Source organism: Neisseria sp. HMSC074B07 (genome assembly GCF_001810355.1).
GTDB lineage: Bacteria > Pseudomonadota > Gammaproteobacteria > Burkholderiales > Neisseriaceae > Neisseria.
The window spans coordinates 57,526-114,607 of record NZ_KV800969.1 but is presented as its reverse complement, the minus strand read 5'-3'; the positions used below and the strand labels follow the sequence as shown (position 1 = coordinate 114,607).

Genomic DNA, 57,082 nt, shown 5'->3' with positions numbered 1-57,082 from the left:
CCCTCGCCGGATATTGGCTGGGAGACAAACCCATGATCGTGGTAGTGGTGATTAACAGTTCGAATGCCACCAACTATCTGAATGATTTGGATAAACTGGTTTCAAAAATCGTACAGCCTGGCGGTGACGCTTGGATTGATGCGAAAATGAAGTGCGCAGAACGAATGGAAGCTTAAAAAGCATCAAAACACTTCAGGCAGCCGGAGAAATGACTTTCCGGCTGCCTGAAGTGTTTTTCAGAGGTCGCAAATCCTACTGTTCCGTTTTACTGCATGAAGCGGGTCACGAATCGGCTTTACCTTTATTTTTCTTATCAGGGAAAATGAAGGAAGCGGCAATTCCGCAGGTCAGCACAACCAATACAACCAGCAAAGACGTATTGGGCGAAATGTCCCATCCGTGATGGAACATATGATTGCTCGCTGACAAGCCCAGCTTGGCAGCAATGAAAAACAGCAATACGACCACCGCCTTTTCCAAATGAACCAAATAGCCTTTCAACGCTTCCAATACGAAATAAAGCGTACGCAAACCCAAAATGGCAAACATCATGGCGCTGTAAACAATCAACGGTTCTTTAGATACAGCAATCACCGCAGGTACGCTGTCAAACGCGAACATCACGTCCGACAACTCAATCACTGCCAAACATAAAAACAGCGGCGTCGCGACCAACTGCCCTTTACGCATTTTCTGAGGATGGTTATTTTTAGGATGCTTGAGGTCTTCACCCGCCGGCTCAAGCCGCACCTCGGGATATTGCTCATGCGCTTTTTTCAACTCCTCGCCTTTTAAGAAAAAATGGCTGCCGTAAAGACGGGGAAACACAGGGAAAAAGCGATGGACTGCACGATATGCCAAATGTTCGGAATAATCGGCATCTTCTTCGCCCTCCTCTTCATCCCGACGCAGCATCATAACGGCGGTATAGCCGACAATGACGGCAAAAACCACTTCCACAATCGGCCCCAATGCCAACAGTCCGGCGCCGATGGCGACAAAAATCATGCGGAAAATAATCGCGCCGATAATCCCCCAGTACAAAACGCGGTGGCGCAGGCCTTCAGGCACTTTAAACCAAGCAAAAACCGCCATCATTAAAAACAGATTATCTACGGACAATACTTTTTCCAAAGCATAGCCGGTAAAGAACAGGCTGGCGGCTTCACTGCCGTGATGAACCCACAAAAATGCGCCGAACAAAATCGATATCAATACCCAAAACAGCGACCATATCGCGGCACTTTTCAGCGACATCGGTTTGTTGTCCCTATGGGCGAATAAATCGATGGCAATCGCGCCCACAGACAAAATCACGAAAACGGCGACGGTTTCAATGGGGAAACCCAAATGGTTCATAAAAAGCCTTTGTTATCAAAATAAAGCGTAAGTATAGTGAAACAACGCGGAATAATATAGAGAGATCCAATAAAGATAATGTAATATAGTGACTTAACTTTAAACCGACGGCGTTACCTCGCCTTAGTTCAAAGAGAACGATTCCTCTAAGGTGCTGAAGCACCAAAGTGAATCGGTTCTGTACTGTCTGTACTGTCTGCGGCTTCATGGCCTTGTCCTGATTTAAATTTAATCCACTATATTTTCGACAACCGGCACAAACCGGATTCCGCTCTTTATCCACGCCCGACAGACCAGTAAGGGGTCGTCTGAAAATTTCAGACGACCCCTTGCCTCATCGACTTCCTAAACCCCATCCGATTTATTCAACTTGTTGTCTGATTACATTCAATCCGCATCTGTTTCCAAACGCTTCAGAAAGATAGTTTCAAGTCTATTTAAACGCAATATTTCCCAAGATAATTTGTAAGCTAATGTTTTTAATATGGTTTGAAAAATATTTCAGTAAAACCAGCAAGCAACGGTCATCATGAGCTTTGCAAGCCTACTGTTTTCAGGTATCCTCAAACGGATTATTTACAATTTAATATGTTTTAATTACATATCTAATTGAATTAATAAATGATTTATTTCTAACAAGCTACAAAAAATAGAAATTTCCGCTGTATTTTAATTAGAAAAATGTTTGGGCGTGGATTGCCTGCAATTTCATCAGCCCGTGATTTTGAAGTTTTAGATGAGGAATAGTACATGAATCCCATGTATATCACTTTTGCAATCTATCTGGTTGCTGTTCTCTTGATTGGTCTGGCTGCGTATTTCTCCACGCGCAATTTCGATGATTATATTTTGGGCGGTCGAAGCTTGGGCCCGTTTGTTACGGCGATGTCGGCAGGCGCGTCCGATATGTCGGGCTGGCTTTTGATGGGTTTGCCCGGCGCGATTTATTTGAGCGGTCTGAATGAGGCTTGGATTGCCATCGGTTTGGTGATCGGCGCGTATTTCAACTGGCTTTTGGTGGCGGGCCGTCTGCGTGTGCATACCGAATATGCCAACAATGCGCTGACGCTGCCGGATTATTTCTTCCACCGCTTCGGCGCGGGCGGACATTTGATGAAAGTGGTTTCCGCGCTGATTATTTTGTTTTTCTTCACGATTTATTGCGCTTCGGGCATTGTGGCGGGGGCAACTTTGTTCCAAAGCCTGTTTGAAGGCATGACTTACAAGCAGGCGATGTGGCTGGGTGCGGGCGCGACCATTGCCTATACCTTCTTGGGCGGATTCTTGGCGGTCAGTTGGACGGATACGCTGCAAGCCTCTTTGATGATTTTTGCGCTGATTTTGACGCCTGTAATGGTGTATCTGGGTCTGGGCGGTGCGGAACAAATGTCTGCCGCGATTCAAAGCATTGCCACAGGTACGGGCAAGGAATATAACAGCCTGCTTGCCGGCACGACCGTCATCGGCATTATTTCCACCGCCGCATGGGGCTTGGGCTATTTCGGTCAGCCGCACATTTTGGCGCGCTTTATGGCGGCTGAGAGCGCGAAATCGCTGGTGTCCGCACGCCGCATCGGTATGACTTGGATGGTGTTGTGTCTGGCAGGCGCGGTAGCGGTCGGTTATTTCGGTATTGCGTATTTTGGTGCCAATCCCGACCAAACCGCTTCCATGCACGGCAACCACGAACGTATCTTCATCGCGCTTTCTACTTTATTGTTCAACCCTTGGATTGCAGGCATTATTTTGAGCGCGATTTTGGCGGCGGTCATGTCCACTTTGTCTTGCCAGCTTTTGGTTTGCTCCAGCGCGATTACTGAAGACTTCTACAAAGGCTTTTTGCGTAAAAATGCGCCGCAATCAGAATTGGTATGGGTGGGCCGTCTGATGGTATTGGCGATTGCCATTATCTCTATTCTGATTGCGTCCGACCCTAAGAGCAAAGTTTTAGGCTTGGTATCTTATGCGTGGGCAGGTTTCGGCGCGGCGTTCGGTCCGATTGTGATTCTGTCGGTATTGTGGAAACGCATTACGGCATACGGTGCTTTGTCGGGTATGATTGCCGGCGCGCTGACTGTGGTGGCATGGGCGGAGTGGGTTAAAAAACCGGCTTTGGCTGCACATGAAACCGGTATTTGGACTATGTACGAAATTGTCCCCGGCTTCATCGCCTGCTTGATTATCGCTGTTCTGGTTTCACTGACCGACAAAGAGCCGTCTCGTGAAATCCAAGAACGTTTTGAAAAAGCGGACACAGAATACCGCGAGGCGAAATAAGTGTTTTCAGACGACCTGCCGTTGACCGTAGGTCGTCTGAATTTTTATACGGGAAGGCAGGTTTTATTTTTATATTGATGCTCATGCGGATAATGCGGTCTTTTAGCTTTATCTGCTTTTTATCAAAGCAAAAAATCCTGTTTTTGAGATAAATTGCTTGTCCGACCCTTATAAATTTATTAAGATATTATCTATATGCTTTAAATCTTTTCAGACGACCTCGAAAAGGGATGGGGTCGTCTGAAAATCATCATAAAAACTTTGGAGAACCTTAAAATGTTTGACTTTGCTTTTCCGACACAAACGCCACTGCGCCAAGCGATTACCGATGCTTACCGCCGCGACGAAATCGAAGCCGTTCAGGATATGCTGCAACGCGCCCAGATGAGCGATGAGGAGCGTCGGGCGGCGTCCGAACTCGCGCGCCGTTTGGTTACGCAGGTTCGTGCCAGCCGCACCAAAGCCAGCGGGGTGGATGCGCTGATGCACGAGTTCTCGCTCTCCAGCGAAGAAGGCATTGCGCTGATGTGTCTGGCGGAAGCTTTGCTGCGCATTCCCGACAATGCGACGCGCGACCGCCTGATTGCCGACAAAATTTCCGAAGGCAACTGGAAAAGCCATTTGAACAACAGCCCGTCCCTATTCGTTAACGCCGCCGCATGGGGCTTGCTGATTACCGGCAAACTGACCGCGCCGAGCGACAAGCAGATGGGTTCGGCTCTGAACCGCCTCGTCAGCAAAGGCGGCGCGCCCCTGATCCGCCAAGGCGTGAACTACGCCATGCGCCTGTTGGGCAAGCAGTTTGTTACCGGACAAACCATTGAAGAAGCGCTGCAAAACGGCAAAGAGCGCGAAAAAATGGGCTACCGCTTCTCCTTCGATATGTTGGGCGAAGCCGCCTACACCCAAGAAGATGCCGACCGCTATTACAACGACTACGTTCAAGCCATTCACGCCATCGGCAAAGATGCCGCCGGACAAGGTGTTTATGAAGGCAACGGCATTTCCGTCAAACTTTCCGCCATCCATCCGCGCTACTCGCGCGCCCAACACGAACGCGTGATGAGCGAACTCTTACCTCGTCTGAAAGAGCTGTTCCTTTTGGGTAAAAAATACGATATCGGTATCAATATCGATGCTGAAGAAGCCAACCGTTTGGAGCTGTCTTTGGATTTGATGGAAGCACTCGTTTCCGACCCCGATTTAGCCGGTTACAAAGGCATCGGCTTTGTCGTTCAGGCATATCAAAAACGCTGCCCCTTCGTCATCGACTATCTGATTGACCTTGCCCGCCGCAACAATCAAAAACTGATGATCCGCCTCGTTAAAGGCGCGTACTGGGACAGCGAAATCAAATGGGCGCAAGTGGACGGCTTGGACGGCTATCCGACCTACACCCGCAAAGTCCATACCGACATCTCCTACCTCGCCTGCGCGCGCAAACTGCTGGACGCGCAAGACGCCGTGTTCCCGCAATTCGCCACCCACAACGCCTACACCTTGGGCGCGATTTACCAAATGGGCAAAGGCAAAGACTTTGAACACCAATGCCTGCACGGTATGGGCGAAACCTTGTACGACCAAGTGGTCGGCCCGCAAAACTTAGGCCGCCGCGTGCGCGTGTACGCCCCGGTCGGTACACACGAAACCCTGCTCGCCTACTTGGTGCGCCGCCTGTTGGAAAACGGCGCGAACTCGTCGTTCGTCAACCAAATCGTCGATGAAAACATCAGCATCGACACGCTGATCCGAAGCCCGTTCGACACCATCGCCGAACAAGGTATCCACCTGCACAACGCCTTGCCGCTGCCGCGCGATTTGTACGGCAGGGGTCGTCTGAATTCCCAAGGCGTCGATTTCAGCAACGAAACCGTGTTGCAACAGCTTCAAGAAAAACTCAACCGCGCCGCCGCGCAAGACTTCCATGCCGCATCCATTATCAACGGTAAAGCCCGCGATGTCGGCGAAGCGCAACCGATTAAAAACCCCGCCGACCACGACGACATCGTCGGCACAGTCAGCTTTGCCGATGCCGCGCTTGCCCAAGAAGCCGTCGGTGCAGCCGTTGCCGCGTTTCCTGAATGGAGCGCGACGCCAGCCGCCGAGCGCGCCGAATGCCTGCGCCGTTTCGCCGATTTGCTGGAGCAGCACACCCCCGCGCTGATGATGCTTGCCGTGCGCGAAGCGGGTAAAACGTTGAACAACGCCGTCGCCGAAGTGCGCGAAGCCGTCGATTTTTGCCGCTACTACGCAGGCGAAGCCGAAAACACCCTGCCCAAAGATGCCAAAGCCGTCGGCGCCATCGTCGCCATCAGCCCGTGGAACTTCCCGCTCGCCATCTTTACCGGCGAAGTCGTTTCCGCATTGGCAGCCGGCAACACCGTTATCGCCAAACCTGCCGAACAAACCAGCCTGATTGCCAGCTACGCCGTTTCCCTGATGCACGAAGCGGGCATCCCGACTTCTGCCTTGCAACTTGTCCTCGGCGCAGGTGATGTCGGTGCGGCACTGACAGGCGACCCGCGTATCGGCGGCGTGATTTTCACCGGTTCGACCGAAGTGGCGCAACTGATTAACAAAGCCCTTGCCAAACGCGACGACAGCCCCGTATTGATTGCCGAAACCGGCGGTCAAAACGCCATGATTGTCGATTCCACCGCGCTGCCCGAGCAGGTTTGTTTGGACGTGCTCAACTCCGCCTTCGACAGCGCGGGACAACGCTGCTCCGCGCTGCGTATCCTTTGCGTTCAAGAAGATGTCGCCGACAAGATGCTCGCCATCATCAAAGGCGCGATGGACGAATTGGTCGTCGGCAAACCCATTCAGCTCACCACCGACGTAGGCCCCGTCATCGATGCCGAAGCGCAGCAAAACCTGCAATCGCACATCAACAAAATGAAAGGCGTTGCCAAGTCTTACCACGAAGTCAAAGCCGCCTCCGATGTTGATCCTGCGAAATCCACTTTCGTGCTGCCGATTTTGTTCGAACTCAACAACTTGAACGAACTCACCCGCGAAGTCTTCGGTCCCGTCCTGCACGTTGTCCGCTACCGCGCCGACGAACTTGACCAAATCATCGACCAAATCAACAGCAAAGGCTACGCGCTCACCAGCGGCGTACACAGCCGTATCGAAGGTACGGTCAAACGCATCCGCGAACGCATCGAAGCGGGTAACGTTTACGTCAACCGCAACATCGTCGGCGCCGTCGTCGGCGTACAACCGTTCGGCGGACACGGTATGTCGGGCACGGGTCCGAAAGCGGGCGGTTCGTTCTATCTGCAAAAACTGACCCGCATCCCCGAATGGGTTGCACCGCCGCTGAGCCGTATCGGGCAAGCGGACGAAGCCGCGCTCAAACGCCTCGAAGCCCTGATTCACAAGCTGCCATTTAATGCGGAAGAGAAAAAATCAGCGGCATCGGCATTGGGACACGCCCGCATCCGCACCCTGCGCCAAGCAGAATCTGTCTTGGTCGGCCCGACCGGCGAACGCAACGCCATGAGCTGGCGCGCGCCCAAACGCGTCTGGGTACACGGCGGCAGCCTCCTGCAAGCCTTCTGCGCCCTAACCGAACTTGCCGCCGCAGGCATCGTAACCGTCGTCGAACCCGACAGCCCGCTTGCCTCCTACACCGCCGACCTCGAAGGCATGCTGCAAGTCAACAGCAAACCTGAAAGCACAGGCGTGCATCACGTCGCCGCCCTAAGCCCGCTGGACAGCAGCCGCAAGCAAGAGCTGGCAAACCGCGACGGCGCACTCATCCGCATCCTCCCGTCCGAACAAGGCTTGGACATCCTGCAAGTGTTTGAAGAAATTTCTTGCAGCGTCAATACCACAGCCGCCGGCGGCAACGCCAGCCTGATGGCCGTTTCTGACTAAAAGGACTGAATAAACGCCAGAGCGTTTGAACAAAGGTCGTCTGAAAACGTTAGCAAAACCCGCTAAGTCCGTTTTCAGACGACCTTTTTATGCTTTGATGAAAAGTTGGATTCCCTATAGTGGCTTAACTAAATCAGGACAAGGCGATGAAACCGCAAGACAGTACAGACAGTACAGAAACCGATTCACTTGGTGCTTCAGCACCTTAGAGAATGTCTCTTTGAGCCAAGGCGAGGCAACGCCGTACCGGTTTAAAGTTAATCCACTATAACTTATGCCTTCAAAAATGAAGCAGAAATTTGAGTGATATCGCGGATAAGATGAGGAGGCAACTTATTCCGGTTATTTCGACAAACAGGGATAACGGCAGGCAAATACCCTACTTCTATTTCAATTCACATCAACAAAAAAGGAAGAAACCTCGGTTTCTTCCTTTTGCATTTGAGGTCAAATTTTAACCGCCGAAGTCATCCAAGAGGATGTTTTCATCTTCCACGCCCAAGTCTTTGAGCATTTTGATGACGGACTGGTTCATGATTGGCGGGCCGCACATATAGAATTCGCAGTCTTCCGGTGCTTCGTGGTTTTTCAGGTGGTTTTCGTAAACCACGTTGTGGATGAAGCCTGTGTAGCCGTCCCAGTTGTCTTCCGGCAGCGGATCGGACAAGGCGACGTGCCATGTGAAGTTCGGGAACTCTGCTGCGAGTTGGTCGAAGTCTTCAACATAGAACATTTCGCGTTTGGAGCGCGCACCGTACCAGAAGGTGATTTTGCGTTTGGAGTTCAAACGTTTCAACTGGTCGAAAATGTGAGAGCGCATAGGCGCCATACCTGCACCGCCGCCGATGAATACCATTTCGGCATCGGTGTCTTTGGCGAAGAATTCGCCGAACGGGCCGGAGATGGTTACTTTGTCGCCGGGTTTGAGCGACCAGATGTAGGAGGACATTTGTCCCGGAGGCGCATCGGGTACGCGCGGAGGCGGCGTGGCGATACGCACATTCAGCATGATGATGCCTTTTTCTTCTGGATATGAAGCCATGGAGTAGGCGCGCAAAATCGGCTCGTCCACTTTGGAAACGTATTGCCACAGATTGTATTTGTCCCAGTCTTCGTGATATTCCTTAGGAATGTCGAAATCTTTGTAGGCAACGGTGTGCGGTGGGGCTTCGATTTGGATGTAGCCGCCGGCGCGGAAGGGAACTTCTTCGCCCTCGGGAATGGCAAGCTTGAGTTCTTTAATGAACGTGGCTTTGTTGTCGTTGGAGATGACGGTGCATTCCCATTTTTTCACGCCGAACACTTCTTCCGGTACTTCGATGTCCATGTCGGTTTTGACGTTGACTTGGCAGGACAGTCGGCAACCTTCGCGTGCTTCGCGTTTGCTGATGTGGGACAACTCGGTCGGCAGAATGTCGCCGCCGCCACTTTTCACGACAACGCGGCATTGTCCGCACGAACCGCCGCCACCGCAGGCGGAGGGAACGAAGATGCCTTGACTGGCAAGCGCGCCCAGCAGTTTGCCGCCGGCGGGCATAGTCAGCTCTTTTTCATCGTTGACTTTGATGGTGATGTCGCCTTCACTTACCAACTTGGATTTGGCAAACAGAATCATCAGTGCCAAAGCCAAGACGATGACGGTGAACATCACGATACCTAAAATAATTTCCATGCCGAATCCTTTCTTATAACTGGATGCCGGAGAACGACATAAACGCCATCGCCATCAGGCCGGCGGAGATAAAGGTGATGCCCAGTCCTTTGAGGCCTTTGGGAGCGTCCGAATATTTCATTTTTTCGGTAATGCCCGCCAAGGCGACAATCGCCAGCATCCAGCCCAAACCTGCGCCGAAACCGTACACGACGGATTCGCCGAAGTTGTATTCACGTTGTGCCATAAACGAGACGGCACCGAAAATCGCGCAGTTCACGGTAATCAGCGGCAGGTAGATACCCAGCGCGTTGTAGAGGGCGGGAACGAATTTGTCCAAGAACATTTCCAGAATCTGCACCAAAGCCGCAATCACGCCGATGAAGGTGATGAATTTCAGGAAGGTCAAATCCACGCCTTCGACAATCGCGCCGTCTTTGAGCAACGAGTAAACGAGCTGGTTGGCTGGGACGGACAGGCCGAGTACGAAGGTAACGGCAACACCCAAGCCGAATGCGGTGGATACTTTTTTCGATACCGCCAGAAAAGTACACATGCCCAAGAAGAAGGACAGCGCCATGTTTTCAATGAAGACGGATTTCACAAAAAGGCTTAAATAGTGTTCCATGTCTTATTCCTCCGCCTGTTCGGGTTTCCATGTGCGCAAACCCCAAATCAAAAAGCCGATGATGAAGAACGCGCTCGGAGCCAGCAGGAAGAGGCCGTTGGTTTGATACCAGCCGCCGTCCTGCACGGTTTGGAAAACGGTGTAGCCTAAGAGTTTGCCTGAACCGATAAGCTCGCGGATGGTTGCGATGATAATCAGCATCATGCCGTAACCTGCGCCGTTACCAATACCGTCTACCAGGCTTTCCAACGGCGGCTCTTTCATGGCGAAGGCTTCGGCGCGACCCATCACGATACAGTTGGTAATAATCAGGCCGACGAATACGGAGAGCTGTTTGGACAATTCGTAGGCATAGGCCTGCAACAATTGGTCAACCAACGTAACCAGCGACGCAACAATCGCCATCTGCACGATAATGCGGATGCTGTTCGGGATGTAGTTGCGTACCAGCGAGATGAAAAAGCTGGAAAAACCGGTTACCAAACTGACGGAAATACCCATCACGATGGCCGTCTGAAGTTTGGTGGTAACCGCCAGCGCCGAACAAATACCCAAAACCTGCAAGGCAATCGGGTTGTTGTCGATAAAGGGTGAAAACATTAAATGTTTCAAGCGTTTCATATCAGCCATTATTGTGCTCCTGCTGATTTCAATTTGTTCAGGTAGGGGATATAGCCGTTTTCGCCGAACCAGTAGGCAAACGAACCTTGCACGCCTTTGGAAGTCAGCGATGCACCGGAAAGGGCATCTACGCCATGCTCTTTGTCCGAGCTTCCGCCTTTGGAAACATGCAGGGCAAGTTTGCCTTGTTCGTCAAAGAGTTTTTTGCCGACGAATTTTTGTTGCCACAACGGATTGCCGATTTCGCCGCCCAAGCCCGGAGTTTCACCTTGGTCGTAGTAGGTAATGCCGTTGATGGTATTGCCGTCGGGCTGGATGGCGACGAAGCCGTACATAACCGACCACAAACCGTTGCCGTGCATAGGCAGGATGATTTGGCTGACTTTGCCGTCATCGCCTTTTACCAAATAAACTTCGGTGTATTTGGCGCGGCTTTTGATGCCTGCCAAATCGTCTTCAGGTTTGATTTGGATGCTTTGCGCGGGGTCTTTGGCGGCAACACGCGCGCTGAAGTCTTTCGGCGCGTCTTTCACATATTCGCCGGTCGCCAAATCAACCACGCGTTGCTCGATGCGGTCGGCAAAGGTTTTGCTGATGTCGGTATTTTTATCGAGCAAACCGGCAACACTCAGGATGTAGCTTTGCTTGTCCTGAACCTTTTGTTTTTCCTGCACCGGTTTCAAGCCGACAACCGCGCCTGCTACGATGACCGAGCAAATCAGGCTGACCGCCAACACCACAATCAGCGTGCCGCTGAAGCTGTCTTTATCGAATTTCTTAGCCATTGCTGCGCGCCTTTCTGCGTTTGATGTTCGCTTGTGCGACGAAATAGTCGAAAATCGGGGCAAACAGGTTGGCAAACAGAATCGCCAACATCATGCCTTCGGGGTAAGCCGGATTGACCACGCGGATCAATACGCACATCACACCAATCAGCGCGCCGTACCACCATTTGCCGACATTGGTAAAGGAAGCGGAAACAGGGTCGGTCGCCATAAACAGCATACCGATGGCGAAGCCGCCGACGACCAGATGCCAGTACCAAGGCATGCTGAACATCGGATTGGTGTCCGAACCGATGACGTTAAACAGCGAAGACATGGCAATCATACCGATCATCACACCGGCAATAATGCGCCAAGAAGCGATGCGGGCAAACACGATAAACGCACCGCCGATTAAAAGCGCCAAAGTGGATACTTCGCCGATAGAACCGGGCAGGTTGCCGATAAACGCATCCATCCAAGTAATGGATTTACCGGTAACGGCATTTTGCAGGCCGTCTGAACCGTGCGCCGCCCACTGAGCTAACGCAGTTGCGCCGGAATAGCCGTCAACCGCCGTCCAAACGGTGTCGCCGGTAATATTGGCAGGATAGGCGAAGAACAAGAAAGCACGACCTGCCAGCGCAGGGTTCATAAAGTTTTTACCCGTACCGCCGAACACCTCTTTCGCAACCACCACGCCGAAGGTAATACCCAAGGCGGCCTGCCACAGCGGCAGCGTAGGCGGAACGATTAAGGCAAACAGAATCGAAGTCACGAAGAAACCTTCGTTGATTTCGTGTTTGCGCACGGTGGCGAACAAAACTTCCCAGAAACCGCCGACGATAAATACGGTCGCGTAAATCGGCAGGAAGTAAATCGCGCCGAACAGCATTTTGCCCAACACGCCCGCTTCAGACGACATATTGATGCCCAAAGCGTTGGCAAGGGCGTAATGCCAGTCGTTGGCGATGCTTTTTTGCAGCAAATCAGGCGTTAACGCACCGAATGCCTGCGCACCGACATTGTACATACCGTAAAACATGGCGGGGAACAAAGCCAGCCATACCAAAATCATCATGCGCTTGGAGTCGAGCGCGTCGCGGACGTGCGCCGCTTTGCGCGTTACCGCGCCGGATGTGTAGAAAATCGTCGCCGCAGCTTCATAGAGGGCATACCATTTTTCATGTTTGCCGCCCGGCAGGAAGTGCGGTTCGATTTTTTCCAGAAAATGTTTCAAGCCCATAATCAGCCTTCCTTCTCAATGGTTTCCAGCACCTTGCGCAACAGCGGGCCGTATTCGTATTTGCCCGGGCAGACGAAACTGCACAAAGCGAGGTCTTCTTCGTCCAATTCCAAGCAACCCAAAGCCTGCGCGCTGTCGGTATCGCCGACGATTAAATCGCGCAGAAGCAAGGTAGGCAGGATGTCCAGCGGCATTACGCGCTCGTAAGTACCGATGGGAACCATGGCGCGGTCGCCGCCGTTGACGGCTGTTGTGAACTTGAAGAGTTTGTTTTTCAGGAAATGACCGAGGGTCGTACGCGTAATCGAGTATTTGTCCGGCTGCGGCGCAACCCAGCCGAACAGCTCTTTGCTGCGGCCTTCTTCGATAACGGAAATCTGATTGTGGTAGCGTCCCAAATAATCATGCGCGCCTTGTGCAATCGCACCGTTCAATACCGAACCGGAAATCACGCGGTTGTCCGCATCAACCAATTCGCCGGCGGTAATTTGCGACACCTTCGCACCCAAAACGGTACGCAAGAGGCGCGGTTTGTTGACTTGGGGGCCGCCCAAAGCAACCACGCGCTCGGTATTCAGACGACCTGTTACGAACAAACGTCCGATCGCAATCACGTCTTGATAGTTGATGGTCCAAACGGTTTTATTCGCGCCGACAGGCTCGATGAAATGAATGTGCGTGCCGCTCAAACCCGCGGGATGCGGGCCGCCGAATTCGTGTGTTTCAATATTGGCGGCGTTTTCAGAAGGCACGTCCGCACCGGCTGCCTTACAAACATGGATTTTGCGTTCGGTCAGACGGCTCAACACCAGCAAACCTCGTCTGAAATCCTCGGCGGCTTCTTTGATCACGACCACAGGGTCTGCCGCCAGCGGATTGGTGTCCATCGCATTGACGAAAATGGCGAACGGCTCGGCATCGACGGCGGGGATTTTGCTGAACGGACGGGTACGCAGCGCAGTCCACAAACCGGATTGAATCAGATTGCGGCGCACTTCTTCGCTGCTTAAGTTTGCCAACGCATCGGGCGCGTAGCGTTCGAACTCGATTTCGTCATCGCCTTCAACGGCAATCACGACCGACTGAAGCACGCGCTTTTCGCCGCGGTGAATCGCGGCGATTTTGCCGGAAGCCGGCGCAGTAAACACCACGCCCGGATTTTTCTTGTCTTCAAACAGCACTTGGCCTTTTTTGACGGCATCGCCTTCCTTGACTTTCATCGAGGGGCGCATACCGGCATATTCTTCGCCAAGCAACGCGACTTCGGTAATGGCCGGACCGTCGTAAACGGCTTGCTCCGGTCTGCCCGCGATGGGCAGGTCTAGGCCTTTTTTGATTTTAATCATAGATTTGCATTACTTGTGATGAGTTAAACAGAATAAAATGTTCCAACTTTTCAGACGACGTTTGAAATGGCAAAGCATGGGGAAGGTCGTCTGAAAGTAAAGCCTTACTTACGGAAAACAACAATTAAATGAAAACTGTAAAACGTTTGATTTTAGCAGGAACAGCCCGCCTTATGTCAGATTTACGCAGATTTTTTCCAGCTTCCTGCCCCGAATCCCACGCAAAGCAGCCCTCCAATAAAATTACAAGATATTGATGCCCCAAATTAATCCCTGGCAGAATACAAAAAGGTCGTCTGAAAACCGAATCAATAAGAATCAGGTTTTCAGACGACCTTTCGAAGTTTAGGAATCAGAACAACTGCCAAACGAAGAAGATCAGCGTATGCAGTATAAACAGCGGAATCAACACCCCCACCGACCACATCATATAACCGAAGAAAGTCGGCATTGGCACGCCGCGCTGCTCGGCAATCGCTTTAACCATAAAGTTCGGCGCATTGCCGATATAAGTGAGCGCGCCCATAAACACCGAACCCATGGATACCGCCAACAACGAATGGAACAGATGCCCCGTCATCAACGCCTGAGCATCGCCGCCCGCCATATTGAAGAACACTAGATAAGTCGGCGCATTATCCAAAAATGCGGACAACAAACCGCTCATCCAGAAATACATCGTATTAATCGGATTGCCCGAAGCGTCATGCACCAACGACACCACCGCACCCAGCGCACCCGCCTCGCCTGCCTTCAAAATCGCCAAAACAGGGGAAATCGTAATGAAAATACCCAAAAACAGTTTGCCCACTTCGGCAATCGGGTCGAAATTGAATTCATTGCCCGCCCTGACCTGTTTGGGCGTAATCAGCAACGAAACAACGGTCAGCACCAGCAAAATCACATCGCGCACCAAGTTTTGCAACGCATAGTGGCTGCCTAAAATCTCAAACCCCGGATGATCGGGCTTCCACAAGCCGGACAGCAAAACCGCACCGACCACGCCCGCCAGCAGCAGAAAATTCCATTTGCCGGCAATACGCAAATCTTCATCGGCCTCCTCTTCCTGCCGAATCTGTTCCACATTGGCTTCACGCGCGTGATAACGGCTGTCAATAATGTAAAACACCAGCAACAGCACCACCGTACTGATCAATACGGGCATCAACATGTGTTTCACCGTCCACATGAAATCCACGCCCTTCAAGAAGCCCAAAAACAGCGGAGGATCGCCCAACGGCGTCAGGCCGCCGCCGATATTTGCCACCAAAAAAATAAAGAATATAACGACATGCACCTTATTCTTGCGGTAATGGTTTGCCTTAAGCAGCGGACGAATCATCAGCATTGCCGCACCGGTCGTCCCCATAAAGGAAGCCATCACCGTCCCCGCCGCCAGCAGCCCGGTATTCAGCGCAGGCGTACCATTGAGCTTACCCCAAACCAAAATCCCGCCCGAAATTGTATATAAAGCCAAAAGCAGCAGGATAAACGGGATATATTCCTCAACCAGCGCATGGGCAACCGTATGCACACCCGCCCCGAAACCGAACACAACGGCGAACGGAACCAAAAACAGCAGCGTCCAAAACGCTGTAATCTTGCCGAAATGGTGATGCCAGGTATGCGCGAAAAAGAGTGGCCCCAAAGCGATAGACAAAAGAATCAACGCGAACGGCGCACCCCAAAACAGACTGAGCGTCGCGCCGTCAAAATCAGCGGCGTGAGACACAGCGGGAAGCAGGATGAGGGATAGAATTGGTAAGCGGCGCATTGTTTTTCCTTGTTTTTCTTAGTTTTTCTTATGGACGAAAAGCCTAAACAAACACATCCGCACAATGCCGTGAAATCAAACAAAAACGTCTGCAACCAACCTTGGCATCAAGCGGCGGAGTGTTGCCATATGTAAACCTTGTTTGATTGTAAGTGAAAACCCCGCCCCAAACCAGTCAAAATAACCGACCGCCCTACCTTGTTTCTCAATATTCAATCCCCTATTCCACCATGTCTGCCGAATCAGATTTTCAAAATCCTTTTGAAAATAAAATGCTAGGTCAAAACAATGTAAACTATCAAAATATAACTTTAGATTTATTTTTCCAAACATTTACACTCCGCCCATTGGACAGGAAATTATCGACCGCCGAAATCCGCTTTCCACCCAAGGCAGCAAACCACAGTCAAAACAAGTCTACTGCGGCAGTGCAACCCAAATGATCAATATAAAGCCGGTCGGCAATAGCAGACACATTATCTTTTTCAGACGACCTTGTAAGCGGAATAATTTATGATACAATACGCCCCTACTCTTGAACGGGTCTGTAGCTCAGGGGTTAGAGCAGGGGACTCATAATCCCTTGGTCGTGGGTTCGAACCCCACCGGACCCACCAATCAAATCAACGACTTGCGTAAGCTGGGCATTTTTTTCGAGTCGGCACTGTGTCCAATTTGTGTCTTTACATAGCCCGATACCATCCAATACCTCGGCATGGGCTTGAAGATGTTCCGCCGACAAATGTGCGTAACGGCGTACCATCTCAACGCTTTCCCAACCACCCATCTCCTGTAAGGCGGACAACGGCACGCCAGACTGAACCAGCCAGCTTGCCCACGTGTGCCGAAGATCGTGCCAGCGGAAATCAGAAATTCCTGCCTTTTCCAAGGCGTTTTTCCAAATCCTCGAGCTGATGCTTTGAACTTTTCGTCCATTGGAATAAGTAAAGACAAATCGAGAATGCTTCCCCATCTGCCTTGATATTACGCCTATGGCCGTATCATTCAGGGCAACACCTATCGCCTTGCCTGATTTGCTTTCGTCAGGATGTATCCATGCGGTTCTTCCCGTCAAATCCACTTGCTGCCATTCCAAGTCCAAAACATTGCGCTGGCGCAATCCCGTGGATAAGCTGAATATAACCATTTCGGCCATATAGTCGGGCAAGGAGGCAATCAACCTATTTGCCTCATCTTTCGTCAGCCAGCGGATCCGCCGTTTAGGCTCTCGATAAAGCGTCAGATGGGGAGCCCTTTCCAACCACCCCCATTCCTTGACGGCTTTGTTCAGTATGGCGCGAATCAGCGCAAGATAACGGTTTTTCGTGCTGTCGGAGCAGTTCTTTTTTGCGACGGTATCCATGATGAAATCACGGGTCAAGTGATGCAGGTAAATCCCGCGCAGTTCCGGCAGACCACGCAATCTGCACAAATCGTTCCCGATGCTTTTCTTGCTGCCATTCTCTTCAATCCATTTGACTGCGGCCTCCTCCCACAGCCGTTTCGGTTTTTCGTCAAAATGCTCGTGCTGCCATAACTCGTATGTCAATTTATTGTGCAGCCTTTGCGCTTCCTGTTTGTTTTTAGTGCCAGCAGACTGTCTAATTCTGCGGCCGCTTTCTGTCCTAATATCGACGTAGTAAACGCCTTTTCGTAAGTAGATCGGCATTTTGCTTTGCTCCTGTGTTCGAGCGAAGCCTGCACCTGTTCATTTTCTTTTTGCATCAGGAAAACGTCAAGTGCGGCTTGGGTAATACAATAACGGCGGCCAGGTCTGCTGGCCTCAAGCATCCCTTTACGGATGTATTGTCGGATGGTTTCGGCGTGGCATTTGCAGTATTCTGCTGCCTCTTCCACGGTGTAGGTTTTGCTCATTCTGCCTCCCGCATCACTTCGAAAACTTTAAACGGCGCAGTTTCGGTCAACTGTTCCAGTTTTCTGAGGGCCAAATAGCGTTTGATGCGCGGTTCGAGTATCAGATAGTATTCTTCATTGACATAAAAAAGCAGGCACATATCGTTGCCTGCTTCCGTCTGCACCGGTATCAGCCGGTAATGTGGATAATCTTCCTCTGCCGGAATTACAATGGAAGGTATCTTTACCGTACTGACGGGATTTTTTTTGTCAATCAGCATTGTTGCTTCCTTTTTTCTATTTCGTTTTGGAGTCGGTAAAAACCGCATACTTTTTCGGCTTTTTCAGCAAACGTTTGCCGCCAGCCGTTGGCAGATCTCGAACGACTCAGGGCAATGTTTGCCTCGTAAACGGCATCTTTAAATTCGATGATTAAAACCAACGGCCAACTGCCGATTCCTTCTGGCGGCTTTGCAAGCAGGGTCTTGTAACTTTTCTCATCCACATCAACCTCCTCTCCCAAAAAACCATCCCACTATCAACAACACTGCCAAAGCTGCCGCCATAGTACAGACGACCAGTCGTTCCAGCCTTTTGACCAGCCGTTCGTTGGCTTCTTCCGTATCACGGGCGATACGTTGGGATACCAAACCATAGATTTTTTGTTCTGCCTCGGCAATCTGTCCGTTGGCATACTGCGCCAGCTCTGCCAGCAGTTGCTCTCGGTACTTTTCCAGCTTGGCGGCGGCAGCGGTAATATTGCCTTCACGGACGGAAAGTTCTTCCAAGAAGACCAGCCGTTCTTCCGTTTGCTGCCTCGCAAATGCGTCAAAGGCTTGGCGGAAAGACTGATCCTGCATCATCAACATGACGACGATAGGATCGTCTTCCGTCAGCCGCGTCCCCGAATGCCGGAAGACTTCAGCGACAATTTCGGCGGGCTTATTTTCCATCGTCCGCACCATTCAAAGCGTTTACTGCAACCGGCAGGTTTGCCAGTTTCGCGAAAATATCGCGCTTCACATTCCGCAGACGTTGTTTAGGCATAAAGGTCATTTCTGCCGTGGAATCCACCTCGTCAAAGGTCAGATGCAACTTAGTCATCTGTTCAATGTCTTTCCCGTAGGTGTCGGGATTGCGTTTTTCCACGCGCACAATACCGACGATGCGGTCTTTGTGTTTTTGGTAAACACCGAACTGTTCGAACGGTTTACCGCCATTCTCCACTGCGCCGTGGAACTCGTTCAGCCAAACTATTACTTCAGCATCGACGTCGTTCAAAATCCGTCCCAAGCTTTCGATGCAGTCAACCTGCGCCTGTCCGCCTTCAATCGGTACATGAAGAATCAGGCGCACACCTGATTCCCGCAGCAGTTCGGCGATGTTGTTTTCAGCGATATACGACATCAGTGGAATAAAAGTGTTGGAACCGGTATCGACAATGCCTATACCGTCTTTTTCCAAGAACTGCTCAACCAGTCCGTCAAAATTACGAATATCAACGTTGTTATCCCGTGTCAGGATGTTGATTACTTGGACGTGCAACGGTTTGTACCGGCTCAACGTACGGTTGCTGGTATCGGTATCGTAGCAGTGTACTTCTACCTGATTAGCAGCCCTTGCCGCCACATATTGCGCGTATGAGGCGCAGCAAAACGTTTTGCCACATCCGCCTTTACTCTGAACTATCAAATTTACTTCTTGCATATTTGTTCCAACCTTTCCTGTTTGTCGTTTCGTTATAAAAAAATACCGTTTTTACGGCCGTTTGGATTTTTTACACATCAAAACCCGCTTTTCAAACGGACTTTGGTCTGTAAAAAGCCCTGCGGACAGGAGTTGCCCGCAGGGAAAGAGCGTGTCGGACATCAGGAAAGGGCTTGCCCGAACACAGGAGGAAATAACAACCGAGATAATCTAGCGGACATCAACCCAGCGTCCGCCATTTCGTTCATCGCCGACGTAGCGTACTTTGTCGCCTGCCGTCGTCAGGTTGTGATCGAAATAAGCCTTGCAATAACCCGGCTTGTCGGGGCGGATACGGAATTTTTTAACCATCTGACAGTTTTCCTGTTTCGTGTAGTTTCGACCAAGGCGGTTATAGGTTTTCTGTTCGCAAACCTCTTCCCATGCCGAGTAACGCATCATTCGATTCAACTCTTTTGCATCACAACGACCGGCACCTTCCGCGATGGCATCTACTAATCCAGCCATTTCCCTTTCAGAACTTGCCGGACACATCTTTAAAAAGTTCCGACGTGCTTTGAGGGTATCCCCCAACTTTTTATGCCTAATCGAAAAATACCGCTTAATCGAAGCGGTACACTCGCTTGGACGGTCGCCTGATGACAGACACAAAATCGCCTCACACGCCAATCGCGTATCTCCTGTCAGTACATCATCCGCATAAACGGCGGGCGCGGCACCCAGCAACGCCGCTGTCAACAAACCCAAGTATTTTTTCATACAATACCTTTTCCATATTGAAATAAAAGACGAAAAAAAGGATAATCTGCGTACCCCTACGAGATTACCCAAGTCTCCGAGAAAGCCGCTTTCGCAAGAAAGCGGTTTTTTCATTGCCATACGACCGTCCGAACTTGGAACTTTCTTCCTTCTTGGACAATGTTCACACATAAATCACCATTGCCCTTCATCAGCAGGTCAACCTGCTGTGCAGCGGCTCTCATGCTTTGATATGTCCCGATGACGATCTGTTTGACGGGCTTGCGGAGTTTTTTCATGTTGCTTCCTTTCGCTTTTAGATAAATTGAAGGTCGTCTGAAAACTTTCTTCAGACGACCTCAGAATTTAATTGCAGGGCTTCCACCTGCTCCCCGACGTATTGCCGGTAGTCAGCCTTATCAGGGCATCGCTCAAAACGGCAGGGTGTGATAAATACCAATACCGCCGATTTTTACCCTCCCGTTACTGATCGTTGTTTCACGGGCAAAGTGCTTGTTCACACAACATCACACACGGACGGTATCGGAACCGCTCAGTCTTCCTTTCTCTCGAGCCGCTGAGTTGCCCGCCGCCTTTTGTGTAGCTAGGCGGTAGAAATGGTCGTCTGAAACTTCTTACGACCTGAAATTAACCTTGCTTATTTTGTTATGGACTTAAGTCCCATTTCCAAATCATGTTTTTTGCAATCGAACATAATATCCTCGATGTTTTCAAGGGTAATGGTTTTTCCGAGCGTACATCTTCTTATGTTATCCTTTTGGATATCTGTACCACTAACAGGTATATATCCATATGGGTTTAATGAATAAACTAAGCCAAATAGGCATAAATACAAGAAAATTGCAGAAAGCGAAGTATATTTGAATAATACCTCTTCTTCTTTTTTTCTACCCGAAGAGAATATCCAGAAACAGGCCACCGTTATACCAAAAAGAATAAAATAGATTACCCACGCCCATAGATTAGGAAAACCATAATCATCAAAAAACAGACTAAGTAATAAAGTCATTCCCATCTTTACGGGCATCGTTCTCAACCTTCCCGAAAAAATTCCGCAAACCTACCCTCAAACTCCGCCGCCACATCATCAATATCATCAGACTCTGCATCTTTCCAAAGATCACTGCCCTTCAGATACGACTCGAACTTCCACCAGTAGTCATTCGCAACACACGATGCGATGAATGCGTCATCATGATTCTCACGGTTCGCCTCAAAAATTTCCTGTCCCGAGCGCACATAAACGGTCGAGCGGTTTTCAAAATGAGCGCAGATTTCCGCCGCCTTAATTTGCAAAGCTTTGATTTCGCCTTCTGTCATATTTGTCATAACTTCACCTTTGAACTATAATAATAAACTATCTGAAATAATAAACTTTATTATTATTTCGGATGAATCCAAACGGAAACCCACTTGTGCAAGAAGTGGGCTTGGATTTGGATACACCTTTAAAGACGGGTAGAGCCGTCTGAACATTGGGCATATGCCCTATCGGATTTATCCGATAAATACCCGCTCACGGCGGGGAAAAGAAAAATCAATATGTATTTTGCAGCTTGTCCGCAGATTATCGCTGCTGCATTGGAGATACGCTCCAATTAAAAATACGTCCAACTTGCCGCCTGTTACCGGACCCTCTCATCAGGCTACCCGGATGCGCGGCATTTTTTTTTGGCAGGTTGAAAGCTGCCAGCAACCGTTTGTTCTAACCCAAAGGCTCGATCGCCTTTTCTACGCCTGTTATTTTCGAGGTTTATACTCCGAAAAAACTCCGAAGGCCGGTTGCTTCATTACAAATTTTTAAAGAGCTTAAATCTGTGACTGGGTTAATTTTAAGTTATCTTAAATTATTAAGCAAGCTAAATTTTAAGATTTCTTAATTTTTTTAGTTTCATTGCTGTAAGTTATTGCTTTGTATGAATAAAAAAAAGACCGCCTGTTTTCACAGGCGACCTTTTATCTTGGGTGAATCAGGAAATTATCTTTTCCTTCTAAAAATCCGATGTTCTACCATTGTGCCAAGAAGTTCAATGGAGTGCCGAGAAGATGAGAACGGGGGAAAATCCTGATTAAGTGGGGTAAGAGAGAAATATTCTGCCTCTCCATTCACGGAGCTCTCAACTTGATACTTTCTAAATAAAATGTCTTTATCAACTCGAGCCACTACAAACTCTCCAGGTGCTGGCTTCTGTTCTGAGTCAATTACAATCATATCTCCCTCTACAAAATCAGGTTTCATGGAATCATCCAGAACTTTCAAAGCAAAACATTTGCTGTGTTTATGGATATTACTCATAAGGTACTCTCTTTCTATTGGGGTTGGTATGTCTATACCGATATGCCAATGTTCGAGTTGAGTAATTTCCAAAATTGGAATTTTTTTATTTTCCGGATCAGCTAAAAATAAGACATTTGTATTTTCGCCTTCTCCCTTTAAAAGCCAACCGAAGTCACACCCAAGAATCTGAGATAGTTCATATAAATTTTCAGCATTTGGCTTGGTTGTGTTCGACTCCCATTGAGAAATAGCTACATGCGAGACATCTTTGAGCTTCTTTGCAAGCTCTTGTTGAGTCCAACCGAACTCCTTTCGTTTATGCCGAATTCTTTGTCCAATTGAAGTTTCCACGGTTCAAACCTGTTTGCGAAATTGATTTAAGTAATCTTAACTCATCTTGCTTTAAGTTTTCTTCACACTTATAATTTAAGAATACTTAAAATGACAGGTAAAAATTATGTTTAAAGTTGATGTACTGGAATATTTCGGTTCAAAAAGTGCCACTGCTCAACATTTGGATGTTAGCCCCTCAGCAGTTACTCAGTGGAAAGATATCATTCCTGAAAAGCAAGCATATAAGGTTGAAAAGATAACAAAGGGAAAATTGAAAGTTAACCCCTCGCTTTATAACAAAAGAGCAAAATAAATCCTATGCTCACAGCCGACCTTCGTCATCACATCACAACGGACTTCGTGGTTTACCGCGAGTTCGGGCTTTTGTGCGGCTCCAATATTCAGGCAGCGACATTATTGTCGGGACTGTTTTGGTGGAGCGATGTAGCTGACAAGGAGCCGAAACGTCAGGGCTGGATATACAAGACAGCCGCCCAGTTGTTCGCTGAATTTGGACTGACGCGACGTGGGTACGAAAAGGCGCGGAAATTTTTATTGGGCAAAGGCGTGATCCAATGCCGACGCGCAGGCGTACACGGCAGAATGCACTGGCAGCTCAACAAAGAGCGTTTATTGGAGCTTTGCTATCTAGTTAAAGGCGAGGCAGTGCCGGAATTCGACAGCCGCTATCATATCGATACAGACAATTTCCGCCTCGAGAAATGGATTAATCTCGGTCTTTGGAATGACTTTTTGAAGATGCGCGCCGAAAAAGGCAAGCCCCTCAATATCAAGCAGAAAAAAATCCTGCTCAAACAACTTAAAGACCTCAAAAACAAAAACTACGACCTCAATGCCGTGATGCAGAAATCGATTCTGAACGGCTGGGCAGGCTTCTATCCATCCGACCGTTCCCCCAACATCCCTGCGCCGCCGACGTCTGAAGCGGCCACGCGCAAAGCTAAGGCGGAATACAAGGCGCAAATCAAACAATCCGCCGCCCCGCCGCCCGATACAGGCGGACAGCGGAATCCTGACAATCCTAATCGTCAAAATCTCATAAATTACTACAAGAAAAAACAGTAAACGTCAGGCTGTCGACACAGTCGCGCCCATAGGCTGCTCCGGCAGCTTTTTTTGCGCCCTTTGAAGCCGGAAAGGTCGTCTGAAAGGCGGTTTTGCCTGTTTTTCGGCGCAGATTGGGAGATGCCCACCTGTTTTCCGTACCGTATTCCTATTTTTACCCAAATCAGATGATAAAAATCCGCTTTTTTTGCTGAAATAAGTAATTGAAAATACTGTGTTTGTACATATTGAACAAAGAACATTGGCTTTTGAGGACAGAGAACTTTGTCCGTATAGGACGGCCTTTATACAAAGACCACGATCTCAGATCACTATCAAAAAATATTACAGGCGGCCGCCTGATTGTTTTTTGTGCAATTTATGGCTGATATAAATGGATATTGACGTTTGGGAGGATATGGAACGTTTTTGAGGGAGGGATATGCACAGGTTTTGTGGAAAAATCCTTGCAGCACTCTAGAACCGCCGCAACCATGACATGAAAAACGAAATCGTAGCCGTGAAACTGCCGATAGAAAACCGAGGTCACCTAACGGCGGTAGTGGATTTTTTGATTGTTTGATACATTGATTTCTGCGTATATCTCTGCTTGTGAAAAGCCGTCTGAATTAATCAGACGGCTTTTTTACATCAGTTCATCTACGTCAATTTCACTGTTCAAGTCAAACTTGCCAATGATTGGTCGTTGCGATTTTTTAGAGTTAGTTTTTTGAGGGGCAGGAACTGTCGGAGTAACGGTACTGACCTGTCTGTTTCTGACTTGTACGGAATCATTAATAGGTTGATGATTTGTTTCGGATGATATGATAGTTTTACCGATATGGCTACGGATAAACCTGTTCAAAGTTGGCTGGCTTACTTTTATTCCTTTTTTTTCAAGCAGGAATCTCAGAATATCTTTTTCTGAGTAACCCAAGTTTTTCAATGTGAAAATCTCTCCGGCAAAGGCATCAAGTTTGGATTTTTTGCCTGACGGGGCATTATTCTTCACGAAGTCATCTAAATCGCTCATATACGTATCTATTCACTTATATTCATATATAAGTGTCAATATATCCATATTTATTCCAAAAATCAACATCCTTAATCCAAAAAATACTAAAGAAATAATAAATAATCATTATTTATATAATTAGTATGTCAAATAATCAAATAAATACATTTCCATACTTCAGTATATTCACACATATCCAAGTCCATGCGTATCACCTCCTCAAAGTAACGCCTATATCCCATATAAACAGCAAATCAAAACAAGACGCAGGATAGGCAACGAGTGCCAAAAAACGCCCTAAAGCGTTTTTTCAATTCCGCCCAAAAGGACGGAAACGCCGCAAAGCGGCTGAAGGTTTGAAACAACCATCGGGGGCAGCGGCCGCCGTGTTGTTGGTTGATGTCTAAATTTCAAAGCGCAAAAAGTCCAGACCAAGACAAGTGTCTTTGCACGGCTTCTACCTTTTCCACCACGCCACAGAGGGCGCACCGGACAAAGATAAAAGCCGCACAAAGCCAGTCTGGACTTTTTGCGCTTTGAAATTTTTTACGACATCACAACACGGCGGCCGCTGCCCCCGATGGTTGATTATTTATGAATGAACATTTATGAAAGGATTATCAAATGGGACTTGATATGTACGGCTACACCATGAATGCCGAGTTTGTTGGCGACCGTCAAACCGATGTGAATGTGAGTGAAGATAAACGCGATGAAGCAGAACTGAATCAATTTGCGTACTGGCGGAAATTTAACCATCTACATGGCTGGATGGAAAAACTATATCGGCAAAAAGGCGGCAAAGCCGATGTATTTAATTGTTGCACTGTGCGGCTAGAACTCAAAGATTTAGAACGGCTGGAAGCTGATTTAAATGATGAAAAACTAGAATACACGCCAGGCTTTTTCTTTGGAGATTCGCAAATTTATCCCGAAGACATTACAGAAACCAAAACCTTTATAGCGAATGCGCGGTTAGCGATAGCTGAGGGGCGAGCAGTTTTCTATGACAGTTGGTGGTAATGGCTAAACGGTTTCGGGCGGCAAAGGTCGTCTGAAACCTTCGGGAGCAAAAAATGGATAACACGGTTAAAGAGCTGAAAAAACTCATTTATTCATTCGGTGCGACATATAAACCGTCTGATGTTTTTCGTGATTTCGTAGAGCTGGCAGCCCTTGCGATTTTTAATAGTTATATGCGGGATGATGATTGGGAAATACGCGAGGAGCGATACCACACTATCCGCCGAGAATATAAAGAAGAGGCTTTTAAAATTTTTCCTGACCTTTTGGGCGTTTTGGCTTCGGGCTGCATTAGAGCGGTAAACGTCGGGAGCTACGAAGATTTTTTGGGTGAGCTTTATATGGACTTGGGCGCGTCAAACGAGCGTAACGGGCAGTATTTTACGCCGATGTCAGTGTCAAGAGTGATGGCGAAACTGGTAGGAATCGACACGGCGGAGAAACTGGAAAAACAAAGATTTGTTTCCTTGCTTGAGCCGTGTTGCGGGAGCGGTGCGAATTTGCTTGCCTTTGCTGAACATATCGCCGATAGCGGAAAAGTTCCGACGTTACATATGGCAGCGGTTGCGGTGGATATAGACGTGTTGTGTGTGTGGATGTGTTTTGTGCAATGCCATTTTTACGGTATCCCCGCAAAAATCATACATGGAGACAGTTTAAAAAACGAATTTCATACGGCATGGCGGACGGTGCATTGGTTGCGTGGCGGTTTTGAAGACTATATGAAAGCCGAAATTGAAGCCGACAAAATAGCCGCTTTCGACGCAAAACAGCACAGTCAAGACGAAACGAAGATAACTGCCCCCTTGTTGACATTGGAAGAACAGTTAGTTTTGTTTTAAAGAAAAGCTGGATACCCAAGCCCTAATTAAGTTTTTGATGTTGGATAATGTTTCTGAAATTGAAGCAAGTATTAGAAAAAGTTGTATTAGGGCAACACATTTTATAGGTTCTGACAAAAAATTTATTTATGGCACTGGAATTGATGATGAAGATTATCAATGGGAAATTGAAGATTTCAAGGCTAATTATCCGCATACATGGTGGACGATAGAGCAAATTATTTACAATGACTAAGATATAAAGGTCGTCTGAAATGGCGATTTCAGACGACCTTATATATGCTGAAGGGAAATTAACGGAAAAAAACGCCCGCCGCAGCCCCGTTACCGCCTCTCTAAGGTTCGGCAGAAACGTCCCCACGCCCCCAAGAAGAAAATAGACTTAGGCAACTTTTCCGGCACCTTCGGCAACCTGCAAAATTGCCACGCCTATTTTCCTCTTGCCCCCTACGGCGGGCTTTTCTTCTCAGATTTTATATTTTTGAGAAAATTTTTGACCTTTTCTGATATACGAAAGTAATGCTGATAACTCCTCATATAGATAAAATGGCATTATCTAAGACAGAAAAGCCACCCATTTCTGGGTGGCTTTAGAGTTATATTTATTAATGCTTCCGTGTTTTAACGGGGAAACACCAATATTCATAACCATAATCATGCGCGTCTAGGATTCGGTCACTGTTTCGCACTCGGCGGTAACGGACTTTGACCCAGCCTTTATCGTAAATTATGATTGAATTCAAGGCCATGTTTGGCTCCTTATATTCTTGGAACCAACTTTTATACTGTACTTCGTCCGTTGTTTCACATAACCCCAATTGATAAGAATGTAAAACTTATTGACATTTCCAGCCCTAATCATGTACTATTCGCTTGTTGTCTACACAAACAAATAGTTTTTACAAGGTCTGATTCCTTAACCCTGATACATGATCCCTTTGACGAAACAGTAATTGCCGTTACTTGTTTAATCAAGGGCATTTTCTATTTTGCATTATTACTGCAAGTTTGTCAATAGCCTAAATTTATATTTAGGCTATTTTTATTTATGCCATTGATTCAAAAAAGAAAATAGTTCATAAAAACATCTTTCCTTCTCTACGAAATTATGGTATTACGAGAAAACTATCTATCCTAGTCGTATAACAAGGACTCAATTTTTGACGGCTCATATGCCATTGTCGGCCCAATTTCTCAGCAGCAAGGGAAATGGTATTCCTACCAAATTTAGTATTAATTTGATCAATACTCTGCATCAATTCCTCATGTGTCACAGGACTACCAAACAAATCACTTTGTGAAATTTGTTCGATCCCCCCAAGTCCAATTCCACATTTTTTGTAAACAAAGCCGGATCGATAAATACTCCCCAGTAAATCATGGGCGACTCTACTCAATACAATAGAATCAGATGTTGGAAAAATTGAAGTAATCCGATGTCCATAGTATTGAGGCTGTGCCTCTCTAAAACGGTTTGTTTGAATAAACACACTAAGAGTACAGGCTTGCGTTTTTTCTTGTCTCAACTTCTCAGCCCCTGATGATACATGGTGGCTAATGGCCGCCTGTAAATCCTCAATTTTAGTTACTGATTTTCCAAAACTTCTACTACGTAAAATATGTTGTTTTTTATCGGAAATAATTTCAAGTTCATGACAAGGAATACCTTGCAATTCGCGTTGTACACGTTCAATAGCTACCCCATAGCAACTGCGTAAAGTATAACTATCAGCATTGACAAAATCCCATGCAGTGACGATTCCTTGTTTGTTAAGTTTAGTCGCTGTTCGGTCACCTATCCCCCAAACTTCAGATACAGACTGACTGGACAAAGCCCTTTGTTGTATTGCCACTGACCAATCAGTCCAAACCACTACGCCGCCGAAATGTTTCGGATATTTTTTTGCTAAATGATTACAGAACTTAGCCAGCGTTTTTGTTGGTGCAACACCTACGCAGGTTGGTATGCCTATCCATCTCAATACCCGCTCTCTTATTTCACGACCAATCCCGGCAAGATTCTCCATGCCGGTTAGGTCTGCAAAGCATTCATCAATAGAATAGACTTCGATAGACGGAACTAGTCCTGCTATCGTATCCATCATCCGACGTGATAAATCGGCATACAACTCATAATTGCTACTGAAAACTTTCAGACGACCTTGTTTTTCTAAATGTTGCACCTGATAGTACGGCACACCCATTTTGATGCCCATCGCCTTAGCTTCCGCTGAACGTGCCACGACGCAACCATCGTTATTAGACAAAACGACAATCGCAGTATGTTTCAACTCGGGACGAAATACTCGCTCGCACGACGCATAAAAACTGTTTCCGTCAATCAGCGCGTACATGTTATCTACCTATAATCTTTGATAATAAAGCGCAATACACCGACAATTGCCCAAGTATCTCCTTCTTTAGGGGAAAAATTAGGATAGTCGCCAGAACTGTTTTCCGAATGAAGTTCTATACGGCCATCAGGAAATTTATGCAGTCGTTTAATAGTGAATTCATTTCCCAAATCAGCCATGACAATATCTCGGTGCTTGGGAGTGACTGAACGGTCGATAACCAATATGTCGTCTTTATCGATACCAGCATCAAGCATTGATTGACCGCCGCTCCGAGCAAAAAAAGTGGCCGCAGGGTTAGAAATCAAATATTTGTTGAAGTCTATGTATTCGGCGATATAAGGTTCTGCTGGACTTGGAAAGCCTGCCGGTATTTTCTCAAGAGCCAATGGGATTAGTAATTCAATTGGATTTTTAGACGGAAACATCGCATCCATCGGTACCTTTGTTTCAGTACGCGCTTGAACAATTAAATTATCCACTTCTCCAACAAGTGAAGCTGGAATCCTTTTCACAACGGTTTTTCCACCTGATTTGGGCTTTCTTCCAGCACCTTTTCGGCTGCCGCCATGATTTGTCATTTTAATGGTACTCATAAAGTAAACTTGATTTTGTAACATAATCAAGTTTACGCATTAATTCAAAATTTGTAATTAGTAAAAGCTTAAAATTTAACATCTTTCTGTTTTATCGTATAAAAAAATGGCCATCAAATTGATAGCCTATTAAATTTAACGGTCAAAACCAATATCTGTATTTAAAATCTGCCGCTCAATCTGCTGAAGCTGACTATCGTAAAGATTGATCTTTGCATGAACTTGGTCAGCAGGTTGTAATCCTGCTATCAGTTTTTCTGCTTCATAAATAACCTTTTTCTGAAAATCTGACAGAACGTCAGATTCCTGTTTAATACGAGATTCCAACATTTCAAGACGGCGCGTATTTCGGTGCAACTCTTGGTCGATGATAATACTCGGGATTTGTCCTTTATATATCCTGCTATCAAATATCAATCCTTCACGGGAAAACACTTTAAATACATCGGCCTTGCCTGATAAAAACACGGTGTCCGCATTTTGTGGCAACAACTTAACAACCAAGTCATGATGTTCTTTGGGCGTTGCCCTTGGTGTTTCTCCAAGCAGCTCCATTACCTGATAACGTTCCAAGGTGCTTTGCCAGCTTACTTCTGATGGTGCTGTTTGTATATAGACGGCAGTTTCATAGCCATGTTCACGCATTTTTTCCAACGTTCTCATGGGCGTTTCAGTAGTGCGAAATGTACCTTCTACACTGATGTTATATCCTTCTCGTAATGCCTTTTCTATTACTCGTTCGGTCATATGTCCTGAAAAGGCGGCTGTATGTTTGGGAGAATCAATACCATATTGTTCTTGTATGCCGTCAAAATTAGGATGGTAACGACGGAACTCATCGCCATTAATGATAAGAACGTTTCGATTCAATTCTTGACGGATTATTCCTACTAAATTTGATTTACCTGCTCCGGGTTGTCCTCCCAATACAAATCCTTTCGGAGATTTGACTGGACTAACCTGTTGTTCGGAAATCAAGTCATTCCACAAATGCCGGAAAATCAACGCTTCTCGTCTGTCCGACATCATACGTCCCATTCGATGTTAGGCATGATTGAATATTTTTGATGTAAGGTATTGCACTCCTCCACTACTCGGCCGAAGTCGATATTTTCCGGTTTGGTGTCATATAGGAAACCACGCAACTCAGCAATGCGTTTTTGGTCTTCCGAGCGCACCTCCGAATAGGGTGTTTTGCGTGAAATAAGTGCCTGTACACTGGCAACTCGTTCTATTAAAGCGTCTTTCTGCATTAACGTAGCCAATTTTCATTCCTCTTTTGGGATTTGAGATTGTTTGTGTTGCCGCATTACCACTTTGACTAACGATACGCTGCATCCGGCTAGAGCGGCCGTTTCTTGAAGGGTATGGTTTTGGCGTAGGCTGACAATCAGTTTATGCTTTTGGATATTTGCCTGACGGCCTTTGTAAAGTCCCTGTTTTTTTGCCTCAGCAATGCCGGCGGCTTGACGGTTACGCCGTTGTTCATAGTCGTCTCTGGCCGTTTGTAGGGCAATTTTGAGCAGCATGGTTTGTATGCTGTCCAAAACAATTTTGGCAATTTCGGAATCGGTTTGGATTTGGCTCAGGTCGATAATGCCGGGAATGGACAGGAACGCACCTTTTTCGCGGATGCGGGCGACCAGTTTTTCCGCTTCTGCCAAAGGCAAACGGCTGATGCGGTCGATATGTTCGGTGATGATCACATCGCCTTCTTGCAAGTCTGCAATCAGTTGATTCAGCACAGGTCGATCAGCACGGACACCGGAGGCCTTTTCTTTATAGACACCCGCAATGTAGTAACCTTCAGCTTTAGCTTGTTCAATTAGGGCGTTTTGTCGCTCGAGATTTTGTTCTTTGGTGCTGACACGTTGGTAGATTCTCGCTGCTTTCATGTTTTTTCTACTTGAACAACGAGACCAATCGCGTCTTTATGTTCCATCTCACGAATACCCCAAACGCCATTCTGTAACGATTTTTTGAGGTCTTCATCTGCATCCGACGGTAAATTGACAATCAATTTGAAACCATGTTTTCTCCCTGTTTTAAATATATCTGAAACAATAAGTTTCTCATCACGGGAGAGTTGGTAATATTTTTTTCCAATTAAAGTCTTCATGCCATCTGTAATCATAAATGTTGCTCCTGGTTATTTTGGGTATGCTCTAATTACCCATCAAATAAATACCTTTGAAATTGGCTAATTTAAAATAATCAGGACTTAAATTGTCCACAACCAAATTGTCCATTCTATTTGGCCAACAGACAATATGATTTGCACAGTTTGACTCATCAAAAAACAAAAAAAGCCCTGCGGCCGTACAAGAAATTTGTACGGCCGCAGGGCTTTTTTTGTTTATCAGTCGGTTGAGAGAGACTGTTGTTTGGTATGGACTATTTATTTACCACCTAGAAACGGGTTGATGACTTTTAATCCGGCTGCGGTAAACGGAGTCGTATCTCGGGTAGCTACCGTCATATGGTGGTAACGCGCTATGGCTGCAATATAGCCGTCTGCCGCCGCAACAGTGAATCCTGCCGCCCGCGCTGTTGCACGAACTTCGGCGTAAGCAACGGCAGCTTCGATGTCAAAATCCAAAATACGGTCTGAAAATACAGGTAATACTGTTTCTTCCAGTTTTTCCAACAACAGCCGTTTTTTTCCGCCTTCGGGAAGGATGGCGATGCCGAAACGCAGTTCCGCCACGGTAATGCTGGAAAGATATAGTGTTTCCACCGGTTGTCTGTCCAACCAAGCGATGACGGCAGAATCAGGTTTGGGGCGGAGCGGTTCAGAAATGATATTGGTGTCCAGCAGAATCATTAGAACCGTACCTCAGTTTGCTCTTGCCGTTCTATGTCCAAATCCACGCCTCCTGCTTCCCGGCCGATATCAGATAACAGTGAACCAAGACGGATGCGTTGTTTGGGACGTGCAGCTTGATCCAGTATCAGCCGTATTTCGGCTTCCGTACTCCGACCGGCGGCTAATGCGCGTGCTTTAAGGGCTCGATGGGTCTCTTCGGATAGGTTTCTGACTGTAATGGAAGGCATATCCGTTCCTTTCGAGGTTGTTTGAATACTGTCAAATGCTATCATTTTTGTAAATTGATAGCAAGTGAGGTGTGTATTTCCTATAAACAAAAAAGCCCGGCCGCAGCACCGTTTCCAGTGCTGCGGCCGGGTTATCGTTGCTGTATTGGTTTCTGCAAATATGGTTTGTCGTATGTACGGATTCAAAACTACCGTGTCAATCCGTCATCCCCGTGTTCATGATGCAGGGACGGTTTTTCTGCCGATTGGGTATTGCTGCGTTCCACTGATGTTTCTCCGACAATGGATCGACCGGCTGCCGCAACGGCAAAATCCTGCATAAGCTTCGCTTCCGCTCTATGTCCGCTTTCCGACAATTTTCGTGCCAGATTGCTGAATTGCTCGCTTTCATCAAGTTGATGCTTCAGGTTTTGGGTCAGTTTTTCAGCAGTCATGCCGTTGTTGAGGGCTGTATCAAACTGTTGCTGAGCCTTAGTATCACGCGGCTGAGCGGCGGTTTCTTTGGCCAACCGGCTGATGATACGTGCTTCGGTCTTATGCCCCATTTTGTACAGCTCTTTGGCTATTTTGCCGTACTCATCCACTATCAGTCCGCGGGTGTGCATTATTTTCTTCCAAGACTGATGCGTCGGTCGTTCGTTGTGTTTGACGGCTTCAATCAGTTCTTCAGCCTGTTGCCGGTAGCGGTCCGGTACTTGGCCGCGAGATTTTATGGCACGAAAGACGCCTTTTTCCGGTTTTTGCGTTATTCCTCGATGCTGTCGTCTAGTGGCGGCGCACTGTACACCTTCTTCCCGGAGTTTTTCGGCAAAGCGAACACGCCATTCGAACAGGTCGTTTTTACGCGGATTGAGCCGATCACCGAATTGATTACGCACTAGTACGCATAGGTGGACGTGTGGATGCGGCGGCTCCCCCTCTTTGTCCGACTCGTGATGCAGTGCAAAGGCGTATTTGTGTCCCTCAAATTGCTCGGCAGCAAAGTTTCGGGCGGCATCCAGTACGGCTTGCGGCGGTGTACCTGGCGGCATCGACAGTACGATGTTCAATGCCTCTTTATGCTTGGTGTGTTCGGCAATTCCCAGTCGTTTCCAGTCCTCCACCAAGTCGCGTACTTCCCGTTTACCGTTTAGGCGTTCGCCGTCATTGGTTTCAACCTGTATCTTGCCGTTGCGTGATACATAGTCCAAATGGCCGCGTACTCCGGCAATCCCTTTTGAATTACTGCTGAGGCGACGAGGTATTTTTACCATTACTTCGGGGTGCTTGAGAGCGGCGGCCTTAAGGTTGGTTAGGCCACTGCCAGATTTCAACGGTTTTGACGGGCGGCGGCCGTTACCCAAATACAAGCCGCCCCGGTCTTTGGATTTGACGGCACGGGTTTTATAACCTAAAAACCAGTCGTCTATGGGATTGGTCGCCATAGTCTGCCTCCTTATTTTTTACGCCTTCGCTGGGTATGCAGTACCCGCCCGACGCGCTCGGTGTGGTTGTTGATGATTTCGCGCAGTTCGGCGATGTATTGTGATGTCAGAGAGACAGGTTCGCCCGCATTGAGTTTGTGGGCGATTTGGTTGAGGTTTCGTCCGATACTCAAAAGCTGGTAATTTGAATGGTGTAATTCGTCCAGCTCGACGGCGGAGAGGATGGGATGGCGGCTGATATGTGTCTGTATGATGTCGCGTATTGCATCGTTGATCGTACCGCCACGCCTTTTAGCGGCCTCTTCCAAATATGCACGGTCTTTTTCCGGTAGTCGGACGGTAATGCGCTTGTTGCTTTTGGGCGGCGGCAGTGAAACTGGTTCGGGTTCTGCGGCTTGTTCTAATAAAGATTGTGCTGTTTTCTTAAGCAGTAGAGAAATACTATCTTTGCCGTATCGCATGACAGCCAACGCGCGCAATGATAACTGTTCACTTTCAGAGAGACCGAACACCCTGATCGGGCTGCTTTTGCCATTTTCATTATTCATACGATTACTCAAAAATAAGGCCGTCTGATGTTCAGACGGCCTTAAAGGGTGAAATTCAATAGAGAAAAGGAGAATCACCGTATCGGATCAAAACCTTCCTTGGCAGTTTCAATAATCTGCGACTCGTAAAAATTAGCCCGCGCCTTTATTTGCATATCGGGCGGCATGTCGTGGATTGCTTTTTCCATCAGATACTCTTTAAATTGCCGCTTCTGTCTCTCGGGTTGTGTCAAAAAAGTATCCTGCATCAGGTAACGATGTTTGGCGGCGAGTAGCCGTTCTTCAGGAGATGACGGTACTACGTCCCGGATAGTGGGCTCTTCCTTAACGCCTGTTTTTTCCAATGCCCCCTCCTGTGCACTGTACAGATGCTCTTTCTCTGCCTTGTGCAGTGTACGGATATGGTTGTAGGTATCTCGGAATTTCTCAAACTGTTCTTTCGGTAGTTCGTTGAGGTAGGCGTAACCGAACTCCTGTTCGTCCGTGTGCCAAATAATTCTTGCTTTGTCCACGCCATTGACAAAAAAGCGGTTCGGGAATTCCCTCCATTGGGTAATTTCGCCAGACTCAATCATCAGTTTCAAAAACTCGGGAATGTCGGCATTACTCACACGCTCGATGTTGTCTTGAGATTTCACAATTCCCCTTCTGCCCGGTTGTTGAAGTTCATCTGCCATCGTTTTATTCCGAAAAAAAAACGGTCTGAAACAATGCTGTTTCAGACCGTATGGTTGAAAGAGAAAATTAACGACCCTGTTCCATTTCCTGCTCTTTCTCATGCTGCCGATCCCGGTCGTTCTGTTGCCGTACCTGACCCAACGAATGCTGCGGGCTTGGTATCTGAACCGGTTTGGGTAAATCCAGTTTCGACCCCTTCATTTTCTCGGCGGTATGTTCGTAATAGTTGGCCAAGGCCAGTTTTCGTGCATCTCCTTTCACCCCCCGAATTGCATCCATAACGTTACGTTCGTGGAATTGCAGGTGGGATTTGTTGGCTTTGGACAGCTTTCCGGCCTTGGTCATATAGACGGCTTTGGACGATTGCAGCCGGGTATCCAGCGCGTCAGATTTCATCTTGGCCGCGCGTACCGCCACTTCGGCAGGTATTTCACCCTGACCTATACCCTGTAACGGCACGCCTGCTTGGGTATCGGCGGTATGGGAAGTATTGATGGTGGCCTCGGAAGGTGTTTTGCTCCGCGCCAGCATTTCGTCTGCCTTCGACAGGGCGGCGGTGTCAGGTTGCGAGACAGAGGTTTCATGCTCTTTCTGTTTTTCCTGTTCGCGTACGATTTCCATGTCAAACATGTTACGGTATGCAGCCTTTGTTTCCATACCGGTAACTTTGCCGTCTTTGTCGTAAATCGGTACTTCCACCTCTACCGGCTGCCTGCCCAACGAATGAAGCCGGATGCGGTCGCCGACTTCTGCGCCGCTGCGTTCCATTGCGTCAGGAATGTCCACGCCCCATACCGTGCGCTCTTTGCCACTTCGTTCCAGTACGATATACGGGCTTTCCTTATTTTGGGCATTATGAAGATAGGGGGCACTGCCTACGGTCACGATACGCTCGCCCTCGGCAGGTACGGATGACTGTTCGCGGGTTGGCACTGCCTTTTCAGATGACCTATCAGGATTTTTGTTATGGTGAGTGGATGGAGAATTGCTTTCACCGGTTTTAACCGGTTCGCGCGTGTGCCGTTCTTCCACGCCGTTCAATGCCCGTTCCTCACGCAGGTGGTCGAGATAAGCCAAATCTTCTTTGGTCGGACGGTAGCCGGCGGTACGGATTCCCCGGCTTTCTGCTGCAAGAAACATCGCACGCTTAAATTCTTTGCTGCCCGTCAGTTTGATGTTGTCCCAGCCTTTTTCTTTGACTACTTCCAACATATCATTGACGGTTTGCGCATCAGAACGAGCTGTGCTCAATTTGTTGCCTTTGTCGGTAAACATTACGGTCGTGCCGTTTTCGGCAGACATATATTTACCGTCTGAAACGATATAACGGTGGGCAATACTGTCAGGCGGGATATTGTAGTTCAGATCGAGAACGGCTTTTCTACCCTCATTTTGCAAAGCCAGCAGCGGTTCGGTATCCGATTCCCGTTGTGGAGGCGGCTCGGCTCTATCTTGAGCTGGGACGGGACGGTTGCCGGGCTGCGGCGACTGCCAACCTTGTTCAGTCTTGGTAAACATGACCGTCCGCCCACTTTCGGTAATACCGTAATAAAAATTGATGTCTCCCGCAGCATCCAAGTCTTTCTGTATGGCTTCGGGTGAGGTGCGGACATAACGTATATCCGTTCTGGCATCATCGAGTTGATACTTGGCAAAGTCGGATTCATAAAAATATTTTGCCTTGCCGTGCTCATCTGTTTCCAACGGTGGAGCGTCGCCGAAATGACTGCCGGTACGGCCGATGCCGTACGGATGATCGGGATCAATCGGCTGATAAGGTTCGGTTGTCCGCTCACGTCGTTTTTCCGCGTATTCGATGCCGTTGACTTCTGCCTGACTTGAGGTTACAGCTTGCAATGTTTCGGTTTGCTGAATCATCTCTTCTTCCTTCTGTTTGCCGGACTGTTCGGATGCAGGGCTTTCAGACGACCTGTCCGAGGATTCTGCCGTATGACCACGATCCGCTGCTTGCTGCCGTGCCTGCCATTCAGCAATCTCGTCGGCAATCGCCTGCTCCATATCTGTATCAAGCTGTATGCGATGCTCGGACGCAGGAGCGGCCAGATTCCGACCTTCTGTCAAAGCCTTTCTGACGGCTTCGATGCCCGCCAACTGGTGCAGGTCGTTGTAGTCGCTCGGCAGTTTCGGTCTGCCTTGTTTATCCATTCCCGCCGTCTGTTGAAACTTCTGAATCTGCTGCATACTGAATTCCGGTTCGATGGCCACGGCACGATCTCCGAAAAAGGCCGCCGCCTGCCGGGCAGAATGCAAACCTTTTCCCGACGCATCGTTATCGACCGCAATCGTTACTTTGGTGTCGGATGGTAGATTTCGCGCCAGTGTTTCGGACACCTTGACCATATTGTCAGCATCGAAAGCTACGATAACAGGCTGTCCAGTAGCTTGATGGATACTGGCGGCGGTGGCGAAACCTTCAGCGATTACCACGCCGTTTGAAATTTTGGACGCATCGCCAATCACCGTATAACCGCCGTCTTTTCGACCGTCTTTCAAAAAGCGTTTGTCACCGGTGGGATCAATAGATTGCAGGTTGTATAGTTGGCCGTCGTAGAAAACAGGGATTTGCAGTCTCAGGCTGTCGTTGTATTCGTTTTGGCGGATACCTGAAACTACGGCGGGATCGGTTATGCCTTTGGCAGTAAGGTAGGGGTGTGCCAATGTGGCGGGCACACTCTGCGCCCATATTCTTTGCGCAGTCCCCTTCACACGTTCGTAGCCTTCTTGCCGCAACCGCTCTGCTTCAAGCCGTTTTGCTTCGGATTCCGCCTGCCGCCGGGCTTTTTCGGCATCAGAAAGCGGAACATAGGGTTTTTCAGGCCGCCAGCCGTTCTGCCGGGCATGATAAAACAATGTACCGATACTGATATGTCCAGCTTTGAACGACTTCCAGGCCGCTTTTGCGTCGCGGGTGTTGTAATTGCCGCTTGTCTGAGACCATTCATCCCACAGGTGGAAACCGTCTTCACCCATTTCGTCTTTGACGGCTGCCCCCATACGTATCCACATATCTCGGTCGTCCGCTCCGATATGATTTAAGGCTGCCCGAATTTCGTCATAATCTGCCATTTCTTACTCCTTGATGAAAAAACAAAGACCACTATGAAATAGCGGTCTTACGGTTTCGTTTGCTTTCACATACACCCCTCAAAAATCAGGTGGCCCCTTCCAAATCTTCCGGATTGATTTCGATGCCGGATGAGGTTTTTAAAATCTCGGCAATAACCGACAGGCTGCCTTCGCCCCAGTTGCGAGCAATCACCGGAACTATCTGCGCGACAAATTCCGGTGGGCTGCCGGCCGGAATAATCGCTTCCAGTACCGAACGAGCTAGTTCTTCAGCGTTAACCGCGTCTCGCCAGTTGAAACTTTCCATCTCCTCTGGCGAAACATATGCAGGTTTAGAAACCTCAGCCGGTTTCTTTGCCTCAAGATGTACATTCAACTCGGGAACATGTGGGATAGGCAGGAAAGCGCGATCTTTGAGGGCAGGGTCTTCATCATAGATAATCTTTTCTGCATAGATAGCAGACATCCCTGCCATACTGATGATGCAGTCGGAATTCGGCATGACCTTGAGTTCATCGGGATTCATAACCGCACGTTTCTGATCGCTGATACTCACTCCGCTACTGCTGCTTTTACCTCGGGAACGGGACGTTCCTTTCGCCTTATAGGTATAAAAGCCGATCAACTTACTCAATTCTTCTGCATCGTTTTGTTCGCGAGGGGCAAAAATCATACGGACGGCAAAATTGGAGAAGAACGTCTGCCGTGCCGTACTGCCATATACTTCTTCCACCTGCGAAGGAGTTTGAAAGACGAGAATAGGACGGATACCGTAACCGGCCAGATAGCCCACCCCTTTTTCGATGGCAGGGATATTGCCCAGCGCAGTAAATTCGTCTAATAGCAACAGACACTGGTATTTCAATTTGGGGTTGTCAGACGGCAGACCCTGCTGGACATTGACATCGCATAACTGGCTGAAAAACAGTTTCAATAGCGTGCTATATATTTTCAATTCGTTGGGAGCAACACCCAAATAGATGGTTGTCGGTTCCATGCGCAGTCTATCTAAGCGGAAATCGTCGCCACTTGTAGCAGCCTCTACCGCAGGATCAAGAAAGATTGACAAAGGTGCATTCATTGTTGATAAGACGCTTGCCGCCTCTTTGTCTGCTTTTTGGAGAAAATCCCTCAGTAAGAATACGCAGTTTCTACTAAGACTTGCCGTAGAAGAAATAGCACGCAATTCCAGTTCGTCATTTATCCATTCCTTCAAAGTCTTACCGTTGGCGGGGGAGGTAAGTCGGAAAAGATTGGTCATTGTTGTCATATTTTGCATTAGATTGAGATCACGTTCCTTCTCTGTTTCAATCAAATACAGCAACAGTCCTGTGAACAATTTCTGTGCAGCTTCTTGCCAAAAATTCGAGCCGTCCTTATCGTCATTTTTAAGCGGATAAAAAATCGCCGCCACGGACAGCGCATCCTTATAGGTATAGACAGGATCGCGGCGTACATAAGTCAGCGGATTCCAACGATGACTGATCAACGGCGCGTCAGGCTCTTCGGTGTGGTAAGGCATCGTTCCTGACGGATTGAAGAAAAATACCTTCTGCCCGTGTTTGGCGCGGAATCCGGCGGTAATTAGAAAGTTTTCCTTCTTTATGTCGTTGACCACCATACTGTGTCGGTAGTGCAGGCAATTGGGTATAACAAAACCTATACCTTTACCGCTTCGGGTACGGGCAGCCAAGTAGAGAAAGCCATCGTTTGACCAACGTAGATATTTCCCTTTGTATTTGCCCAAAATCAGGTCCGGCACATCTTTTCCCTTTTTGCGTTTCTTTGCTGACGGGTTGTCCAACAACCCTGATTTCCTGATTTCACGCTCGCTCGCAAACCTTGATGAACCGTGCAACTCCTTTCTTTTTCCCCTCAGAACCGAGACCAGTAACATAATCAGTCCGACAACAGGGATGGCGGCTGCAACTACCGTCGAAACCTTCAGCGGAAAAACCATGCCTTGCGGTAACCGGTCGAAATGATGCCAATAGGTATAAAGCAAAGATAACGACGGTGCAGTTTTAAGTCCCAGCCATTTCGTATAAACCACCGCTCCTAAATACAGACCGACACATATGGTAGTAATAGCTAGTAGCAGGGATAGCAGAATATCGGTTACGGGTTTTCTCATTACAAATACTCCAAAATAATGCCCGCCAAAAGGCGGGCATAGAAAACTCAGTATGCAGCAGGTGGTTGTGTCAGTCGTTATTTCTGAACCGGCTGTCCGACGGAGGTTTTCATCATGTCGTGAATACCGCCGGAAACCTTTTCACGAGGGCTGGTTCGTATAATCTGCATTTCTTTGCCAATTACTTCGAACACGGTTTTTTCAGCGCCATCTCGCCCCTTAACCTGCCGTGACTGTACTTCCCCCCATACCTGCAGGCAGTCACCTTTTTCCATCAGTCTGCATACGGTTTCTGCCTGTCCTCCGTACAATATGACGGAAAACCATTCGGTGCGCTCTTTCTGTTCGTGCGTCTCACGGTCGTTCCACGTTTTTTGTACGGCTACCGACACGTTCGTAACCGCCCGACCGTCGGGCATATACCGTAATTCTGGATTACGTCCTAGGTTGCCCATAATTTCGATTTTGTTGACGTATGGCATTACGAAGACCTTCCTTTATAAAATTAAAAATGTGGCAATTTATTTCGCCCCCTTAGTTCCCACCGATCTACTTCTCTGAACTGCTGATTTTGGCAATTCCAAGTGGAGGTGGTGCGAATTTATGCTCAATTTTGGCAGCAATGTAATCAACAACCATGCCAATCATTCGAGTTAGAGGGTTAACCGCCGTACAGCAAATGAGAAAAAATATCCCAAAAGGATCGGAAATCTGAAACTCGGTACGCCCGTAATAATTCAACGTCACACCTAAATTGAGATTTAATACAAACATTGCGGATGAATATAATAAATTCATAACAAGCCCAAAATCCAACACGCTCCGGAAAGTATCCACTACTACTCTAACCATAATATAGATTAACCAAGTGACAATATATAAGCTATACCAGGTAGTAGGTACTAAATTCATCATGGTATTGGGTATATTCATCGAGTAACCTAATGCACCCAGACAGAAAAGAGTTATCCATAAACCCCTCAAATACGTATGATCATGTAAGATTTTCTTCAGAATTTTCATCATTGCTCCTTAACCCATTTCAGAGGACCTTGTATTACTGTAAACGCCCTTGCATAGCGTAGTATTTTTCGACAGGATCGAAGTAAAGTTCGGTCATGCGGGTTTTTTCAAAGTAACAGATAACGTCAATAGTGGAACGGACAGTGTTAAGAATATAACCGGGATCCATAGTTTGGCCGGTAGCTGATTCTTTGGCCAACTGCATGATGCGGTAGTGAACATCACGAGCACTGTTTGCATGAACGGAAGTCAGTCCTCCCGGGTGTCCGGTATTAAGAGCGGCAAGATAGTCCCAAGCCTCATCACCCCTTAATTCCGTCAAAAAAATCCGTCCCGGTTTAAGCCGCATACACGCCGCAATAATCATTTTGGCTGTGATGTGCCCACTGTAAAACAAATGTGCATGGTTAGCGTGCAAAGGTAGATCGAGTTCGTGAGTGTCTTCAATAGTAACCAGCCGTTCATGAGCGGGAATCATGTCGGCCAGTGTCTTGGTAAACGTAGTCTTACCCGACCCCGTACCGCCTACCATGCAAATATTCAACCTCTGTGCTATCGCAATTCTGAAAAATTCATTCAGTTCGCCGTTGGCTTTATGTTCCAACATTTTGTACTGCCAGTCGGTCAGTTTGACGTCATACGGTAGCTTCATCCTGTCGGATACGTCACGGACCCAGCGGCTCTCTATTTCGATTTCTGACTCTGTACGACGTTCTGCCACGCCGTGCCCCGATACGTCGTTAAAACCATTCAGACGACCTGTATCAAGATAGTCCGACATCGTGAAACGGCTGTTCGAAGGTTTGCGGAAAGCAAAAACAACCGTTCCGTTTTCGCAACTGGGGGACATCATGATGTGGCCGCGCTCACCGTCGGGTAACGTTACCGAATGAATGGGGGATTCGTATGAGATATGCTTTTTATTGTAAGTACATAGCGTATTTGCCAGTTTTTCCAATACGGGCAGGGGTAAATCAGGTCGTTCAATACGGCGGCAGCCGTCGGCATCTTCAAGAAACACTTCCCCAGGTCGGTTTATGAATACTTCGGTTACTCCAGGGGTATTGAGATATTCCGTCAGCTTCAACTTGTCCAGTAGATTGCGTGACGAAACAGAATTATCGTGAACCATTACATATTCCTTTGTTATTAACGGCTTGTTCTATAACTGCCAGTCAGAGGCAGTTATAGAACAAGCCGCTCCTTTTAAGTGAGCGGCTTCGGGTCAATATCGGTTGGAGACGGTTACGTTTTCATATACCCCTGAAAAATCTACATCACGGGCAACAAAGACCATGATTTCCGTGCCTTGATTGACGTATCCGGTTGGTGGAATGTTGATGCTGTTCTTCAGGGCTTCGGTAGCCATTTCCTGTGTAGCATCGCTCGTATTTTCATACGAAATGTGGTTGTTATTACCCGACGTGCGGTTCTGTCCGTTACTGAATCCGTTGCCTATGTCGCCAATCATGCTGATCATGATGGCACCGCCGAACCGCTGCCAAAAGTGATAATTCACTTTGGCAGGATGCCCTGATGCGCCGAGCGAATCGCCGCCGGGACTGTCCAGGGCCACACGGATGCCTTCCGGTGTCTCCAATGTATTCCACAAAACAAAAACTCGGGCCTGACCATGTGTCAGCGCGGAAGTCTGTTCGCCGATAATGGTAGAACCACGCTCAACCAGCAGCGTCTTGCCGTTGGCCGAATAGACGTCACGTGCCACTTGGCAACGGGCTAAACCGGGATGGGTTGTGACAATCTTTGTGGTAGTGACACAGGGAATACCCGTACCGCGATTCAACACATAGGTTAAGTCGCCGCGATTCTCAGCAACGGTAGGCTTATAATTTCCAGGGCTCAGTCTTGCGGTTAGCGGGTTGCCCGAAGAGATTGACGAACCTACATCCGTTTCTCCGACAACCGTACTATCAGGGCGTATGTTAGTAAGTGTCGCTGCCGCAGCGCCTGAAACTGTTCCTTCATCCATGCCTTGAGGGGATAGGTCCACATTAAAACGCTCGTCAGGCGGAATTTCTGTTGTACCGCCCGTTTCAGAGCCCTTTTCAGGGTCCGTTTCCGTAAGCTGTGGATTTGATGCAGATCTTGCTTCACTCGCCGCGGCAGGCTCGGATGCTGCGGCTGGCGGAGTATCGGGAGCCATTTCTAAAATTTCATCTTGCTCTGCTTTAAAATTTTTACTGTCTGCCTTACCGTCAACCACTTCCTCTTCCGTTTTTTTCTCTACTTCGTCGGAACCTCCGGAATAATTGAACAGAGCGGCTGCGGAAACTCCGGCAACAGCCAATGCAGCAAACAGGAACATCATGTTTTTCATGGTGCTCCTGCTTTTAACATTCAGGTCGGTAGGAATGCCGCGTTCAATACTGTTGTCACCGATACGTTCTTGCAGGCTCGGTTGTTCATCATCGGGTCTGATTTCGTTTTGTTTCATTTTTTATCCTTTTTCATACGGACGGTTCGGCTTTGAGTACTGCCGGTCAGATTGAACTTACCTTGCGGGTTGTAACTGCGGTTCTCTATACCGAGAACTGCGTTATTCAGCCGCAAAACAAATTTTTCTGCCGTTTCATGGACAATTAACGTATCGCCTTCAACATGACTGTTTACGGCAGCTTCAGATCCATCGGCATTTACCCTGAATACGGCCGGCAAATCTTTAGCATTGTCATAACGGAAGTAGGTAAAACGGCCGTCGTCGTAAATTTCGGTCGGTGCCAATGATTTTTTGCCGCGCCCCCAATAATTCCGGTTATAGTCGCCACCGCTAGGATTACGTGCTTCGTTTGCACGTAAAACGGCAGCAGCTTCAAGCTGTTTCGACATTTCAGCCCGTTGCCGTTTGCGGACATCGTTCGGATAGAGAAATTCCAATACAAACGTAGGCGGATGATTTTGATCTGCCATTTTTAAATCAAGCGAATAGCGGCGTTTTTTGTTGGATACCATCAATAAGTTGGTGGACGGTTGGGGTTTGGTTGGTTTGAAAAAAATGTTGTTTCCGCGAACCTTCACCCCCCAGGCCTTACCATATCCCGTTACCAAACCTTCATTCACGGGATTGGCGACATCAACCGTTTCTCCTTCCTCCAACTGAACCAAAGTTGCATATCCGACTTTTGCCCTTACAACCACAACATCATAGGGATTATGGTTGATACTTTGAATCCTTTTGTCATATGGTGAGCGGTTGGGATTGACTGCGGCAAAGGCCGTCTGAAAAGACAAACCGGCCACAAGGCCGGTTATCAGCAAGGTTTTTTTCATCATTGCGCAACCTCTTCGGTAACGTTGTAACTTAACACTTGAAAGCCCAGGGGGTTAATATCTCGAACCGACTCGGTCATTGGAGTTGTCTTAAACTCAAAGGCAATAGTGGCAATCATTTTTTGCGGCGGTGCCGGTTTGATTTCGGAATTGCCCACAGGAACCAACCGTTTTTCAAATCGTACCTGCGCCATATCGCCTACAAACGAGATATTGGTCACCTTTACAAGCACTTCGGCATTTTGTTTCAAAACCTTATGCGGTGCAGTTGGACTTTCGTAAAAAGCTCGGTATTTGGCTTGAACTTCGGGAGAATTGAAGAGTTTTGTCGTATCATAGGTCGCCTGAACCGTATTCCAGTTATAACCTTCGCGGAACATGACATATTGGCGCAGCCAGTGCCGGTTAATCACTTCATCGTAAGTCATCTGTTTGTTTTTAATAGTAGTTACGATATTGGTCTCTCCCGTGGTCTTATCTACTTCGATAACAAAGGGAAAGGCCTCTTTTAAGGGCGTAAGACTGGTAACGGCAACAACAGACAAACCTGCAATAACTAGTCCGCCAATGCCGACGCGCTTCCAAGTGCTTGCATTTTGCTGTGCGATATCCACCAAGGTTTTTTCAAATCCCAGTGCCATCCGGATCATTTGATCTACTTCTTTGCCGATGCGTTTTTTTTGCTCTTTCTGGAACTGTTCTTCATTCTGCGGTTGTTTGGTTTTTTTACGGAAAAACATTATCGTGCTCCGGTATGTTGCTGAACGTTAATCGGAAATGCCTGCCCATAAGGTTGTTTGGGTGCTGAGGAGCAGGCGGCCAGAACGGCGGCAAGTGCAGCCAATAAAATCACTTTCATATCAGTTTCCTTTTTTAAAAGTACAAAAAAGCCCGCACAGTGGATACTGTCGGGCTTTTAACGCTCAGGTATAAAATCAGTTGTCGTACCAATCTCTGCGGTCGGAACTGACCATTCCTACCAATGCGATAGGGAACACCAAAGCCATCATAATGGCAGGACCGATGTTGTTATGACGGTTCAAATAGGCAATAAATACCAAACCGAACAAGATACCGACTCCTAGCAACATTTTCATAACGGAATTTCCTTCCCTTTATTTGATGTTATCAAAGGCATAGTCATTAACAAACGCGCTCCAGTCGCGGCCGTTATGCAGGTTTTTGACCGTAACGCTTCTTCCATATCTGTCGAGCAGGTAGATGGTATAACTATGAGAAGCCCAGCCGAAAATACTTTGTCGGTACTGCGCCTGATCGAAGTTTTCCCAGCGAATGCCGCGAATGCCTTCAGACCACGGAAAAAGACCGCTGTAATACCATACACCGGTCTCATCCATATAGGCACGGCAACAGGAAAGTCGGAACAGTATCCAACCGAACCCAACCAGATACAGCAGTGTCAGACCGTAGAATACCGTTTGTGCTGCGCTTTTACCCAATGCCAATCCGAGCATCCCTGAAATAACGGCAAAGGCGGAAGACACAACAAACAGATAGAGCAGGATTCCTATAACAAAATACTGGATATATGCTACCCAAGACAGGCGTGCAGTCATGTTTGACTCCTATCGATTAAATTAAGATGGGCGTTTGTTGGACACTGGGGAGACACCGCCGCCGCTACGGCGATTGGAGGCCGCATTGAGTGTGGCAGTCCCGGCCCGACCTACTAAACGGCCCGCCGTACCTAAACCACTTGCGAGAGACATCATATGACGGGAAGCTCCCGACACAGCCGCACCACCCGTCAATGCTGAGGCAATACTCGGAATGTTGAAAACGACGACTAGGAAGATGATGGTTTGTAACAAAAACAGCGGTGGTAGTATTTCAGCAGAAACATAATCGAAGGCACTCCCATTTAAAGCCATGTTAATTGCCTTATCAAATGCCGCCATCTGCACTTTAACCAACAAGACAAACATCGTGCAGGTCAGAATATGGTTGAGACACTGGCCGATCCAGTTGATCGCGTACTGACGCGTTGCTGGAAACAGTAGGCAGCCGAGAAATACAGGACCTATCATCAACACCAATGCCAGCGATACCTTAGCAACCATATAAAATGCAAAAGACAGCCCGACAACCAATGCCCCGCAAATCGTGATAACTAAACCTATCTTGATAACTATTCCAAAATGAACTCCAATATCATACCATTGATATTTTTCATGAAGTTTTGAAATAGTATCCAATAAGTCCATCAACAATTTCCAACTGGCATCCATTGCTGACGCATCCACTTTGTAGCCGCCGGCAAAGATTCCGGCAATCTCGTCTGGCATTCTGTAAATGATATGGGCCAATTTCATGTAAGTCGCCGGAGCCAACGAGAGCCCGATAATCAACATCCATCCGCAGCATTTCTTGAGAAAATCCACGGCCAGTACATCAAGGCTAGAATTGTAATAATCCCAAATGACAAGCAGTACGTAAAAAGAAAAACAGGCGACGAACAGTGGTGTAACCTGTCCGATAAAGTCGCCAGTCTTATCCAGCAGGTTCTGCCCCAAATCCGCCCCGAGCGTTTTGGCCACGTCGGCAAAAAAGGTTGACATAAACGTCTCCAATAAGAAAACCACCGTCGAAACGGTGGTTTTGCAGGGTTATGCGGTAGTTATTTCTCAGGAACAGGAAATTTTTTATCACAATCCACATTCGTGTTATTGATTCTGTTATCTCGAATACAATTATCACGTTTTTGTTGAATTTTACTGATTTCCATATCCTTGTTCATCTTCTCATAAAACTTCTCTTCTTCGGATTGACCGCAGGCGGACAATAATAATGTTGCATAGAGCAATCCCAATAGATGAAGTTTCATTTCAGATGTCCTATTAATGGTTTAACTACACGATTTGTTTGTGTTATTGATTCTGTTATCGCGGAGACAGTTATCATATGCCTGTTGTTTCTTAAACTGAACTTTTTCATCCAGTGCCATATACCGTTCCATCATATCCAGCCGAGTTTGATTCTGTTGGATATAGGCTTTTTCCAAGGAAATACGGTTTTGCAGGTCTGCGGCCGCTTTGGCATCTTGGGTAGTATTTACCCTATCCATCAACGCCTTAATGTTTTGAAAGCGTAGTTCTGAATCCTTGATGGCTTTCAGAGTCAGATCAAAATGTTTGATCAAACGCTCATTATCCGCGTTTTGATTATAGCCTTTGGAACTCAATAGATTGTTAAAGTTCCCACCTTTCGTCTGCATGGCTGCATCATAAACCGATTTCCACTCATCAGGCAGTTGTTCAAGTGCGTCGGTTTTCAGGATATTGCCCAAATTGCGGTTGCCGGTCAGGGCTTTGACTTGGTTCTTCAATTCGGTAATTTGCTTGATCTGGTTTTGAATTTGTTGCCCCAATTGAACACCCTGCTGAATGGCTTGGGCGACAGAGGCACCGTCGAAAACCGGAATACCGCTCGCCATCGTCGGGGCAGAGGTAGCAACCATCAGACCGAAAGCTAATGCCACCGCTGTTTTTTTGACTTTGTACAGTTTCATCGAAATCTCCTACGAATAATGAGAAACGCCGCATTGTGCGGCGGATGGGTGAGGCCGTCCGTAAACGGCAGGAAAGTAAAAGGCCGTCTGAAAACAGTTTCAGACGGCCTATGTGCTTATATTTCAGTGAATATTTGCGTTCGGCTTTTCTCCTTCGAACTAAGTGGATGTTTTACCAGATACAGCCTGATAGAGCAGTGGCAGCCAAACATCGGGATCTTCGCTGCCGGTTTCTTCCATAATGCGGTGCATCAGGGCAACATTTTCTGATGTGCCTGAAAGTACGACCAATTCGTCATGAAAATCGTGTAAATCAAGAGTGGCGAACGTACTCTGTTTACTTTGCTTAATCAAGAAAATACGGCTTTCAATCGGTAGTTTGAGAAGTTCGGCGCATTCTTTATCGGAAAGCCCGCATTTCATGTAAGATTCTTTGCTGCCGTCAGGGTTAGGTAGGAAAATTTTGGTCGGCGTTTGCTGTACGATGGCCGCAAAATTGGGGGAGTTGGCGGCATCTTCCGGTGACTGGGAATCCAAAAGTAAAAACTCACCTGATTTACGGCCGGTTTTCAGTGTTTTAAGCATCAAATCGGCTGTAATATCAAACCGGTCGGCATACCAGAACTCGGCAATGACCGAAGCCATCAAACTGCCTTCATCTGCCACACGATCTGCCATTATTTCCTTCAAATACAGCAGATAAGCCAATACCGGACCTGTCGGCTCGTAATCATCTTTCAAGATACAGGTTACGTCCAGACCGATACGGAAAAACGCTTCCGGATCAAAGCGGTTTGACAGGCTGTCCAAGCACCATGCAAATTCTCCGCCCTCACTGCGGCACCACTTGGAGAGACGCGTACGCAAAGAGTTTGGCGCGGTAGAGTATGGCAAGTTGTCCAGAAGGGTGCTGAAATTACGCAGGTCAAACTCCAGTTCGTAGAGTGTATCGACTGCCAACTTGATTTGCCGTTCCTCCGAAGCGTCTGCGCCGCCGGCACATTGTTTGACCAAGCGGTACAGGAAACTACGGTGTTTCGGCTGATCGGGCAGTTGGAACGGGTTAAAGCCGTTGTCAACGCCTTCTTCGACCGCGTAGTAAGTTCCGCCTAATGCCCGAACGAAGATTTCCATCCCCCTATCTAAATCCAGAACAAACAGATAAGGATCAAACCGCGCCATAAAGGTCAGAATTGCGGTTTCCAGAGCGGTTTTACCCGTACCGGTTGCTCCAGTAATCAAAGTATGTCCCGCAATCCGTTTGCCGCGCATATTAATGTCTTTGCGGCTGTAATGCAGGTTCAGGTTAAACAGGGTGTTTGACAGCGTTTTCAGAGGCATCACCGGTGAACCGTCGCCAATCGGATTGCCCCAGCTTTTACCTTGGGAGTAGTTGTGCATTCCGAATACGGTGGCAAGATTGGTGGTTGTTTTCGGCATCATCCGCGGACGCTGTTTGTAACCCGGAATTTGGCTGAAAAAGGTTGAGGGCATCGAACCGGCAGCATGGACAAAACGGAATCCGTTTGCATTGAGGAACTCAGTCATCGCCGACGAACCGTTTTTACGGGCAGCTTTCGGGGTATCCCCATATACAACAAGGGAGGCGGAATAATCGCCGAACATGGTGCGCCCCGCAGACAGCTCGCCTTTTCCCAAAGTCAGTTCGTCCTGCTGATCTGTCGCTTCGTCTTTGGCACTTTTCAGTGCATTGCGCTGCTGGTTGATGGCTGACTGCATATCAGCATTTTCCGTATAGATAAAACTTTGCGTCAGCGTAAATTCACACGGAAGTGACAAGACCGGCAGCAAAGTCATAATCTTACTCCGGCCAAAGTCCTTCAAATCGTAGCAGGTAGCAAACTTTCGATGTTCCGCACTTCTGATCTCCAGAATATCCGTACCGAAATGAAGGTCGGCAGTAGGGATGACTTTATATGCCGCAGAAGGGGTTAGGGGAATATTTTCCCTTAATCCCCCATTGCAAAGTGTTCCAAAGAATTGATAGACATCTGAGAATACCACCCCGTTCTCGTTTTCATAAACGCCCAACGGTTCGGGATCAAATATGCTTAATCCTTTTACGATCAAATCCAACAACTCCGCCGTTTCTTCAACCCCATCTGAAAAATCATGGTATTTCAAGACGACTGATAAGTAGAACAAATTTTCAAAATAGTCTTTTTGGTTGAATTGTTCGATATAGTGATCTGCAAACTGTCGGCAGAAGTTATTTTTGAAAATATAGTTTCTTTTCAAATCAATTTTCTGCCGTTGGAGCGTCGTCCATATGGCAAGCCGACTGCCATATTGCTTGCCAGCGGCATTCAAAACCCTTTTGAGGGTTTCGTTTGCCGCTATCAAGTGCCCGTCATTCACGCCTTCAAACGGAATACCGTCAAATTTAACGGTAAAACCCAAGTAGCCGTTTTCATAATGCACAATGTGCTCAGCAACGTGCCGACTGACTTTCGGAAAAAAGTTTTGCTGCGGCGGCTGCCTCTTCAGTTTCTTCCTTAATAAATCGGATGTAATCATCGCGGTCTCTTCCAAATTTGGTTGCTGTAATGGTTAGGGTGTCACCGAAAAGATTTGACTTCCTCCGGACGAACCACCAGTAAATTTCCAAACCCAATATACGTAATGCCTGATCATCCCTTTTCGTGAGCATCCTCAGGAAAAAGATACAGGGCAGGGCCAGCAGGAAAATCCCGAAAGCCTTCAATTCGTAAACAGGCATAAGGAACATGGCGATAGCCATAAATACCACTAAGATAATAAAGCCCGGAATAATAGGAACTCCGGCCAGCATGGCGACACGGGACAGTCCCTCATAAGAACTGTATTCGGTGTCAATATCGATTTCAGGTAATCCGTTCATCCATATTCACCCTGTATCAGTTAGAAGGTGACACTTTTTGCAAGCTTAATAATTCCTGCTGCCAAAGCCGGTCCGCATCCGAACAGAAAAATCCAACCGCAAACCCGGATAATGTCGCCAATCGTTTTTTCTTGGAAATAACCGCCAACAGCAACTACAACAATTGCCACACCTGCTAATACCGCCAAAATGTTGTACCACTCTTGAAACCATTGTTTGACTCCACTCTCTCCGGTTGTCAGGCCGCCGGCGGCCAAGGCTGTCTGAATACCCCCCAACATTGCACAAAACAAAACCGCTTTTACCCATTGACGGGTGTTTTCACTCACATATTTCATTTTTGAAGCTCCAAAAAAAAGACCGCCAATATGGCGGATACAAAAAAACGACCATAAGGTCGTGTATTAAAAATCACCGAAAACATCCCAAGACTTAGGTTCTGGTTTTTGTAGAACAACTTGTTGATGTATTCCTCTTTCAATTCGGACAGGTGTATCAGAGAAATTGGTTGGTTCTGAGAATACTGCCTTTCTGTATGGCGAATCCGATATTTTCTTGTTGGCAACCGTTACCGGAACAGGTTGTATTGCAGCAGGATTTTTTCCACTTAAACGTGCGTAACGCGCTTTGACGTTTCTGATGTACTGTTGTGTTTCCCGATAAGGCGGAATGCCACCATATTTTCGCACTGCCCCTTCGCCGGCGTTGTAGCCGGCAAGTACTAGGTCAATATTGCAACCGAGGCTACTGGATTTGTCCGGAAATTTATTACATAAAAAACGCAGGTAACGAGTACCTGCGATGATGTTTTGTTCCGGATCGTAAAGATGTTTGGGATTCACCCCCATTCTTGCAGCCGTCGGCGGTATAACCTGTAACAAACCTCTGGCGTTTTTATTAGATATTGCGAAACGATTACCTGAGCTTTCCCGTCCCATAACCGCCCATACAATGTTTTTATCCAAACGTTGCAATGCGGCATGCTTTTCAACCAAAGCCTCATATTGTGGGTATGGGGCGGCGGCAAACGCCGATGAATGGCAGACAATAAAGAGTGAGGTTGTCAGTTTCAAGATTTTTCTCATGTTTTTTTCACATCCCATTTCTCGGCAGGGGACACCTGCCAATCATTTACATAACGAATACGGCCGCCCTCAATGGAATGATACCGTGTTCCAAAAACATACACCTTCAGACGACCGTCAGACATGGTTTTCAACACATTGCAGTACATCAAGTAATCAATCCGAGACCGGCTATTTAATGAGTGCGTACATTCAAGAAGATGCGAACCGCTCCAACCATTGGGCTGTTCATTATTGATTGTTCTGCTCATCCGGATTATCTGATTAAGGGACATCTTGCACTCCTTCTATATAAAAATGCCGCCCTTTAAGGCGGTATTAAATAAGTTTTTGACTAATAATCTTATTGCTTCGTTTTTGAAGAAATGGCTTTGTCGTTAATGATCATATTATTCATTACAATGACTTGGTTCATAAGGTTAATCTGAACCTTTAACATATGAATTTCCATTTGTTGCTGTAACAACATATTTTCTTGTTTGGTAATATTTTCATGCTGAATGACAATTACAACTGTGTTAGTTATAAAAACTATCAATAGGAATAATAATTTGAATATTTTCATTGGCTACAATATTTCGATTTTGAAAAGAAAAAACGAAAATCTAAGCAAACTGAAAGTTAGAATGCTTGGATTTTCGTTCTTTGGGGTGTGTCCATTTTGTGACTGAAACACATTGAAATAAATAGTATGTGATGGTATGTGCAGACTTCACTTCTATTTAAAAACAATGGGTTAGTTTTTGTATTTAAGTCTCATAATCCCTTGGTCGTGGGTTCGAACCCCACCGGACCCACCAATCAAATCAATGCCTTGCGTAAGCAAGGTATTTTTTCATGTCGCAACTGTGTCCAATTTGTGTCTTAATATAGTCGATTCCGTCCAATACCACAACATGTGCTTGCAGATGTTCCGCCGACAAATTCGCTAAATCATTCCCTGCCTGATTTGCCTGCATCAGGGCAAACCCATGCAGCTCCTAGTGCCAATCTAGTGCACCTAATCAAAACGTCGTCTGAAAATCGAAATTCGTTTTCAGACGACGTTTTATGAGAAATGCAGCGAATCCCTTTCACCTTCTCCAAAAAACTCAATCTCCTCCCTCGTTCCTTCCCTCTTCTCCCGCCAAGCCGTGCAGCAACAACCCCAATACGTCCTGCGGCAGCTTTTGCGGCGAAGCGGCATAAAGCGCGGCCAGTTGCGGATGGCGCATCAATATATCCGCCTGACGGATGAACAGGTCGATGAGTTCCACCGGCAAATCGGGCTGAATCAGGCGGCGTTGTTGCAGGGTGTGAAAGAAGCCGCGCATAAAGGCGTATTTTTCTTCGTTCAATTCGTGGAAAAACCGCTCCAGTTCCAAATCGGTATTCTCTTCGATGTCGCGCAGGAAGGCGGCGGAATAAAGCTCGTCGAACGACCGCCGTTGCAGAGCAAAAACGGCTTCGGCGGCTTCGCGCAGGCTGCATTGCCGTGCAAGCAGATTTTCAAATTCGGCACGGACGCGGTTTTTCTGTTCGGTAACGATTTCCTGTAAGAGCGCGTTTTTACCGCTGTAATATTTGTAAAAGGTAACGCGGCTGACGGCGGCCTCGGCGCAGATTCCACCCACGGATACGGCGGAAAAGCCGTGTTCGCGGAACAGGCGGCGGGCGGTGTCGGCGATGGTTTGTTGTTTGCTGGCAGTCATAACGGTAGGAAGGTTTTGATTTTGTTCATAAAGGAGGTTCATTAAAGTTATCCGCAAGTCGGATACTTATCATATTTCCTCACGGTGGCAATGGCAATACGGGCGGTGTTTCAGACGACCTCTTACCGCAACGGCAACCTTGTCCCTCCGATCCATCCTACGGATGAGGGCTGTCGGATGCTTAGCAAGCCAAATTCATAAAGGCCGCAGAATCGCCCTCCCCAACCTTCTCCTGCCGAACGGGAGAGGGAATTGTTTTAAGATGATTTGCTATAAAAGGGGGGAAGTAAAGTGAATGATAAACACTTGCATTCCTGTTTTTTGTTTCTTATACTTTACATTAATGGTTTGTTTTATGTAAATGTGTAAACAACAAATATTTGCATACTGACGGAGCGGTTGGATTGCCTGATGTTCAATCCGCTCCGACGTATGTCGTCTGAAAGGATAAGGAAATGCAGAAACCTACCCTCCGCCGCCTGCCGCTGCTGCTTGCCGCCGCCTTTGCCTCCGAATGGATTTATGCCGCCGATGCGGCGCAAGACGCGGAACAAGTGCAGTTGGAAGAAGTCGTCGTAACCGGCGAACGCACCAACCGCAGCGGCTTTGAAACCGCCACATCCAACCGCGTTTTCTCCACGCCGAACATCGACCGCAGCGGCCACAATCTTTCCGCAACCGACCTGCTCAAACAGACTGTGAACACGGTGGATTTGGGCAGCGGCAACGATTTGCCGACCGTGCGCGGCGTGGACGGCTCCGGCCCCGCTGTCGGCGCAGTGGCGTTTTTCGCGGGCACGCGGCCACGCCTGAATCTGTCCATAGATGGCCGCTCCGCCACTTACAACGAATTCGCCTTCGGCACGCAGTCGCTGTGGGACATGCAGCAGGTGGAAGTCTTGCGCGGGCCGCAAAGCCATGTGCGCGGGCAGAACGCGGTGGCGGGCGCGGTGGTGATGCGCTCCAAAGACCCGACCGACGAATGGGAAGGCGCGCTGCGCTTGGGTTTGGGCAACCAGAAAACACGCAATGTCGCCGGCGTCGTGTCCGGCCCGATTGTAAAAAACAACCTTGCCTTCCGCCTGAGCGCGGAGCGGCAGCAGCGTGAAAGTTACGAGCCGTTCGTGTCCTACGAGCCGACCGGCAACCCGCGCCGCGTGGAAAACACCAACGTGCGCTTCAAACTCCTGCTCACGCCCGAAAACCATCCCGATTTTTACAGCCGCCTGACGCTGAACCACATCCGTTCGCGCGCGCCGCAAAACGAAATCATGGGCAACACCGCCAGCCGCCGTTTTTTAAAAGAAAAGCCCGTGTTCGTAACCGGCTCGACATCAGGCATCTGGGACGTATCGTGGCAGCTTAACGACTATCTGAAACTGGAAAACAAACTGGTTTACGGCCGCTACCACAACGAGCGGCTGCACCTGCCGATGACCGTCAGCCCGCAAGGCGTGCCCGCCGAACTCAAAGGCCGCGAACTGCAATGGGAGCCGGTATTGCATTTTTCAAACAAAGGTCGTCTGAAAGGCCTTGCCGGACTACACTACTTCCGCAGCAAACAAGACGAATGGGTGGATATCCGCAGCGTCGGCGGCCGCAACACCTTTGACGACCGCAACAGCGTGCGCGCCCTGTTTACCGAAACCACATACAGCCCCAGCGAAAAATGGGACATCACAGCCGCCGCCCGCATTGAAAAAGAAACGCACAAACGAAGCGGCGGCAGCGGCGCGCTGCACCTTGATTTAGACAAAGGCCAGACCGTGTTCCTGCCCAAAATCGACATCGCCTTCAAACCTACCGACCAATGGGTCAGCGGCATCAAAGCCGCACGCGGCTACAACCCGGGCGGCGCTGGCATCACCTTCGGCCGCCCTGTCGTAACCTACACTTATGAACCCGAATATGTGAACAACTACGAGTGGTACACCCGCTGGCGCAGCGCAGACCGCCGCCTGCAACTCTCCGGCAACCTGTTCCTGAACCACTACCGCGACATGCAGCTTCCCTTCTATCTCGGCACCAACTCCGTCGTCATCCGCAACGCCAAAAAAGTCCATACCTACGGCGCGGAACTCGCCGCCGACTGGCAGGCCACCGACAGCCTGAAACTCACCACCGGACTGGGACTGCTCAACACCAAAATCAAAAGCTATCCCAACAGCGGCATCGAAGGCAACAAACTCGGCCGCGCGCCCAAATACACCGCCAACATCGGCGTGAAATACCTGAACGACAAAGGCTGGGAAGCCGGCGGCGACGTGCGCTTCTACGGCGGCTACTACTCCGCCGCCGACAATGCCGAATCAGGCAAAATCGGCGCATACAACCAAGTCAACCTCTACACCGCCTACAACTTCAAACAAGGCCGCGTCTCGCTCTACGCCGACAACGTGTTCAACCGCCGCCGCCCCATATTCATTTCCAGCGCCGACCGCCAAGACGCGCTCTACCAACGCCCCAGAAGCGTAGGCGTGAGCGCGGAATGGAAGTTTTAGGCGAAGCTGAAATGATGGAGGCCATCTGAAACAATCGTAGGTCGGGCATCAATGCTCTACCTACGGTGACTGGAATAACGAAGGTCGTCTGAAACGGCCGTAACAACCGATTATCGTCATTAGCTTACGCAAGTCCGCTTCGCTACCCCCGCGCAGGCGGGAATCCAGACCTATCCGCACAGAAACTTATCGGATAAAGAAGTGCCCTTGAGTCTCCATTCTGGATTCCCGCCTGCGCGGGAATGACGGCACAAGAAGTCTAATAAAAAGCCAAGCATAAATGCCCAACTATTGACCTACCCTGCTTCCCCAAAACACCCAAAGGAACCCCATGCACTACTTCACCCCCGCCAAAACCCTGCCCGAAGGCACAGTCTACCTGACCGACCTGACCCACGTCGCCGACTTTTCCGACTGGCTGGCCGAATTCGAAACCCTGTTAAACCAAAACCGCCGCTTCGCCACCGTCTGCACCCCCATGCGGCGGCAGGTAAGCGACGAACAGCGTATTGCCGACCGCAAAACCTACATCGAATGGATAAAGGCACACCGGCCGCAACTCGCCGAACGCTGCGCCGCCATGCTCCTCATCGAACCCGACGCGGCGCAACTGGCATTCTTCCGCGAACAATCGTCCAAACTCGCCCCCGCGCTGGGCGTGAACTACATCGTCGAAGCCGACGAGCAAACCGCCCTGCAAAAGGCAGAAGAAGCGTTGAAGGTCGTCTGAAAACAGAATCCATGTTCCGGCAGCGGCTTTATAGTGGATTAACTTTAAATCAGGA

General features: G+C 48.1%; 58 protein-coding genes, 1 tRNA gene and 1 pseudogene (1 of these 60 cut by a window edge). 11 read left to right on the top strand and 49 right to left on the bottom strand.

Features of this window, described 5'->3' with window-relative positions; genetic code table 11:
* Positions 1-176 carry the end of a D-alanyl-D-alanine carboxypeptidase/D-alanyl-D-alanine endopeptidase gene (dacB, locus tag HMPREF2726_RS10140; protein ID WP_070603269.1) on the top strand. 1,264 nt of this gene lie to the left of the window's left edge, so the window shows 176 of its 1,440 coding nt (coding positions 1,265-1,440); the start codon falls outside the window, past its left edge; it ends in the stop codon at positions 174-176.
* Between the two features lie 106 nt (positions 177-282).
* Here dacB and HMPREF2726_RS10135 read toward each other — a convergent pair whose 3' ends face one another.
* Positions 283-1,359, bottom strand: coding sequence for a TerC/Alx family metal homeostasis membrane protein (locus HMPREF2726_RS10135; protein WP_049223390.1), 1,077 nt, complete (start codon positions 1,357-1,359; stop codon positions 283-285).
* 750 nt (positions 1,360-2,109) lie between these two features.
* Between HMPREF2726_RS10135 and putP the strand changes: the two genes are divergently transcribed.
* The gene (gene putP / locus HMPREF2726_RS10130) at positions 2,110-3,636 is read left to right on the top strand and encodes a sodium/proline symporter PutP (RefSeq protein ID WP_070603267.1); all 1,527 of its coding nucleotides are present in this window, start codon (positions 2,110-2,112) and stop codon (positions 3,634-3,636) included.
* Positions 3,637-3,912: 276 nt separating this feature from the next.
* Positions 3,913-7,518 carry a bifunctional proline dehydrogenase/L-glutamate gamma-semialdehyde dehydrogenase PutA gene (gene putA / locus HMPREF2726_RS10125; RefSeq protein WP_070603265.1) on the top strand — a complete coding sequence of 1,202 codons (3,606 nt, stop codon included), beginning with the start codon at positions 3,913-3,915 and terminating at the stop codon, positions 7,516-7,518.
* Between the two features lie 454 nt (positions 7,519-7,972).
* On the opposite strand, the gene nqrF is transcribed toward putA, so the two are convergent.
* The 8 genes from nqrF to HMPREF2726_RS10085 all read right to left on the bottom strand — a co-directional run bounded on the left by nqrF (position 7,973) and on the right by HMPREF2726_RS10085 (position 15,881).
* The gene (nqrF, locus tag HMPREF2726_RS10120; protein ID WP_003741084.1) at positions 7,973-9,190 is read right to left on the bottom strand and encodes an NADH:ubiquinone reductase (Na(+)-transporting) subunit F; all 1,218 of its coding nucleotides are present in this window, start codon (positions 9,188-9,190) and stop codon (positions 7,973-7,975) included.
* Positions 9,191-9,203: 13 nt separating this feature from the next.
* Positions 9,204-9,797 (bottom strand): NADH:ubiquinone reductase (Na(+)-transporting) subunit E, encoded by a 594-nt coding sequence (gene nqrE / locus HMPREF2726_RS10115; RefSeq protein ID WP_049222568.1) that lies wholly within the window; start codon positions 9,795-9,797, stop codon positions 9,204-9,206.
* Between the two features lie 3 nt (positions 9,798-9,800).
* Complete coding sequence (locus HMPREF2726_RS10110) at positions 9,801-10,427, bottom strand: NADH:ubiquinone reductase (Na(+)-transporting) subunit D (protein ID WP_003755984.1); 627 nt, start codon at positions 10,425-10,427, stop codon at positions 9,801-9,803.
* Positions 10,427-11,203 carry a Na(+)-translocating NADH-quinone reductase subunit C gene (locus tag HMPREF2726_RS10105; protein WP_009311195.1) on the bottom strand — a complete coding sequence of 259 codons (777 nt, stop codon included), beginning with the start codon at positions 11,201-11,203 and terminating at the stop codon, positions 10,427-10,429. The genes HMPREF2726_RS10110 and HMPREF2726_RS10105 overlap by 1 nt, the downstream gene beginning before the upstream one ends.
* On the bottom strand, positions 11,196-12,428 hold the full coding sequence (locus HMPREF2726_RS10100; protein WP_009311194.1) for an NADH:ubiquinone reductase (Na(+)-transporting) subunit B: 1,233 nt from the start codon (positions 12,426-12,428) through the stop codon (positions 11,196-11,198). Before HMPREF2726_RS10100 ends, HMPREF2726_RS10105 begins: the two co-directional genes overlap by 8 nt.
* A gap of 2 nt (positions 12,429-12,430) precedes the next feature.
* Positions 12,431-13,774 carry a Na(+)-translocating NADH-quinone reductase subunit A gene (locus tag HMPREF2726_RS10095; protein WP_009311193.1) on the bottom strand — a complete coding sequence of 448 codons (1,344 nt, stop codon included), beginning with the start codon at positions 13,772-13,774 and terminating at the stop codon, positions 12,431-12,433.
* Between the two features lie 352 nt (positions 13,775-14,126).
* Complete coding sequence (locus HMPREF2726_RS10090; RefSeq protein ID WP_003755974.1) at positions 14,127-15,548, bottom strand: sodium:proton antiporter; 1,422 nt, start codon at positions 15,546-15,548, stop codon at positions 14,127-14,129.
* Positions 15,549-15,623: 75 nt separating this feature from the next.
* A complete protein-coding gene (locus HMPREF2726_RS10085) occupies positions 15,624-15,881 on the bottom strand; it encodes a hypothetical protein (protein ID WP_003755972.1) in 258 nt (85 codons plus the stop codon).
* Between the two features lie 208 nt (positions 15,882-16,089).
* Here HMPREF2726_RS10085 and HMPREF2726_RS10080 point away from each other — a divergent pair.
* Positions 16,090-16,165, top strand: a tRNA-Ile gene (locus tag HMPREF2726_RS10080).
* A 77-nt stretch (positions 16,166-16,242) separates the two neighbouring features.
* On the opposite strand, the pseudogene HMPREF2726_RS14815 reads toward HMPREF2726_RS10080, so the two are convergent.
* The 11 genes and pseudogenes from HMPREF2726_RS14815 to HMPREF2726_RS10030 form a co-directional block, all read right to left on the bottom strand.
* Positions 16,243-17,178, bottom strand: a pseudogene (locus HMPREF2726_RS14815) (tyrosine-type recombinase/integrase); the annotation flags it as partial.
* Positions 17,094-17,423, bottom strand: coding sequence for an excisionase family DNA-binding protein (locus HMPREF2726_RS10070; RefSeq protein ID WP_070603262.1), 330 nt, complete (start codon positions 17,421-17,423; stop codon positions 17,094-17,096). The gene HMPREF2726_RS10070 and the pseudogene HMPREF2726_RS14815, both read right to left, overlap by 85 nt.
* Positions 17,420-17,683, bottom strand: coding sequence for a hypothetical protein (locus HMPREF2726_RS10065; RefSeq protein ID WP_049230285.1), 264 nt, complete (start codon positions 17,681-17,683; stop codon positions 17,420-17,422). The genes HMPREF2726_RS10070 and HMPREF2726_RS10065 overlap by 4 nt, the downstream gene beginning before the upstream one ends.
* Positions 17,677-17,907, bottom strand: coding sequence for a hypothetical protein (locus HMPREF2726_RS10060; RefSeq protein ID WP_049230286.1), 231 nt, complete (start codon positions 17,905-17,907; stop codon positions 17,677-17,679). The genes HMPREF2726_RS10065 and HMPREF2726_RS10060 overlap by 7 nt, the downstream gene beginning before the upstream one ends.
* Position 17,908: 1 nt before the next feature.
* Positions 17,909-18,355 carry a hypothetical protein gene (locus HMPREF2726_RS10055; protein ID WP_049230287.1) on the bottom strand — a complete coding sequence of 149 codons (447 nt, stop codon included), beginning with the start codon at positions 18,353-18,355 and terminating at the stop codon, positions 17,909-17,911.
* Positions 18,345-19,109, bottom strand: a complete 765-nt coding sequence (locus HMPREF2726_RS10050; RefSeq protein WP_009311188.1) for a P-loop NTPase family protein — start codon at positions 19,107-19,109, stop codon at positions 18,345-18,347. Before HMPREF2726_RS10050 ends, HMPREF2726_RS10055 begins: the two co-directional genes overlap by 11 nt.
* 210 nt (positions 19,110-19,319) lie before the next feature.
* On the bottom strand, positions 19,320-19,868 hold the full coding sequence (locus HMPREF2726_RS10045; RefSeq protein ID WP_049230288.1) for a TrbM/KikA/MpfK family conjugal transfer protein: 549 nt from the start codon (positions 19,866-19,868) through the stop codon (positions 19,320-19,322).
* 110 nt (positions 19,869-19,978) lie between these two features.
* Complete coding sequence (locus tag HMPREF2726_RS14180) at positions 19,979-20,146, bottom strand: hypothetical protein (RefSeq protein WP_009311186.1); 168 nt, start codon at positions 20,144-20,146, stop codon at positions 19,979-19,981.
* A gap of 359 nt (positions 20,147-20,505) precedes the next feature.
* On the bottom strand, positions 20,506-20,877 hold the full coding sequence (locus HMPREF2726_RS10040) for a hypothetical protein (protein WP_246827887.1): 372 nt from the start codon (positions 20,875-20,877) through the stop codon (positions 20,506-20,508).
* A gap of 23 nt (positions 20,878-20,900) precedes the next feature.
* The gene (locus tag HMPREF2726_RS10035) at positions 20,901-21,197 is read right to left on the bottom strand and encodes a hypothetical protein (RefSeq protein WP_070603258.1); all 297 of its coding nucleotides are present in this window, start codon (positions 21,195-21,197) and stop codon (positions 20,901-20,903) included.
* A gap of 649 nt (positions 21,198-21,846) precedes the next feature.
* Positions 21,847-22,497: a LexA family protein gene (locus HMPREF2726_RS10030; RefSeq protein ID WP_070603256.1), complete on the bottom strand. Its 651-nt coding sequence runs from the start codon at positions 22,495-22,497 to the stop codon at positions 21,847-21,849.
* Positions 22,498-22,603: 106 nt separating this feature from the next.
* Here HMPREF2726_RS10030 and HMPREF2726_RS10025 point away from each other — a divergent pair, with 106 nt between their 5' ends.
* Both HMPREF2726_RS10025 and HMPREF2726_RS10020 read left to right on the top strand, forming a co-directional pair.
* Positions 22,604-22,792, top strand: coding sequence for a Cro/CI family transcriptional regulator (locus tag HMPREF2726_RS10025; protein WP_049322041.1), 189 nt, complete (start codon positions 22,604-22,606; stop codon positions 22,790-22,792).
* Between the two features lie 5 nt (positions 22,793-22,797).
* The gene (locus tag HMPREF2726_RS10020; RefSeq protein WP_070603255.1) at positions 22,798-23,565 is read left to right on the top strand and encodes a hypothetical protein; all 768 of its coding nucleotides are present in this window, start codon (positions 22,798-22,800) and stop codon (positions 23,563-23,565) included.
* Between the two features lie 625 nt (positions 23,566-24,190).
* Here the strand turns inward: HMPREF2726_RS10020 and HMPREF2726_RS10015 are convergent.
* Positions 24,191-24,577, bottom strand: coding sequence for a hypothetical protein (locus tag HMPREF2726_RS10015; RefSeq protein ID WP_070603253.1), 387 nt, complete (start codon positions 24,575-24,577; stop codon positions 24,191-24,193).
* Between the two features lie 606 nt (positions 24,578-25,183).
* On the opposite strand from HMPREF2726_RS10015, the gene HMPREF2726_RS10010 reads away from it, so the two are divergent.
* Genes HMPREF2726_RS10010 through HMPREF2726_RS10000 form a run of 3 tightly spaced genes read left to right on the top strand, consistent with a single transcriptional unit; the run spans position 25,184 to position 26,659 of the window.
* Positions 25,184-25,582 (top strand): phosphoglycerate kinase, encoded by a 399-nt coding sequence (locus HMPREF2726_RS10010; RefSeq protein WP_070603251.1) that lies wholly within the window; start codon positions 25,184-25,186, stop codon positions 25,580-25,582.
* Positions 25,583-25,635: 53 nt separating this feature from the next.
* Positions 25,636-26,424: an N-6 DNA methylase gene (locus HMPREF2726_RS10005; protein WP_070603249.1), complete on the top strand. Its 789-nt coding sequence runs from the start codon at positions 25,636-25,638 to the stop codon at positions 26,422-26,424.
* 37 nt (positions 26,425-26,461) lie between these two features.
* A complete protein-coding gene (locus tag HMPREF2726_RS10000; RefSeq protein ID WP_246827886.1) occupies positions 26,462-26,659 on the top strand; it encodes a hypothetical protein in 198 nt (65 codons plus the stop codon).
* A gap of 871 nt (positions 26,660-27,530) precedes the next feature.
* Here HMPREF2726_RS10000 and HMPREF2726_RS09995 read toward each other — a convergent pair.
* From HMPREF2726_RS09995 to HMPREF2726_RS09845, 28 genes are all read right to left on the bottom strand, one after another.
* A complete protein-coding gene (locus HMPREF2726_RS09995; RefSeq protein ID WP_070603248.1) occupies positions 27,531-28,778 on the bottom strand; it encodes a Y-family DNA polymerase in 1,248 nt (415 codons plus the stop codon).
* A gap of 5 nt (positions 28,779-28,783) precedes the next feature.
* Positions 28,784-29,374 carry a LexA family protein gene (gene umuD, locus HMPREF2726_RS09990; RefSeq protein WP_049230302.1) on the bottom strand — a complete coding sequence of 197 codons (591 nt, stop codon included), beginning with the start codon at positions 29,372-29,374 and terminating at the stop codon, positions 28,784-28,786.
* Between the two features lie 135 nt (positions 29,375-29,509).
* Positions 29,510-30,352, bottom strand: coding sequence for a zeta toxin family protein (locus HMPREF2726_RS09985; RefSeq protein ID WP_246827885.1), 843 nt, complete (start codon positions 30,350-30,352; stop codon positions 29,510-29,512).
* Between the two features lie 290 nt (positions 30,353-30,642).
* Positions 30,643-31,269 (bottom strand): recombinase family protein, encoded by a 627-nt coding sequence (locus HMPREF2726_RS09975; RefSeq protein WP_070603244.1) that lies wholly within the window; start codon positions 31,267-31,269, stop codon positions 30,643-30,645.
* Positions 31,266-31,508: a hypothetical protein gene (locus tag HMPREF2726_RS09970; protein ID WP_049230299.1), complete on the bottom strand. Its 243-nt coding sequence runs from the start codon at positions 31,506-31,508 to the stop codon at positions 31,266-31,268. The genes HMPREF2726_RS09975 and HMPREF2726_RS09970 overlap by 4 nt, the downstream gene beginning before the upstream one ends.
* Before the next feature lie 264 nt (positions 31,509-31,772).
* Entirely contained in the window at positions 31,773-32,198 is a 426-nt protein-coding gene (locus tag HMPREF2726_RS09965) for a type II toxin-antitoxin system VapC family toxin (RefSeq protein WP_009311172.1), read from the bottom strand.
* A 418-nt stretch (positions 32,199-32,616) separates the two neighbouring features.
* The gene (locus HMPREF2726_RS09955; protein WP_070603242.1) at positions 32,617-33,852 is read right to left on the bottom strand and encodes a relaxase family protein; all 1,236 of its coding nucleotides are present in this window, start codon (positions 33,850-33,852) and stop codon (positions 32,617-32,619) included.
* 11 nt (positions 33,853-33,863) lie between these two features.
* On the bottom strand, positions 33,864-34,400 hold the full coding sequence (locus HMPREF2726_RS09950; protein ID WP_070603241.1) for a ribbon-helix-helix domain-containing protein: 537 nt from the start codon (positions 34,398-34,400) through the stop codon (positions 33,864-33,866).
* A 74-nt stretch (positions 34,401-34,474) separates the two neighbouring features.
* The gene (locus HMPREF2726_RS09945) at positions 34,475-35,077 is read right to left on the bottom strand and encodes a hypothetical protein (RefSeq protein ID WP_070603239.1); all 603 of its coding nucleotides are present in this window, start codon (positions 35,075-35,077) and stop codon (positions 34,475-34,477) included.
* 67 nt (positions 35,078-35,144) lie between these two features.
* Positions 35,145-38,165 carry an LPD7 domain-containing protein gene (locus HMPREF2726_RS09940; protein ID WP_070603238.1) on the bottom strand — a complete coding sequence of 1,007 codons (3,021 nt, stop codon included), beginning with the start codon at positions 38,163-38,165 and terminating at the stop codon, positions 35,145-35,147.
* An 85-nt stretch (positions 38,166-38,250) separates the two neighbouring features.
* Positions 38,251-40,299 (bottom strand): type IV secretory system conjugative DNA transfer family protein, encoded by a 2,049-nt coding sequence (locus HMPREF2726_RS09935; protein ID WP_070603236.1) that lies wholly within the window; start codon positions 40,297-40,299, stop codon positions 38,251-38,253.
* A 77-nt stretch (positions 40,300-40,376) separates the two neighbouring features.
* Positions 40,377-40,781 (bottom strand): single-stranded DNA-binding protein, encoded by a 405-nt coding sequence (locus HMPREF2726_RS09930; RefSeq protein ID WP_070603234.1) that lies wholly within the window; start codon positions 40,779-40,781, stop codon positions 40,377-40,379.
* 67 nt (positions 40,782-40,848) lie between these two features.
* Entirely contained in the window at positions 40,849-41,325 is a 477-nt protein-coding gene (locus HMPREF2726_RS09925; RefSeq protein ID WP_148132509.1) for a hypothetical protein, read from the bottom strand.
* Between the two features lie 31 nt (positions 41,326-41,356).
* Positions 41,357-42,454: an ATPase, T2SS/T4P/T4SS family gene (locus HMPREF2726_RS09920; RefSeq protein WP_049229811.1), complete on the bottom strand. Its 1,098-nt coding sequence runs from the start codon at positions 42,452-42,454 to the stop codon at positions 41,357-41,359.
* Between the two features lie 93 nt (positions 42,455-42,547).
* On the bottom strand, positions 42,548-43,777 hold the full coding sequence (gene virB10 / locus HMPREF2726_RS09915) for a type IV secretion system protein VirB10 (RefSeq protein ID WP_049229810.1): 1,230 nt from the start codon (positions 43,775-43,777) through the stop codon (positions 42,548-42,550).
* Positions 43,774-44,613 (bottom strand): TrbG/VirB9 family P-type conjugative transfer protein, encoded by an 840-nt coding sequence (locus tag HMPREF2726_RS09910; protein WP_049223261.1) that lies wholly within the window; start codon positions 44,611-44,613, stop codon positions 43,774-43,776. The genes virB10 and HMPREF2726_RS09910 overlap by 4 nt, the downstream gene beginning before the upstream one ends.
* On the bottom strand, positions 44,610-45,350 hold the full coding sequence (locus HMPREF2726_RS09905) for a VirB8 family type IV secretion system protein (RefSeq protein WP_009311159.1): 741 nt from the start codon (positions 45,348-45,350) through the stop codon (positions 44,610-44,612). The genes HMPREF2726_RS09910 and HMPREF2726_RS09905 overlap by 4 nt, the downstream gene beginning before the upstream one ends.
* A 195-nt stretch (positions 45,351-45,545) precedes the next feature.
* A complete protein-coding gene (locus HMPREF2726_RS09900) occupies positions 45,546-45,707 on the bottom strand; it encodes a hypothetical protein (RefSeq protein WP_003759638.1) in 162 nt (53 codons plus the stop codon).
* Between the two features lie 18 nt (positions 45,708-45,725).
* Positions 45,726-46,187: a cytochrome C oxidase subunit III gene (locus HMPREF2726_RS09895; protein ID WP_070603231.1), complete on the bottom strand. Its 462-nt coding sequence runs from the start codon at positions 46,185-46,187 to the stop codon at positions 45,726-45,728.
* A gap of 21 nt (positions 46,188-46,208) precedes the next feature.
* Entirely contained in the window at positions 46,209-47,189 is a 981-nt protein-coding gene (locus HMPREF2726_RS09890; RefSeq protein ID WP_070603229.1) for a TrbL/VirB6 family protein, read from the bottom strand.
* 59 nt (positions 47,190-47,248) lie between these two features.
* On the bottom strand, positions 47,249-47,455 hold the full coding sequence (locus tag HMPREF2726_RS09885; protein WP_049223259.1) for a hypothetical protein: 207 nt from the start codon (positions 47,453-47,455) through the stop codon (positions 47,249-47,251).
* 21 nt (positions 47,456-47,476) lie between these two features.
* On the bottom strand, positions 47,477-48,139 hold the full coding sequence (locus tag HMPREF2726_RS09880) for a TrbJ/VirB5 family protein (RefSeq protein WP_070603227.1): 663 nt from the start codon (positions 48,137-48,139) through the stop codon (positions 47,477-47,479).
* A 159-nt stretch (positions 48,140-48,298) separates the two neighbouring features.
* The gene (locus HMPREF2726_RS09875) at positions 48,299-50,581 is read right to left on the bottom strand and encodes a VirB4 family type IV secretion/conjugal transfer ATPase (RefSeq protein ID WP_070603225.1); all 2,283 of its coding nucleotides are present in this window, start codon (positions 50,579-50,581) and stop codon (positions 48,299-48,301) included.
* Between the two features lie 7 nt (positions 50,582-50,588).
* Complete coding sequence (locus HMPREF2726_RS09870; protein WP_049229805.1) at positions 50,589-51,020, bottom strand: VirB3 family type IV secretion system protein; 432 nt, start codon at positions 51,018-51,020, stop codon at positions 50,589-50,591.
* 20 nt (positions 51,021-51,040) lie between these two features.
* Positions 51,041-51,358 (bottom strand): hypothetical protein, encoded by a 318-nt coding sequence (locus HMPREF2726_RS09865; RefSeq protein WP_009311153.1) that lies wholly within the window; start codon positions 51,356-51,358, stop codon positions 51,041-51,043.
* Positions 51,359-51,424: 66 nt separating this feature from the next.
* The gene (locus tag HMPREF2726_RS09860) at positions 51,425-52,093 is read right to left on the bottom strand and encodes a lytic transglycosylase domain-containing protein (protein ID WP_246827883.1); all 669 of its coding nucleotides are present in this window, start codon (positions 52,091-52,093) and stop codon (positions 51,425-51,427) included.
* An 8-nt stretch (positions 52,094-52,101) separates the two neighbouring features.
* Positions 52,102-52,380 (bottom strand): hypothetical protein, encoded by a 279-nt coding sequence (locus HMPREF2726_RS09855; RefSeq protein ID WP_049229803.1) that lies wholly within the window; start codon positions 52,378-52,380, stop codon positions 52,102-52,104.
* A gap of 816 nt (positions 52,381-53,196) precedes the next feature.
* Positions 53,197-53,838: a TetR/AcrR family transcriptional regulator gene (locus HMPREF2726_RS09845; protein ID WP_009311149.1), complete on the bottom strand. Its 642-nt coding sequence runs from the start codon at positions 53,836-53,838 to the stop codon at positions 53,197-53,199.
* A 413-nt stretch (positions 53,839-54,251) separates the two neighbouring features.
* On the opposite strand from HMPREF2726_RS09845, the gene HMPREF2726_RS09840 reads away from it, so the two are divergent.
* Together HMPREF2726_RS09840 and HMPREF2726_RS09835 are read left to right on the top strand one after the other, a co-directional pair.
* Entirely contained in the window at positions 54,252-56,297 is a 2,046-nt protein-coding gene (locus HMPREF2726_RS09840; protein WP_070603223.1) for a TonB-dependent receptor, read from the top strand.
* 331 nt (positions 56,298-56,628) lie between these two features.
* Positions 56,629-57,027 (top strand): extensin, encoded by a 399-nt coding sequence (locus tag HMPREF2726_RS09835; RefSeq protein ID WP_070603220.1) that lies wholly within the window; start codon positions 56,629-56,631, stop codon positions 57,025-57,027.
* The last annotated feature ends 55 nt before the right edge of the window (positions 57,028-57,082 follow it).

Coding starts and splice junctions, on each gene's coding strand:
- HMPREF2726_RS10070 (WP_070603262.1), bottom strand. CDS start 17,423: ATGAGCAAAACCTACACCGTGGAAGAGGCAGCAGAATACTGCAAATGC.
- HMPREF2726_RS09845 (WP_009311149.1), bottom strand. CDS start 53,838: ATGAACCTCCTTTATGAACAAAATCAAAACCTTCCTACCGTTATGACT.
- HMPREF2726_RS10065 (WP_049230285.1), bottom strand. CDS start 17,683: ATGCTGATTGACAAAAAAAATCCCGTCAGTACGGTAAAGATACCTTCC.
- umuD (WP_049230302.1), bottom strand. CDS start 29,374: ATGAGTACCATTAAAATGACAAATCATGGCGGCAGCCGAAAAGGTGCT.
- HMPREF2726_RS10055 (WP_049230287.1), bottom strand. CDS start 18,355: ATGGAAAATAAGCCCGCCGAAATTGTCGCTGAAGTCTTCCGGCATTCG.
- HMPREF2726_RS10040 (WP_246827887.1), bottom strand. CDS start 20,877: ATGACTTTATTACTTAGTCTGTTTTTTGATGATTATGGTTTTCCTAAT.
- HMPREF2726_RS10020 (WP_070603255.1), top strand. CDS start 22,798: ATGCTCACAGCCGACCTTCGTCATCACATCACAACGGACTTCGTGGTT.
- HMPREF2726_RS09940 (WP_070603238.1), bottom strand. CDS start 38,165: ATGGCAGATTATGACGAAATTCGGGCAGCCTTAAATCATATCGGAGCG.
- putP (WP_070603267.1), top strand. CDS start 2,110: ATGAATCCCATGTATATCACTTTTGCAATCTATCTGGTTGCTGTTCTC.
- nqrF (WP_003741084.1), bottom strand. CDS start 9,190: ATGGAAATTATTTTAGGTATCGTGATGTTCACCGTCATCGTCTTGGCT.
- HMPREF2726_RS09965 (WP_009311172.1), bottom strand. CDS start 32,198: ATGATTCTGCTGGACACCAATATCATTTCTGAACCGCTCCGCCCCAAA.
- nqrE (WP_049222568.1), bottom strand. CDS start 9,797: ATGGAACACTATTTAAGCCTTTTTGTGAAATCCGTCTTCATTGAAAAC.
- HMPREF2726_RS09900 (WP_003759638.1), bottom strand. CDS start 45,707: ATGAAAATGTTGCTAGGAGTCGGTATCTTGTTCGGTTTGGTATTTATT.
- HMPREF2726_RS10025 (WP_049322041.1), top strand. CDS start 22,604: ATGTTTAAAGTTGATGTACTGGAATATTTCGGTTCAAAAAGTGCCACT.
- HMPREF2726_RS10045 (WP_049230288.1), bottom strand. CDS start 19,868: ATGAAAAAATACTTGGGTTTGTTGACAGCGGCGTTGCTGGGTGCCGCG.
- HMPREF2726_RS09930 (WP_070603234.1), bottom strand. CDS start 40,781: ATGCCATACGTCAACAAAATCGAAATTATGGGCAACCTAGGACGTAAT.
- HMPREF2726_RS09890 (WP_070603229.1), bottom strand. CDS start 47,189: ATGTCAACCTTTTTTGCCGACGTGGCCAAAACGCTCGGGGCGGATTTG.
- HMPREF2726_RS09910 (WP_049223261.1), bottom strand. CDS start 44,613: ATGATGAAAAAAACCTTGCTGATAACCGGCCTTGTGGCCGGTTTGTCT.
- HMPREF2726_RS09975 (WP_070603244.1), bottom strand. CDS start 31,269: ATGAAAGCAGCGAGAATCTACCAACGTGTCAGCACCAAAGAACAAAAT.
- virB10 (WP_049229810.1), bottom strand. CDS start 43,777: ATGAAACAAAACGAAATCAGACCCGATGATGAACAACCGAGCCTGCAA.
- HMPREF2726_RS10015 (WP_070603253.1), bottom strand. CDS start 24,577: ATGAGCGATTTAGATGACTTCGTGAAGAATAATGCCCCGTCAGGCAAA.
- HMPREF2726_RS09995 (WP_070603248.1), bottom strand. CDS start 28,778: ATGTACGCGCTGATTGACGGAAACAGTTTTTATGCGTCGTGCGAGCGA.
- HMPREF2726_RS10100 (WP_009311194.1), bottom strand. CDS start 12,428: ATGGGCTTGAAACATTTTCTGGAAAAAATCGAACCGCACTTCCTGCCG.
- HMPREF2726_RS09855 (WP_049229803.1), bottom strand. CDS start 52,380: ATGTCCCTTAATCAGATAATCCGGATGAGCAGAACAATCAATAATGAA.
- HMPREF2726_RS14180 (WP_009311186.1), bottom strand. CDS start 20,146: ATGAAAAAACTCCGCAAGCCCGTCAAACAGATCGTCATCGGGACATAT.
- HMPREF2726_RS09950 (WP_070603241.1), bottom strand. CDS start 34,400: ATGAATAATGAAAATGGCAAAAGCAGCCCGATCAGGGTGTTCGGTCTC.
- putA (WP_070603265.1), top strand. CDS start 3,913: ATGTTTGACTTTGCTTTTCCGACACAAACGCCACTGCGCCAAGCGATT.
- HMPREF2726_RS09870 (WP_049229805.1), bottom strand. CDS start 51,020: ATGAACGGATTACCTGAAATCGATATTGACACCGAATACAGTTCTTAT.
- HMPREF2726_RS09920 (WP_049229811.1), bottom strand. CDS start 42,454: ATGGTTCACGATAATTCTGTTTCGTCACGCAATCTACTGGACAAGTTG.
- HMPREF2726_RS09885 (WP_049223259.1), bottom strand. CDS start 47,455: ATGAAACTTCATCTATTGGGATTGCTCTATGCAACATTATTATTGTCC.
- HMPREF2726_RS09955 (WP_070603242.1), bottom strand. CDS start 33,852: ATGGCGACCAATCCCATAGACGACTGGTTTTTAGGTTATAAAACCCGT.
- HMPREF2726_RS10000 (WP_246827886.1), top strand. CDS start 26,462: ATGTTGGATAATGTTTCTGAAATTGAAGCAAGTATTAGAAAAAGTTGT.
- HMPREF2726_RS09935 (WP_070603236.1), bottom strand. CDS start 40,299: ATGAGAAAACCCGTAACCGATATTCTGCTATCCCTGCTACTAGCTATT.
- HMPREF2726_RS10005 (WP_070603249.1), top strand. CDS start 25,636: ATGGATAACACGGTTAAAGAGCTGAAAAAACTCATTTATTCATTCGGT.
- HMPREF2726_RS10110 (WP_003755984.1), bottom strand. CDS start 10,427: ATGGCTGATATGAAACGCTTGAAACATTTAATGTTTTCACCCTTTATC.
- HMPREF2726_RS10105 (WP_009311195.1), bottom strand. CDS start 11,203: ATGGCTAAGAAATTCGATAAAGACAGCTTCAGCGGCACGCTGATTGTG.
- HMPREF2726_RS09925 (WP_148132509.1), bottom strand. CDS start 41,325: ATGATGAAAATTCTGAAGAAAATCTTACATGATCATACGTATTTGAGG.
- HMPREF2726_RS10135 (WP_049223390.1), bottom strand. CDS start 1,359: ATGAACCATTTGGGTTTCCCCATTGAAACCGTCGCCGTTTTCGTGATT.
- HMPREF2726_RS10090 (WP_003755974.1), bottom strand. CDS start 15,548: ATGCGCCGCTTACCAATTCTATCCCTCATCCTGCTTCCCGCTGTGTCT.
- HMPREF2726_RS10050 (WP_009311188.1), bottom strand. CDS start 19,109: ATGCAAGAAGTAAATTTGATAGTTCAGAGTAAAGGCGGATGTGGCAAA.
- HMPREF2726_RS09880 (WP_070603227.1), bottom strand. CDS start 48,139: ATGAAACTGTACAAAGTCAAAAAAACAGCGGTGGCATTAGCTTTCGGT.
- HMPREF2726_RS09905 (WP_009311159.1), bottom strand. CDS start 45,350: ATGTTTTTCCGTAAAAAAACCAAACAACCGCAGAATGAAGAACAGTTC.
- HMPREF2726_RS09945 (WP_070603239.1), bottom strand. CDS start 35,077: ATGGCAGATGAACTTCAACAACCGGGCAGAAGGGGAATTGTGAAATCT.
- HMPREF2726_RS09840 (WP_070603223.1), top strand. CDS start 54,252: ATGCAGAAACCTACCCTCCGCCGCCTGCCGCTGCTGCTTGCCGCCGCC.
- HMPREF2726_RS09835 (WP_070603220.1), top strand. CDS start 56,629: ATGCACTACTTCACCCCCGCCAAAACCCTGCCCGAAGGCACAGTCTAC.
- HMPREF2726_RS10010 (WP_070603251.1), top strand. CDS start 25,184: ATGGGACTTGATATGTACGGCTACACCATGAATGCCGAGTTTGTTGGC.
- HMPREF2726_RS10035 (WP_070603258.1), bottom strand. CDS start 21,197: ATGACAAATATGACAGAAGGCGAAATCAAAGCTTTGCAAATTAAGGCG.
- HMPREF2726_RS09865 (WP_009311153.1), bottom strand. CDS start 51,358: ATGAAATATGTGAGTGAAAACACCCGTCAATGGGTAAAAGCGGTTTTG.
- HMPREF2726_RS10085 (WP_003755972.1), bottom strand. CDS start 15,881: ATGTTTGGAAAAATAAATCTAAAGTTATATTTTGATAGTTTACATTGT.
- HMPREF2726_RS10095 (WP_009311193.1), bottom strand. CDS start 13,774: ATGATTAAAATCAAAAAAGGCCTAGACCTGCCCATCGCGGGCAGACCG.
- HMPREF2726_RS09970 (WP_049230299.1), bottom strand. CDS start 31,508: ATGATTACAGATGGCATGAAGACTTTAATTGGAAAAAAATATTACCAA.
- HMPREF2726_RS09895 (WP_070603231.1), bottom strand. CDS start 46,187: ATGACTGCACGCCTGTCTTGGGTAGCATATATCCAGTATTTTGTTATA.